The organism is Sporosarcina sp. USHLN248, from assembly GCF_037144575.1.
GTDB classification, from domain to species: Bacteria; Bacillota; Bacilli; order Bacillales_A; family Planococcaceae; genus Sporosarcina; species Sporosarcina contaminans.
Genome location: NZ_JBBCZC010000025.1, coordinates 1 through 57,671 on the forward strand (window position 1 = coordinate 1; position 57,671 = coordinate 57,671).

43 protein-coding genes, 1 CRISPR repeat array and 1 riboswitch (1 of these 45 running past the window's edge) are annotated in these 57,671 nt (G+C 40.3%); of the genes, 11 read left to right on the forward strand and 32 right to left on the reverse strand.

Translation table 11 applies throughout. From position 1 onward, the window contains the following. Positions 1-163: 163 nt before the first annotated feature. Both ggt and WFH04_RS11315 read right to left on the reverse strand, forming a co-directional pair. Positions 164-1,918, reverse strand: a complete 1,755-nt coding sequence (gene ggt / locus WFH04_RS11310) for a gamma-glutamyltransferase (RefSeq protein ID WP_336824161.1) — start codon at positions 1,916-1,918, stop codon at positions 164-166. 233 nt (positions 1,919-2,151) lie between these two features. Further along, on the reverse strand, positions 2,152-2,334 hold the full coding sequence (locus WFH04_RS11315; protein WP_336824162.1) for a hypothetical protein: 183 nt from the start codon (positions 2,332-2,334) through the stop codon (positions 2,152-2,154). Between the two features lie 207 nt (positions 2,335-2,541). Here WFH04_RS11315 and WFH04_RS11320 point away from each other — a divergent pair, with 207 nt between their 5' ends. Further along, positions 2,542-3,834 carry a tetratricopeptide repeat protein gene (locus WFH04_RS11320; RefSeq protein WP_336824163.1) on the forward strand — a complete coding sequence of 431 codons (1,293 nt, stop codon included), beginning with the start codon at positions 2,542-2,544 and terminating at the stop codon, positions 3,832-3,834. After that, positions 3,834-3,968 (forward strand): hypothetical protein, encoded by a 135-nt coding sequence (locus WFH04_RS11325; RefSeq protein WP_336824164.1) that lies wholly within the window; start codon positions 3,834-3,836, stop codon positions 3,966-3,968. The genes WFH04_RS11320 and WFH04_RS11325 overlap by 1 nt, the downstream gene beginning before the upstream one ends. 96 nt (positions 3,969-4,064) lie before the next feature. Here WFH04_RS11325 and WFH04_RS11330 read toward each other — a convergent pair whose 3' ends face one another. Next, positions 4,065-5,276, reverse strand: a complete 1,212-nt coding sequence (locus WFH04_RS11330; RefSeq protein WP_336824165.1) for an MFS transporter — start codon at positions 5,274-5,276, stop codon at positions 4,065-4,067. Positions 5,277-5,388: 112 nt separating this feature from the next. Between WFH04_RS11330 and WFH04_RS11335 the strand changes: the two genes are divergently transcribed. Beyond that, entirely contained in the window at positions 5,389-6,657 is a 1,269-nt protein-coding gene (locus WFH04_RS11335) for an ABC transporter substrate-binding protein (protein WP_336824166.1), read from the forward strand. Then, positions 6,630-7,133, forward strand: a complete 504-nt coding sequence (locus WFH04_RS11340; RefSeq protein ID WP_336824167.1) for a periplasmic substrate-binding domain-containing protein — start codon at positions 6,630-6,632, stop codon at positions 7,131-7,133. The genes WFH04_RS11335 and WFH04_RS11340 overlap by 28 nt, the downstream gene beginning before the upstream one ends. Before the next feature lie 176 nt (positions 7,134-7,309). On the opposite strand, the gene WFH04_RS11345 is transcribed toward WFH04_RS11340, so the two are convergent. From WFH04_RS11345 to WFH04_RS11370, 6 genes are all read right to left on the reverse strand, one after another. After that, positions 7,310-10,069, reverse strand: coding sequence for a M14 family metallopeptidase (locus tag WFH04_RS11345; RefSeq protein ID WP_336824168.1), 2,760 nt, complete (start codon positions 10,067-10,069; stop codon positions 7,310-7,312). A 347-nt stretch (positions 10,070-10,416) separates the two neighbouring features. Further along, a CRISPR array of direct repeats spans positions 10,417-12,250; the repeat unit is 32 nt; unit sequence ATTTCAATCCACGCACTCATATAGAGTGCGAC. Between the two features lie 399 nt (positions 12,251-12,649). Further along, positions 12,650-13,552, reverse strand: a complete 903-nt coding sequence (locus tag WFH04_RS11350; protein ID WP_336824169.1) for a sensor domain-containing diguanylate cyclase — start codon at positions 13,550-13,552, stop codon at positions 12,650-12,652. A gap of 234 nt (positions 13,553-13,786) precedes the next feature. Then, complete coding sequence (locus tag WFH04_RS11355; protein ID WP_336824170.1) at positions 13,787-19,003, reverse strand: SpaA isopeptide-forming pilin-related protein; 5,217 nt, start codon at positions 19,001-19,003, stop codon at positions 13,787-13,789. A gap of 54 nt (positions 19,004-19,057) precedes the next feature. Continuing rightward, positions 19,058-19,672 carry a class D sortase gene (locus WFH04_RS11360; RefSeq protein ID WP_336824171.1) on the reverse strand — a complete coding sequence of 205 codons (615 nt, stop codon included), beginning with the start codon at positions 19,670-19,672 and terminating at the stop codon, positions 19,058-19,060. Positions 19,673-19,969: 297 nt separating this feature from the next. Then, the gene (locus WFH04_RS11365) at positions 19,970-20,284 is read right to left on the reverse strand and encodes a DMT family transporter (protein WP_336824172.1); all 315 of its coding nucleotides are present in this window, start codon (positions 20,282-20,284) and stop codon (positions 19,970-19,972) included. After that, positions 20,284-20,625 (reverse strand): DMT family transporter, encoded by a 342-nt coding sequence (locus WFH04_RS11370; RefSeq protein WP_336824173.1) that lies wholly within the window; start codon positions 20,623-20,625, stop codon positions 20,284-20,286. Before WFH04_RS11370 ends, WFH04_RS11365 begins: the two co-directional genes overlap by 1 nt. A gap of 65 nt (positions 20,626-20,690) precedes the next feature. After that, a riboswitch (guanidine-I (ykkC/yxkD leader) is annotated at positions 20,691-20,789 on the reverse strand. A 135-nt stretch (positions 20,790-20,924) separates the two neighbouring features. Between WFH04_RS11370 and WFH04_RS11375 the strand changes: the two genes are divergently transcribed. Beyond that, positions 20,925-21,227, forward strand: coding sequence for a hypothetical protein (locus tag WFH04_RS11375; RefSeq protein ID WP_336824174.1), 303 nt, complete (start codon positions 20,925-20,927; stop codon positions 21,225-21,227). A 340-nt stretch (positions 21,228-21,567) separates the two neighbouring features. Here WFH04_RS11375 and WFH04_RS11380 read toward each other — a convergent pair whose 3' ends face one another. From WFH04_RS11380 to WFH04_RS11395, 4 genes are all read right to left on the reverse strand, one after another. After that, positions 21,568-24,687, reverse strand: a complete 3,120-nt coding sequence (locus WFH04_RS11380; RefSeq protein ID WP_336824175.1) for a hybrid sensor histidine kinase/response regulator — start codon at positions 24,685-24,687, stop codon at positions 21,568-21,570. A gap of 189 nt (positions 24,688-24,876) precedes the next feature. Further along, complete coding sequence (locus WFH04_RS11385; RefSeq protein ID WP_336824176.1) at positions 24,877-26,685, reverse strand: ABC transporter substrate-binding protein; 1,809 nt, start codon at positions 26,683-26,685, stop codon at positions 24,877-24,879. 75 nt (positions 26,686-26,760) lie between these two features. Then, positions 26,761-28,257 carry an ABC transporter permease gene (locus WFH04_RS11390; RefSeq protein WP_336824177.1) on the reverse strand — a complete coding sequence of 499 codons (1,497 nt, stop codon included), beginning with the start codon at positions 28,255-28,257 and terminating at the stop codon, positions 26,761-26,763. A gap of 13 nt (positions 28,258-28,270) precedes the next feature. Further along, complete coding sequence (locus WFH04_RS11395) at positions 28,271-29,692, reverse strand: ABC transporter permease (RefSeq protein WP_408020188.1); 1,422 nt, start codon at positions 29,690-29,692, stop codon at positions 28,271-28,273. Positions 29,693-29,822: 130 nt separating this feature from the next. Here WFH04_RS11395 and WFH04_RS11400 point away from each other — a divergent pair, with 130 nt between their 5' ends. Then, the gene (locus WFH04_RS11400) at positions 29,823-31,565 is read left to right on the forward strand and encodes an ABC transporter ATP-binding protein (RefSeq protein WP_336824178.1); all 1,743 of its coding nucleotides are present in this window, start codon (positions 29,823-29,825) and stop codon (positions 31,563-31,565) included. A gap of 92 nt (positions 31,566-31,657) precedes the next feature. On the opposite strand, the gene WFH04_RS11405 is transcribed toward WFH04_RS11400, so the two are convergent. The 17 genes from WFH04_RS11405 to WFH04_RS11485 all read right to left on the reverse strand — a co-directional run bounded on the left by WFH04_RS11405 (position 31,658) and on the right by WFH04_RS11485 (position 51,541). Next, on the reverse strand, positions 31,658-33,181 hold the full coding sequence (locus WFH04_RS11405; RefSeq protein ID WP_336824179.1) for a Na+/H+ antiporter NhaC family protein: 1,524 nt from the start codon (positions 33,179-33,181) through the stop codon (positions 31,658-31,660). Between the two features lie 195 nt (positions 33,182-33,376). Continuing rightward, positions 33,377-34,348, reverse strand: coding sequence for a 2-hydroxyacid dehydrogenase (locus WFH04_RS11410; protein WP_336824180.1), 972 nt, complete (start codon positions 34,346-34,348; stop codon positions 33,377-33,379). Between the two features lie 23 nt (positions 34,349-34,371). Then, positions 34,372-35,520, reverse strand: coding sequence for a galactonate dehydratase (dgoD, locus tag WFH04_RS11415; protein ID WP_336824181.1), 1,149 nt, complete (start codon positions 35,518-35,520; stop codon positions 34,372-34,374). Next, positions 35,517-37,010 carry a tripartite tricarboxylate transporter permease gene (locus WFH04_RS11420; RefSeq protein WP_336824182.1) on the reverse strand — a complete coding sequence of 498 codons (1,494 nt, stop codon included), beginning with the start codon at positions 37,008-37,010 and terminating at the stop codon, positions 35,517-35,519. Before WFH04_RS11420 ends, dgoD begins: the two co-directional genes overlap by 4 nt. Before the next feature lie 17 nt (positions 37,011-37,027). After that, a complete protein-coding gene (locus tag WFH04_RS11425; RefSeq protein ID WP_336824183.1) occupies positions 37,028-37,471 on the reverse strand; it encodes a tripartite tricarboxylate transporter TctB family protein in 444 nt (147 codons plus the stop codon). Between the two features lie 60 nt (positions 37,472-37,531). Further along, the gene (locus WFH04_RS11430) at positions 37,532-38,533 is read right to left on the reverse strand and encodes a tripartite tricarboxylate transporter substrate binding protein (RefSeq protein WP_336824184.1); all 1,002 of its coding nucleotides are present in this window, start codon (positions 38,531-38,533) and stop codon (positions 37,532-37,534) included. A gap of 18 nt (positions 38,534-38,551) precedes the next feature. Beyond that, positions 38,552-39,622 (reverse strand): 2-dehydro-3-deoxygalactonokinase, encoded by a 1,071-nt coding sequence (locus tag WFH04_RS11435; RefSeq protein WP_336824185.1) that lies wholly within the window; start codon positions 39,620-39,622, stop codon positions 38,552-38,554. After that, a complete protein-coding gene (locus tag WFH04_RS11440; RefSeq protein WP_336824186.1) occupies positions 39,603-40,244 on the reverse strand; it encodes a bifunctional 4-hydroxy-2-oxoglutarate aldolase/2-dehydro-3-deoxy-phosphogluconate aldolase in 642 nt (213 codons plus the stop codon). The genes WFH04_RS11435 and WFH04_RS11440 overlap by 20 nt, the downstream gene beginning before the upstream one ends. Before the next feature lie 150 nt (positions 40,245-40,394). Then, the gene (locus WFH04_RS11445) at positions 40,395-41,168 is read right to left on the reverse strand and encodes an IclR family transcriptional regulator (protein ID WP_336824187.1); all 774 of its coding nucleotides are present in this window, start codon (positions 41,166-41,168) and stop codon (positions 40,395-40,397) included. Between the two features lie 693 nt (positions 41,169-41,861). Continuing rightward, positions 41,862-42,458 (reverse strand): pyroglutamyl-peptidase I, encoded by a 597-nt coding sequence (gene pcp / locus WFH04_RS11450; RefSeq protein WP_336824188.1) that lies wholly within the window; start codon positions 42,456-42,458, stop codon positions 41,862-41,864. A gap of 1 nt (position 42,459) precedes the next feature. After that, a complete protein-coding gene (locus tag WFH04_RS11455; protein WP_336824189.1) occupies positions 42,460-45,315 on the reverse strand; it encodes a M14 family metallopeptidase in 2,856 nt (951 codons plus the stop codon). A 9-nt stretch (positions 45,316-45,324) separates the two neighbouring features. Further along, entirely contained in the window at positions 45,325-46,212 is an 888-nt protein-coding gene (locus WFH04_RS11460; protein WP_336824190.1) for an ABC transporter permease, read from the reverse strand. A gap of 1 nt (position 46,213) precedes the next feature. Next, complete coding sequence (gene nikB, locus WFH04_RS11465) at positions 46,214-47,146, reverse strand: nickel ABC transporter permease (RefSeq protein WP_336824191.1); 933 nt, start codon at positions 47,144-47,146, stop codon at positions 46,214-46,216. Between the two features lie 68 nt (positions 47,147-47,214). Next, positions 47,215-48,795 (reverse strand): ABC transporter substrate-binding protein, encoded by a 1,581-nt coding sequence (locus WFH04_RS11470; protein ID WP_336824192.1) that lies wholly within the window; start codon positions 48,793-48,795, stop codon positions 47,215-47,217. Beyond that, on the reverse strand, positions 48,788-49,813 hold the full coding sequence (locus tag WFH04_RS11475; protein ID WP_336824193.1) for an ABC transporter ATP-binding protein: 1,026 nt from the start codon (positions 49,811-49,813) through the stop codon (positions 48,788-48,790). The genes WFH04_RS11470 and WFH04_RS11475 overlap by 8 nt, the downstream gene beginning before the upstream one ends. Further along, entirely contained in the window at positions 49,810-50,790 is a 981-nt protein-coding gene (locus tag WFH04_RS11480) for an ABC transporter ATP-binding protein (RefSeq protein WP_336824194.1), read from the reverse strand. The genes WFH04_RS11475 and WFH04_RS11480 overlap by 4 nt, the downstream gene beginning before the upstream one ends. A gap of 13 nt (positions 50,791-50,803) precedes the next feature. Further along, positions 50,804-51,541 carry a 5-oxoprolinase subunit PxpA gene (locus WFH04_RS11485; RefSeq protein ID WP_336824195.1) on the reverse strand — a complete coding sequence of 246 codons (738 nt, stop codon included), beginning with the start codon at positions 51,539-51,541 and terminating at the stop codon, positions 50,804-50,806. 194 nt (positions 51,542-51,735) lie between these two features. On the opposite strand from WFH04_RS11485, the gene pxpB reads away from it, so the two are divergent. The 4 genes from pxpB to accC are packed head-to-tail and all read left to right on the forward strand — an operon-like array spanning position 51,736 to position 55,279. Next, positions 51,736-52,461 carry a 5-oxoprolinase subunit PxpB gene (pxpB, locus tag WFH04_RS11490; RefSeq protein ID WP_336824196.1) on the forward strand — a complete coding sequence of 242 codons (726 nt, stop codon included), beginning with the start codon at positions 51,736-51,738 and terminating at the stop codon, positions 52,459-52,461. Then, the gene (locus tag WFH04_RS11495; protein WP_336824197.1) at positions 52,442-53,437 is read left to right on the forward strand and encodes a 5-oxoprolinase subunit C family protein; all 996 of its coding nucleotides are present in this window, start codon (positions 52,442-52,444) and stop codon (positions 53,435-53,437) included. The genes pxpB and WFH04_RS11495 overlap by 20 nt, the downstream gene beginning before the upstream one ends. A gap of 11 nt (positions 53,438-53,448) precedes the next feature. Further along, positions 53,449-53,925, forward strand: coding sequence for an acetyl-CoA carboxylase biotin carboxyl carrier protein (locus tag WFH04_RS11500; RefSeq protein ID WP_336824198.1), 477 nt, complete (start codon positions 53,449-53,451; stop codon positions 53,923-53,925). Beyond that, the gene (accC, locus tag WFH04_RS11505; protein ID WP_336824199.1) at positions 53,918-55,279 is read left to right on the forward strand and encodes an acetyl-CoA carboxylase biotin carboxylase subunit; all 1,362 of its coding nucleotides are present in this window, start codon (positions 53,918-53,920) and stop codon (positions 55,277-55,279) included. The genes WFH04_RS11500 and accC overlap by 8 nt, the downstream gene beginning before the upstream one ends. Before the next feature lie 104 nt (positions 55,280-55,383). On the opposite strand, the gene WFH04_RS11510 is transcribed toward accC, so the two are convergent. After that, positions 55,384-56,142, reverse strand: a complete 759-nt coding sequence (locus WFH04_RS11510; RefSeq protein ID WP_336824200.1) for an IclR family transcriptional regulator — start codon at positions 56,140-56,142, stop codon at positions 55,384-55,386. Between the two features lie 401 nt (positions 56,143-56,543). Here WFH04_RS11510 and WFH04_RS11515 point away from each other — a divergent pair, with 401 nt between their 5' ends. Further along, the gene (locus tag WFH04_RS11515) at positions 56,544-56,873 is read left to right on the forward strand and encodes an HIT domain-containing protein (protein ID WP_336824201.1); all 330 of its coding nucleotides are present in this window, start codon (positions 56,544-56,546) and stop codon (positions 56,871-56,873) included. A gap of 353 nt (positions 56,874-57,226) precedes the next feature. Here the strand turns inward: WFH04_RS11515 and nadX are convergent, their stop codons facing one another. Continuing rightward, on the reverse strand, positions 57,227-57,671 hold the 3' portion of the coding sequence (gene nadX / locus WFH04_RS11520; protein WP_336824202.1) for an aspartate dehydrogenase. Its footprint extends 335 nt past the window's final position; only the last 445 of its 780 coding nucleotides appear in the window; its start codon lies beyond the right edge, outside the window; the stop codon is at positions 57,227-57,229.

Consider the following 57,671-nt stretch of genomic DNA (forward strand, 5'->3'; position numbering starts at 1 on the left):
ATCACCTTTCGTTTACTTGTTTTCCGACAATTCAAGTATAAAAGAAATGGTGATTACGTGCTTTTTTTTGTTGAATTTGTGTGAATACCCCAACAAATATTATAGAACCAACAAAAAAACCAGCCATCGATAAGGAATTGGCTGGTTTTGTACTCCTGCTCTATTAAAAATGAATCCCAATTGCCGCTCCGTTTCGGCTGGAATCGGCGACTCCTTTGTAAATTCCTTCTTTTTGATCAATCAAGATACTTTGGACATTCCCAATCACAGTAGGCTTCTCACCGAATTGATGGCCCATTTTCCGCAATTGCTCCATCGTTTCTTCTGGAATCCCCTCTTCAAATCGGTAAGATGACGTATTATTTGTATAAATCCTTGGCTCTTCCACTGCCGTTTTTAATTCCATATCATATTCGATGGAATGGATGATCGTTTGAAGGACTGATGTAATGATTGTCGGTCCACCAGGCGATCCAACAGTCATGACCGGTTTGCCATCCTTGAATACAATAGTAGGCGTCATACTGCTAAGCGGCCGCTTATTTGGCTCGACCTGATTGGCTCCGCCCGGTACAGCGTCGAAGTCCGTCAATTCGTTGTTCAGCATAATGCCATATCCCGGAACCATAATTCCTGTCCCGAATAGTTGTTCAATTGTTGTTGTGTAAGAGACAACATTCCCCCATTGATCTGTAACAGAGAAATGGGTTGTTTCACCTGGCTGTCCATCATTCGGTTGTTCAACAAGTACTGTCTCCACCGCTTTATTTTCAAACTCCCATGGCTTTCCTGCTGTCGGTGTTGCGATAACAGATTTCAAATCAATCAACTCTCTGCGCTTCTGTATATAATCTGGGTGCAGCAACCCTTCCAACGGAACATCGACAAATTCCGGATCACCCGCGTAAGCAGCCCGATCAGCATATGCCAAATGCATTGATTCAGCTAACAAATGATATTTCTCCCAAGACTTCACATCATACTGCGATAAATCAAAGCCATCCAAGATCCCTAACATTTGCAGCAAAAATACTCCTCCAGAGCTTGGCGGCGGCATACTTGCAATCTGATAATCTTTATAATCGCCCCAAATCGGCTTGTCTATAGTAACTGCATAGGAAGACAAATCTTCCGTCGTCATTGATCCTCCGTACTGTTGGACAACATTTGCGATCGCTTCCCCAATTTCACCGTTATAGAAGGCATCCGTTCCTTCAGTTTTAATTAACTCAAAGGTCTTTGCCAAATCTTTTTGAATAAGAAGTTCCCCTTCACGTAAAGGTTGTCCATTTGGAATGAACACATCTCTTGCTGCAGTCTTCGATAGCATCGCTTTATTTTCTTCGATCGCATTTCCCAATACTGAATCGATCGGGAATCCATCTCGCGCCAATTGGATGGCAGGCTCTATCAATTCCTCCATAGAAAGCGTGCCCCACTTATTTAACGCTTCCTCCAAACCTTTTAACGTTCCAGGTACACCTACCGCTTTTCCACCAGTTGCTCTTTCTGCAAATGGAACCGGCTCGCCTTGTTCATTTAAGAACATATCAGGCGTAGCCCCAGCAGGCGCACGCTCCCTACTATTCAAAATAATTGTCTCATCTGCCTCTGCATCATAGTACATTAAGAATCCGCCACCGCCTATTCCCGACATCATAGGTTCCGTAACATTCAAAGCAAACTGGATCGCAACCGCTGCATCAATGGCGTTTCCTCCATTTAGGAGCACATCCGCGCCGATTTGTGATGCCAAAGGATGAGCTGTCGTCACCATTCCATCTAATCCAGTTGCCACTTGCCGATAATTTCCATAATCCATGTCAATCTCTTTCGCATGTATCGCTCCCGGCAGCGTGCTAACGAATAGCAACAGAGCGATCGGCACAACAAATACCCATTTCATTCGCTTCTTCATCCATTCCACCCCTTATTTCTTAATGTTCTCCCGCTTCTCTCGTAAGCCTCCTCCCCCTATTTTGTCGCTGTCAAATAGACTGCAATAATCCGATTATATAAAATTGACAGTTAGATAGGCAGTGATTTACTTCGGAAACAGAAATAATAACGAATAGGTATCGGCATATTATCGTCCGATACCGCCCCTTAAAATAAAAAAATGAACCAAGAAAGATCTTTCGGGTTCAGCTTTTACAAATTCCATTCTTCCTCTTTGGAAGTCAATCTACTTGTAAGTTGTTCATAATCGACAGTTTTTAAATAGCCTTCTGATTGCATCTTCTCTACAAATTGCAAGAGTTCCATCTTCATTTTCACAATTTCGATGTCCAGGAATTTATCTGTGCAGCTATTGTTAGTTCGTGTAGTCTTCATTCCTTCACTCTCCTTGATTGTTTGAGATTTCCTTTCCCTAGTGTAAATAACGTAACATGTTCGCACTATACAATTGAATAGATTCATGTTGAGACATTTTTTTCGAAAACAGCCGTTTTTCACTGTTTTCAAATAAAAATTTCTCACTTTGATTGAATATGATTTATACTAAAGATGTACTATGCTAATAGAGAGAGGGATTGGCGAATGAAAATAGGTCATTTGATACGTGCAGAACGTGTACGGCAAGAAATGAAACAGATCGTTTTGGCCAAGGGCATTTGCACGCCTTCCTACTTGTCCAAAATTGAACGCAACCTAATCGAGCCAAGTGATGAAATTGCATTGCTCCTCATGAACCGATTAGCCATAGATCCAAGCAAATTGCAAAAAAACGACGAACAAACCGAATTAGAGTTCAAAAAGCTACTCATGGATACGTATAAAACCGTCATCACCTCACGAAATGACGAACTTACGAAGGACAAACTATCATACTTGGAGCAAAATAGTCCGTTATTCGAAAATGATTCCTTACATTATACGTATTTATTGATCACGTTGAGATTTAGGCTGATCCTTAGAGAAGATATCGAGGTTCTCAAAAATGAAATCGAGGCATTGCAGCATTCGGTGGACCAGTTTGATGCGTATCAGCTTTATTTATTTCAGTTGAATAAAGCGTTGTTTTATTACGGGTCAGGGATACGGAAAAAAGCAAACGCTTATTTCGAAGATATAGTATCTAAATTAGATATCATTCCCCTGAGTGAATGGGAACGAGCCGAATTCAACTATATGATCGCAATCATATATACCTCAGAAGGAAATATCTTTACAGCTATTGATTACATTCGCAAAGCAATGGACTTTTTCTTGAAAAACTTACAAATGAATAGAGTTTTAGACTGTTATATAATTATTGGGATTACCCGTAAACGAAGCGAACAATTTGAAGAATCGCTTGACGCATATTCTAAAGCCATGCAAATATGTGAGGATTTTAACCTGCATGACGAAAAAGGAATTATATACCATAACATTGGTACACTCAATAGTACGATGGGAAATAGTGAACAATCCATTTTATACTTCAAGAAGAGCATAGATAGTAAGAAAGAAGAAAGCGAAAAACTCATTTCTATCTTCTGCCTAATCATGGAGTACTCTAAGCTGAATGATAAGGATTTAGTAAACCATTGGGCTAATATCGGACTTGCTATTTTTCATAAATTAAATGACGAAAGTTTACGATCGTATTACCATCACTTTCATTTATTTAAAGCATTACATAGTGAAGAAGGTTTGGTAGAAACAACAGAGGCGGCAATTCAATACTTCAAGGAAATTCAAGACTTTCGATACATCCATAAGTACTGCATTGCCCTCGCCGAATGGTATTATCAAAATAGGAAATATAAGCTATCATCTATTTATTACCGCGAGGCAAATAGATATGGCTATATTTATAGAAAAGTTGAGAAATGGGAGGATTTATAATGAAAAAAATTGTAGCGACGTTATTACTTGTAGTTGTATTAGGTTTTTCAGTTCAAGGTACTGCGTCTGCAAACGAAGACCAATTGCCTAAGGTCTACAACACTTACTCCATCTCAGTTAATCACATAAATTGAATCACACCGAAGGAATGCCTCCCTATTTGGGAGGTATTTCTTTTGGTGTGAGTTTAACGCTACCCCACTTTTGGATCTATTGTTTTCAAATGAACCTTAAACGAGATTTCGAAATGGGTGAAAAAGCAGTCGAATAAATAAAAGGCTAAATATACACATTGAAATGAGAAACAAAATTCGTATTGGTAGCCATTCCGCCCATAGCCCCGAAAGGAAGAGTCCAAGTGGTAATGTTAATTTCATTAGCATTGATGACGTCCCCGCAACTCGCCCTAACAAATGGTTCGGAGTAAATTCTTGTCTAATTGTAAAATAGACGATATTTGATAGTGTCGTTGAAAATGTCCTTATCGAAAGTGAGATCCCGATAGTCCACCATGTCTGAGCAAAAATAAGCATCAACATTGCCATTACATCAAACAACAATGAATATGTATAAATTACTCCTCTACCAAACCTCTTTCTTATTTTCCCAATGACAGCGGATCCAATGGCGCCTCCTATTGCAGATATTGTAAACATAAAGCCGATCTGCTGAGAAGTTGCACCTAACTCATCAGCTGCAAAGAAGACAAGAACCCCAATAACAAGACTCGAAGCAAAATTAATGAAGAGAATAGTAATCGTCGGCGTCAATAATATTTTATTTCGAAACAGCTCATCTATTCCTTCTTTTAAATCTGCCCAAATAGAGGCAGAGCCCTTATTCTTATTTAAAGAAGGCACCTTAATAAACTGTATACAAATCAATAAAAGGATTAAACAGAAAAAATAAATGATGAATGTAGATCCATAAGAAAATACGGCAATGAGCATTCCTGCTATACCAGGTCCAACCATCCTAATTAATGTATCAACTAAAGACATCTTCGCATTTGCTGAAGTAAGTTGATCTTTTGAAACGATTTGCGGGATTACCGAATGATTTGCATTTCCAAATGTGTATCCTGCTGAAGACAAAACAAAACCCACCATATATAAATGCCATATTTCGATTTGGTTTGTATTCATCAATAGAATAACAACAAACATAGAAAGTGCTTGGATGAAAGATGTCCAAACCATCATTCTCTTTCGATTCATACGATCGACTAAAACCCCCGCAATCAGTCCAAGTATGATATTTGGAAAAAACTCTATCGCACGCATTATACTCATTGATAATGCCGATCTACTTAAATCATAAATGAGCAACGGAATCGCAATACTGTACATTTGCATACCAAAACTTGATAGCGAAGTACCACTCCATAATAGTAGAAAATTTTTGTTATTCCATAATGAAGGTTTACCGATAGCTGTTTTCATTTCTTTTCCCCCTCCCTTGTACTCATACCGAAAGTATAGAATAATAAAAGATGAAGAAAAAAGTGTTCGTATGCAATGAGATTGTTCACCTTTATCTAAGGGGGAAATGTACATGAAATATGTAGAACATCTGCTTATATTGACAAAACATTTTATTGAAGGGATACCAACAGAAACATCAGTTGCTGCATTATCTGATCTGCTGTGTTGTTCTGAAAGACATGTGAAAACTATTGTTCAATACCTACATAATCATCAAGTTATTAGTTGGGAGACGCAAAGAGGGAGAGGTAAAAAGCCAAAGCTGACACTACATTTGAATGAAGATGAAGTGCTTTTAAATGAAACAAAGAAGAGAATTAAAGCTGAGCAGTATCAAGATGCATTTGTATTAATGCATAGAATGAGCCTTCCTGGCAAGGAAAAGTTTCGAAAATGGTTCTCTTCAAGCTTAGGATTATTACATAAAAATGAGGATAACCAATCATTAGATATTCTTCGTTATCCCTTCTATGAGACTGACTTAACAATGGATCCACTGTATATTACATCCCGTCATGATGCTCATATGGTACAACAAGTTTTCGATAGGCTGGTTGAGTATGACACGAAAACAGAGCAGCTGCTGCCAAGTATTGCACACCATTGGGAATCAAATGATGGGAAACATTGGACATTCTATCTCAATAAAGGTATTCTATTCCATCACGGGCGAGAGTTAACAAGCAGAGATGTCCAGAAAACATTCGATCGCCTTATTAAGAAAAAAACTTTTTTAATTAATATTAAAAAAATTACTACTCTCAATGATCGGGTCATCATATTTGAATTAGAAGAAGTGGATTATTTATTTCCTCGGAGCCTATCCTCTATGAAGGCATCCATTATACCATTTGAACTGCTATTAGCAGATGGAGAGAAGTTTTCAAATTTTCCAGTCGGAAGTGGTCCTTATCGTTTAACACAGCATAATGAAAATATGGTGCGGCTTGAAGTAAATCGGTACTACTTTGCTACAAGACCTTGGTTGGATCGAATTGATATAATAAAAGCCCCTGAGGAATGGGAGCATAAAACAGATCACCCTTTTTTATTGAATCAACCCAATGAGAAGTGGAGGCAAGTTAAAGTCATTGAAGAAGGGGCAACCTATATCACTTTCAATTGCAACAAAGATGGACCTATGAGAAATAAAGAATTTCGAAACAAAATTTGTGAAATGCTTAATCCTGAAAATATTTGTAATGAACAGTCAGAAAATGAATTCGTATCAATTAGTTTGTTATCACAACTTTCTTTAACAACTCAAAAAAACAAATTGGTAGGAGTAAACCTTTACAATACGATGGTCCAATGCTCCAAATTGCTGCCCAGCAAATAAGAACTGGAGCTAATCATGCAAAGGCCGCTGAAGATCTTGCAGAACAGCTAAAAAATATAGGAATCCCATCACAAGTTTCTTTAATTAATTCCCGAGAAATAATGAGCAACAGTAATTTGTCAACATTTGATCTTTTTGTCGGTGGAATTGCACTCGGTAGTGATTTATTACTATCAGCGGTGAATGCATTGCAATCCCCTCACTTGACAATTTATCCTTGTTTAGATGAGAAAATGAAGGATTTTATAACTCGGAAAATGATAGAGATAAGACGTTCTCAAGAGGAAACTTTTCGTTGGCAAACGTATTATGAAATGGAAGAGTTTTTAAAATCCGAACGGGCCATTTTCTTTTTAACTCATCGCTCTCACAGTGTATATGAACTTACGGATAGCCCTTACGTCAACATAAAATTAAATCATCATGGTCGAATTGATTATAGAAAGGTATGGAAAAAATATACGTTCTCAAATTAGATTGTTTGTCAAAATACTTATCCAACACGAATTTGAATGAGTATTGCACGTCGTTTCATACACTCTACACTGAATAATTATAGAGTGAACATTATTTAAATCTATAAAAAGTAGCGAACTATTTTAGTGGTTATGAATAGATCGCTACTTTTTCCATTATGCAATTGGTTGCTCAATCATTCATACTGATCGGCTTCCCTCTCAGGGGATTCTACTTCATCAGCAGATGAATAGATGCTATTCGCAAGCATGCGATAATAATATTTTGTATGTGCACGGAATGCTAAGTCATTTGCAAACAATGTGATTGTTGCATCGTCCAATTGTTGCGTAAAGGCTAGAGTTTGACCTTTTGCACCATCGTGACCAGGCCACCAGCCGGCAATGAAAAAATCAGAAGCGTCTTTTACTGTTGCCAAAACTTCTGCTTTGTCAGGAACTGACGTAATCCATGATCCTCTGGTTGTATAGAAAACCTCCTCTTGTCGGTAGCCAGCCATTAACGGATGCTCGGCATTCACTGTTGTTTTAATGAGTCCCTCGTGTCCTCCTTTTGTCGTTTTATAGTCAAATCCTTCAAGTAAATTTGCTTCATGGACAGCTTTCAAAACACTATTGCCAATCCCGACAAATGTCTTGCCAGCTAGATTCTTTGGTAAATTGGAATCTGAAACAACAACACTTGCTTGCTCTTCATCGGTCAAATCAAAACCTAATTCATTCAACGAGAAAATTAATTGATCTGAACCATTACTTGCCACTTTCGGTTGAGCAATCCATTTTGTTTCAATATAACGATAAGATGGCAATGCAACTGCTTCGAATAAATACTTATCTACATAGGATGTGACGTCTTCTGTTCGTACAATGAAATCACCTTTTTGGAATCCAAATTTCTCTTCTTGAATGATTCCTACATGTTTTCCTTCCTTCAAAAGCTCATTTACCATTTTAATTGTGTCATTGTTTACATTCTTCAATACTTGTCTCGCTTTGCTTTCATCCAACTCGCTTGCAGGCACAGTGACTTCAGACACTGCCACTGTTAAATCCTCAAGAACATCTTTATCGCCCATGCGCACATCTACAATATCAAACCCTCTAAGTGCTGGGAAGTTAGCCACAACCGGATCGTACATTGCATCCCAATCAGATACATCATCTCCGACATATAGCATTGCGTTTGCCAACCCTCTTTTTGCTTGTTTCATCGGCACAACATATGCACCTTTCGGATACGTTGTCGGTCCAATTTTGACATCTTCAGTCGTTTGCTCAACCTTAACACCGTTGCGTAGTAAGTAGTCTACCATGTTATACACTTCAGACACGTTTTTCTGATTCCTCTTATCAGTCGGAATCACATAATAATCTGGAAAGAAATTTTCATGTTCTCCACGTACACGACCAATCGATTCACCTGCTGCATTCGTCAATAATGGATCCACTGCTCGATTATCTTCGCCGTCAATGCCGCGCTTAAAAATTTCGAGTTGCCGAGTATATAGCTCATCTTTGTTTTCAAATACATAATTGGTCATTCCTAATCCTGCTCCAACCATCGCATCGTACGCATCTTGGCTAAGTGATGGCACTTCTACTGTATGTCCAAGCGTACCGTGCAACATTGAAAAAATAGGTGTATAGGAAGGTCCCATATCATCCCATCCATCATTGTATCCTTCAGAAGCTAAGAAATAGGAAGTCAAATTGGAATTTCCGATTCCTGCCTGTCCCATTGCATGCGCTTGCGGAATCATTCCTTCCATTAATAAATCATATTCAAAGTTCGGATTATGAGGAGGTGTCGCGGGTTCGATAAGGAAGCCTTTCACATACCCATGTCCTTCCATCATTGCAAGAGGCGTCCATTTTGCGATAACCGGATTCAGTTGAATCGTTTCAACTTGTGTCTGATATGCATTATCCCGATTCAAATCAAACCCATTCGCATTTGCCCGTGTATTATGGACACGGCCATCCGGGTTATGAGAAAAATTAAAAATGAAAATTAGATGATCTAATACTTCATCAACATTCAATACAATTTCTTCATCTACTCCATTTTCATCAGTAGTGGTAAAAGAGACTTCTGTATCCAATGCAAACCGTTTTAGCAATTCACTTTGAAAATCAATCCCTTCCACTTCGTCTGGGTGAATATTGTTAAACCAGACAGGGACTTGAAACTCACCCATCGTTCCATCTTTTAGTTTTGCTAATAATTCTGCGGGATTTTCCAGCGCTATTGGCAATACATTCTCTAAGTAGTTAGTTACAGCATCTTCATCCTTTGCAAGTACAACAAGATGCATATCCTTGCCTTCTACACTTTTTCCAGGACTTTCATAATGTAAATAGCGTTCATTCTGTACATTAGCCTCTTCAAAAATCTTGTCGATGGAAGGCTTGATCTCATCCCATTCGAGGAATTCATCATACACATTCAACTTTACTGTAGTGGATGCCTTCATATCACTATCCGAATCTACTATAGAAAGCTCATAATCGCCAAGCAATTCCTTATAGATTACACGGACCGTTCTCGGCGATAAATCTGCGGTGCCAAATGGCAAACCAAACTCCAATTCAGCTACAATTTTTGTCGTACCATCCACATAATGAGGTTCTTTTTTAACAAGGATAAATGGATCTCCGGAATAAGATTTAACTTCAGAATCCCACTGTTTCCATTCAGCCAAAGCCTTACCGCCAAAATTGATCTGCAAGTTTTTCAAATCAACTTTCCGACCAAAATCAGCCTCAATGGTTACATCTCGAATTTCAGTTAACGATAAAACTGAACGGCTTACATTCAACTCGGTCGCTTCTGCAGCTTTGACGGTTTCGATAGACTGCTCCGCTTGAGCAGAAAACGGTACTGTCATGGCGAGCGCCATAAACAATGCTAAAAAACCTACTAATAAACGCTTCATCGATCCATCTCCTCCACTTTTAATTATTGAAGCTGCCAAACTTCAATAATCTGACTATAACAAATTGATAGTTAAATAGATAGGTATTTAATTCGATATCTGAAATAAAATTCATAAAAAATGGCATCGCCAAAAATTGGGAGAAGTATTAAAGATAAAACATTCATGAGTTACTACTTCCAATTCATACATGAACATTTGCTTTGAACATGCATAAACTCATAAAACGACACATTGATAGCCTTTGTTTTCACAGAAAAAAGCTTTGGAAGACTGGTTAGACAGTCTTTCAAAGCTTTTACCATGACAGGTGAACTTTTCTAGCATTCAATAATCGGTCGGCAGCAATTTCAATCCACGAACTCATATAGAGTGCGACGATAATCAGTACTTTTTGGTCCTGACCAATCCGGTATTTCAATCCACGCACTCATATAGAGTGCGACCGTATACCTTGCGCCAGTCCTTGCCAAAAACTTTAATTTCAATCCACGCACTCATATAGAGTGCGACCTTAAAAGAATAACAAAGAGATACAGCCTACTACAATTTCAATCCACGCACTCATATAGAGTGCGACGCGGCAAAACAAGCGGCGCGTGAACGTTTATTGCGTATTTCAATCCACGCACTCATATAGAGTGCGACGATGAAATACAAAATGAGTTTAGTAGTACCCAATGATTTCAATCCACGCACTCATATAGAGTGCGACAGGCGATGGTGTGGAAATTACGGTTGATATTGGCATTTCAATCCACGCACTCATATAGAGTGCGACCCGACACACAAGCGGACTTGCTCGCGGTGACGCAATTTCAATCCACGCACTCATATAGAGTGCGACGAGTACGAAGCGCCGGAAGAGCCGAAGCCGAAAAAATTTCAATCCACGCACTCATATAGAGTGCGACGGCAACAGAATATTACGGGCCGCGCACGCAAGACATTTCAATCCACGCACTCATATAGAGTGCGACGGCAGAAGCGTATAAGCTCGGCAGGCAGTCGGTGATTTCAATCCACGCACTCATATAGAGTGCGACCTGACGGACAAGTATGGCGCGCCGACTAAACCGGGCATTTCAATCCACGCACTCATATAGAGTGCGACTTCAACGTCAATCCCCCCTCAATGTTCAGATTCTATTTCAATCCACGCACTCATATAGAGTGCGACATCAAGGTTTGCGCAATATATTAAGAGAGCGCGATTTCAATCCACGCACTCATATAGAGTGCGACGATGTTCGGACGCGCGTAAAACTGACTGGCGGGGATATTTCAATCCACGCACTCATATAGAGTGCGACGACATCCACACTGTTGAGGATGTGGAGGACAAGCCATTTCAATCCACGCACTCATATAGAGTGCGACTCGGACAAGTATCAGAAGTACGTCTCATTTGTAATTTCAATCCACGCACTCATATAGAGTGCGACAATCGCCTCCTCACGTCACATTTAACCGCTCATAATTTCAATCCACGCACTCATATAGAGTGCGACGCTTTATACCGCAAAGGTGTTGCACCAGTTGATTTATTTCAATCCACGCACTCATATAGAGTGCGACGAAACTGGAAGCTATGCAAATTGGCATCGATAAGACATTTCAATCCACGCACTCATATAGAGTGCGACAACCAAAAGTGAGTGTCCGTTCCGGTCAAGGTGTTGATTTCAATCCACGCACTCATATAGAGTGCGACGGGCGGGAATTGCAAGTTAAGACAATGGACGTGACATTTCAATCCACGCACTCATATAGAGTGCGACGCGACGACTTGGTTACGCCAGAGCCGTGGAATATCATTTCAATCCACGCACTCATATAGAGTGCGACAGCGTCATTATGCGTCCGCGCGCAAGTTTGTCGCAATTTCAATCCACGCACTCATATAGAGTGCGACCATTGGGTTACTTAGATGATAGTGGACAAATAAAAATTTCAATCCACGCACTCATATAGAGTGCGACCATGATTTTTCCACCAACGATCTACAAATCTATCATTTCAATCCACGCACTCATATAGAGTGCGACGATACACATCAGATAACATTCAAATTCTAACTTGGATTTCAATCCACGCACTCATATAGAGTGCGACGGAGTTTGTAACTTTTTTGCGCGGTAAATGGGACATTTCAATCCACGCACTCATATAGAGTGCGACAGCGAAAAAGTAGGGTTTTCCCTCTTTCTTTTACCATAAAATAGGTATTTATACAAAAAGCGACTATTTTTTATTCATTATTTCCCATATTAGGAATATAAAGTTCATAATTTCAAGAGAAATTTGCGCGAACCTCCCCGGATTTTCATGTTCACTTCACGTTCGCGCATATTGGGCACGTTGTAAATTATGGGTTAAATCAATTAGTTGGAGTCTTGTCCATCTCAATAATAATGCCCTTTAATTCAACCAAAAGCCGAAAATAAGAACTTCAAAAATGGGTTGTAGACAGGATGCGTTTTGGTAGCAGCAAATTGAAAGGTGTGTAACACTTGATAAACTGCGTGAAGAAAGCATCTATCTTGCGCTCAGATTGTGCAGATGCGCTGCAAGGATCTATCAATTTTCCAATACAGTAGTTGTCCCATAAAGACGATACTCGTTCCTCGATGTTGCCTTCGCTTCGTACATTGCTTGATCCGCTAAATTGACCAATTGCTGTGCATTCGTACTATGATTCGGATATTGACTTATCCCTATGCTGACACTTACTTGAAGAAAATGTGTATCCAATTTGAAGCCATCGTCAAATAAAGCGAAAATGGATTTTAGTGCATTTTCCAAATTACTATTATGGTCGAGTAATATAATAAATTCATCCCCACCTATATGAAACAGCCTTCCGTCTAAAAACAGCAACTGCAACATTCGTTTTCCCACTTCGATTAAAAGCAAGTCCCCAATATGATGACCATAGTTATCATTCACCGACTTAAACTGATTAATATCCATAAAAAGAACTGCAAACTCCATATCATTTTGATCCGTTTGACAAATTAATGTATCGATCGAGGAAATCAATGCTCTTCGGTTCGGCAACTTTGTCAATTCGTTGCGACATGCAAGCCGTTTCCATTTTTCCGCATATTTTTGGTCAGTTTTATCAAGATGAAGGGATAGTATGTGTAAGATTTCTCCGTCTTTCTGTAAGACGGGAATGAACGTTGATTCCAGCCATTTCATATCTCCGTTTTTTGTAATGAGACAGCTTTCACCTATCCATTGTTCTCCACCTATAACGGTCGTCCAAATTTCTTGTATGTCAGCGTAGGAACTATTTACCAATCGCCAGTAGCTTTCTTTATACAATTCATCTAATTTGTACTGAAACAAATCTAAAAAACTTAAATTTGCATCGATTATTTTTCCATCACATGATAAGCGGACAGTCATAAAAGTTTTATCTAACACTTTGAAAAGAGCTTCGAGATTGGTTTTTTCATCTATCAAACTATCTGACATTATGCTCACCTCACTAGTGGTTTAGCTGCTATAGGGGATACTCACAAAGAGATGTTGCCGATTCTTCTTCAATCAGTGAGAAATTTTAGAGATATTTTTATCCGATGGATAGTTAAGTATATTACTAATTGTATCATTAATTCGAGAAATTAATAATAAGGCAGCTGGAATTGTAACATTCCAACTGCCTTATTGAATTGAAATCGGGACTTTTTACGAATAAGATACTGTTTTTTAACTTTTATGTTCTACTTTTCTTCTACGCAATAACATCCAACCACCTAATAGAATGAGAGCCACTCCCGATGTAATGGTGCCAATTGGATATGCTTCTCCAGTTTGCGGAAGTTTTCCTTCCTTAACGATAGATGAAGGTGAAGTATTCGTCTTGCCTATTGGCTTGTTAGGCTTTGTCAGTTTGCTTTGATTATTTGAATTGTTAGATTCACCTAAAGCTCCCGGCTTATCTGTACTGCCTGACTCACCTGATTCACCTGGTTCGCTTGGTTCACCTGGTTTGCTTGGTTCACCTGGTTCGCCTGGTTTACCCGGTTCGCCTGGTTTGCCTGGTTCGCCTGGTTCACCTGGTTTGCCTGGTTCACCTGGTTTGCCTGGTTCACCTGGTTCGCCTGGTTCTCCCGGTTTACCTGGTTCGCCTGGTTCACCTGGTTTGCCTGGTTCACCTGGTTTGCCCGGTTCGCCTGGTTCTCCCGGTTTGCCCGGTTCACCCGGTTTTCCTGGTTCGCCTGGTTCGCCTGGTTCACCTGGTTTGCCTGGTTCTCCCGGTTCGCCTGGCTCTTTCGGATCCGTAGGAGGGTCTACAGGTGGTGGAGTACCACCTCCTCCGCCACTTGGATTTTTGGTATTTTTAATTACAATATTTAAACCTTCTTCTTGCCCAACTTCAACGGTAAATTCAAAAGGCTTGCTCAGTCTCTTATAGCCAATTGGTGCTTTCGTTTCAATAAGCTTATAATCGCCAGCAGATAGGCTATCAATTTCAAATTTCCCATCATTATCCGATACGAGTTTTTCGAGAAGGAGATCGCCATTTGCATTGATAAGTGTAAACTCGGCCCCAGATAGCGTTCGATTCGTTTTATCGTCCACTTTTGTAACAACAACATGACCTAACGCCTTGTTTTTCATAGACAGATTCAATATTTCAGTTTGACCTGTTTCAATCGTAAATTCGATAGGTGTCTCGTCTAATTCATAGCCCGCTAAGGCTTCGATTTCTATGAATTCGTATTTACCTGGTCGTAAACCGTCAACTTTGATTTGCCCATTTTCGTCTGTAGTAAGTTGCCTTAACTCATTTCCGTTCGAATCGCGAAGTGAAAATTTTACGTTTTCAAGCACTTTAGTCATGTCTAAGAAATCATATTTTGTTAACTGGACTCCGCCTAACTTCAGCTCATTCGGAATTAAAATACGGATGGTATCTGATTTACCGGCCTCCAGTGTGAATTCCCTCGGTGTCGGATCTAATTCGTATCCAAATGGAGCTTTTGTTTCAACAATTTGATACATTCCCGGTTGTAAGTTGTTGATGATAAGTTCCCCATTCAAATCTGTAGATAGATCCGACTGTACCACCTTTCCATCACTGTCAAGAAGCTTGAATTCTGCTTCTTTTAAAAGGACATCTGGATTATCCTTTTCATGCTTGATGAGCAAGACGGAACCGGTTTTCAAGTTTACCATGCGGACGGTCTTGACTTTAGTGTCTTTTTCACCAATTGTAAATTCAATTGGTGTTGTATCAAGCTGATACCCGATTGGCGCTTTCGTTTCAATAAAGCGGTATTTTCCCGGACTTAGTTGGTCTACTTTGATTAATCCATCTTCGCCAGTTCTCAAATTGGTTGTGAATGTTTCAAAGCCATCTGCCGTTTCTCTCTCCAACGAGAATACAGCATCTTTTAAAACATTATTCTCTTCATCAACCTTAGTAAGTTCCACTGCATGGATGATCTTCTCATTCAATACCGTTTCTATATTTCCAGCCTTTTCTTCGTTTTCTTTTTCAAAAGGTGTATCAATCGTAACTTCTCGATCCTCTACTCCAATATATCCTTCAGGAGCTTCTACTTCCTTTAATATATATACTCCATAAAGTAGCTTGTCAAAAACAATCTTGCCATTATCATCTGTAATAGATGATGCAATGGTTACTCCACTTTCAGGATCGACAAGTGCAAATGCAGCGCCTTTCAGGACTTCGTTAGTCGTTGCATCTTTTTTAATTACAGTCAACCCGCCAAGCTCACCAGTGCCGCTTCCCGACCCGCTTGTTCTCTTAATCGTAATAGTTTCCGATGTTGCAGGGAATTCTTGACTTCCATCTCCACGGAATAATGCACTGTTTTTAGTAACCGTATCAGGTGCTGCAATTATTCTCGTTTGGTATTGTAAAATATACGGCTTATTAATTGTGTCAGTAAAACTTAAGGTAAAGGAGTCTAACTCATCTGTAAAACTTACTGTATAATCTTCCCCTTCAATTAATTGTGCCCCTTGCTCCACATTGCCGTTGGAGACTACTCTTGCTTCATACAATTTGAGAGAATCAGGTATTAGCAATTGATGTTCATCGACAATATCAGTGATTTTTGCTTTTTCAATTTTAGATTCTCCAAAATTAATGTCGATCTGCCAATCAATGACCTTACCATTTTGCTTACCTGATTTGTCGATATATTTACCGCCAAACGGTGTCGTAACTGTAGCATGTAAGGTAGTATGCACAATGTCATTGCTATTTAGCGTTGCGGTATTACTGTATTGTTTTGCTACAAGAGAGACTTCATCAACCGATGTCTTGTATTCGATTTTATACGGTTCACTAATTCTATTTATAAATACTACGCGGAATTTATTTTCTTCCAAGTAGTCAATTTTGTAATCTTCCCCTTCAATCGCTTCTCCGATTTCAACTCCATCTGTCCCGCCAGTTAAAGACATTTTATAGACCGTAATGGAGTCTTCTATTAGTTTCTGGTTGCCGTCAAATACATCCTCTACAAACGCATTCTCAAGCGTTTGTAAATTGTAATTGATGCCTACATTCCAAGTGATTTCCTTATCAACAGCATTATAAGAACCATTTTTGAAACCATTGGACTGTGTATAAGTATCCGGAGTGAATGCCGCTTTGGCCTCTATATTTTTTTCATTGCCCGATGCATCTTTCCATGTCATACCTATTTTATTTTCTAAGTAATTTAACTCCTTATTCGTTCTTGCCTCATAATCAAACTTTGTTTTGTAAGTAATGATAACTTCCGATTCAACCGTTTTATTGAATGTCAGTGTAAACCCATCGGCGTTTTCTGTGATCATGTAATGGGTACCTGAAGATAACGGAACTTGACCTTCTGTCACTTGGATTGAATCTGGCAATAATCTCAGTCCAGCGTTTGTAAACACATCTTCCATGACGATATCCGTCATTGTATGCTGATCGCTGTTCGCCCTAATCGTCCACTCGATTTCTTTATCCCTATAGTTTGGTGTTCCGTGGCTCTTAAACAAAATTTGCGGGCCTATTTCCCGACCGACTTCACCCGTTTCATAAATGCCGGACGCTACTTCATTTTTGATTTCTGTATTCTCGTAAACACGTTCTTTTGCTTTTGTTTTGTACGTGATCTTGTAAGCTTTCTCGATATCTTGATTGAACGAAAGTACGAATCCATTCTTTCCTTCTTTCGACGCTTCTGTAAGGATGAAATTAGTAAATTCTTCTGAACTGGATTCTTTGCCTGTTTCAGAATTGATTGTAATCTCATGAACCTTCACCGAATTCTCAATCAGCTCATGACTGTTTGTAAAGAAATCTTTTAGTATCGCATCCTCCTTACTAATCGCCTTCTCATTGTAGTTATATCGAATTTCCCATTCAATTGACTGCTCAGCCTTATTGTATTGATTCGCTGTCTTTTCTAATGGTTTACCGCGTTGAATAGAAACGGAAGCAGTAGCGTCCACATCAGATTTATTATCCGCTTGTAATATCGCAGTGTTGGTAAATGTTGTTTTATCAGCATCAGTAATTTCTGTTTCATACACTAATCGGTAGGCAGAGTTGATATCACCTAGTTCCAAAGCGAAATCATAGTCTCCAACTTTATTGAAGTCAACTTCTTCTCCAAGCTCAACATCCCCATTCCATTTCACATTCAATTTGTAGAGCTTCATGGAATCTTCTTTTAAAAGCTGACCTTCAGGTATGACATCTTCTAACTTTGCATTGGATAGTGACTCAATGGTTTTGTTGAAGTCAACGGTCCAAGTGATTACATCCCCATTGTAAGTTCGATTTGGAATACCTTTTTTCTCAATAGCTGGCCCCCCCGGTTGGAAGTTGACTGGAATAGTATAGGATTCCTTACCTTCTATCGGTGTAATGGTAATACGGCCATCTACAATGATTGCGTCCTCTCTTATTTCAGTTAATACTTCGATATGGCCGCTTATGTTTGAATAATTTTCAATGACATCCGTGAATTCAATCGTTGCTGTTCCATCTATGGAGACGGAGAAGTAGCCTATAACTTTGTCATTGAACAGCATTTCCTCACGATCAACCGTATTGTATACTTTTAACTGAGGCGGGATAGTAAAGGAATAGGTCGCTCCTGCTTTATAGCCATGCCCATTTTGCAATGCCCAGTCGTAAGTGATGCCAATGATCATATCATCATCAACTTCTACATCATAATCAGTTAAAATGTTTTCTTTGATCACTTGTGATATTCCATCATCAACAAGCGGATCTACTTCTTTCGAAAATCCGTTTTCTTCATTTTCTTTCTCTTCATCGGTCAAACCATCTTCTGGAAAGTTACTTTCTAAATCTTCCTCAGGAATTTTGCTATCAATTTCCTCATCTTGTTCTGACTCGTCTGTTATACGATCAATCTCATTTCCATTTTCTTGAGCCGGTTCAGATGTTGGTGTCTCTTCTTCACCTTGGTTTGAAGATTCTTCCGCTATGGTGTATGTTACATTCCCAAAAGTGAAGCTATTTACATCAGCCACTTTTGCTTCGACTTTAAGCGTTCCTGAAACCGAGACTTCTATTTGTTCATCGATTGTAACTACAATTCTATTCCCAACAAGCTTGTAGGAACCAATGGCTTTATTGTCAGAAACTAATAAACCAATTGTATCGATTCCGGTTAACCCATTTGGCAGAGGAATTGAATATGTTTGGCCTTGTTCAACCTCTTCTGAAATGTTCCATTCATACGAAAGAATAACGATAGATTCTAATTGCAATGGATTTTCTTCACCAAATGAACTGCCGTTTTCATCCGTTGCCAAACTTTCCTTCAATACTATTGGAGAACTGCCTATTCCACTTGCACTAACCGTCGCAAGTGGACCTAATATCGTTTGGCCGATGAGCAACAGAAATAACGCAAAAACTGTTATCTTTTTCATACCATACCCGCTTTCTAAAATTCAAATTAAGGTTAGAAGCTATTAGGGTGGAAGTCACTTTACTTCTTCCCCCTCAATAAGTTGCGCTTGCACAATAAGTCGGTCTGGGGGATTGCGGGAGCCTAATGGGGTACAAGTGACAAGTGTAATCATGGGGTCTGTTTGGTCTTTTAGGACGGATATTTCGGATTGGTGTACAACATAAGTTTTTGTCACATTAAAGGTGTAAGTGTCATCGTATGTCTTAATTTGGATACGGTCACCCTCCTTTAACTCGCCAAGACGGTTAAATTGCTTACCCTTCGTTGTTGAGCGATGTCCAGCTATGCCAATATTTTGTTTACCAATCTCCTTTTCTGGTTCAATGATGCCAACACCTTTTAAGAGGTTTTCTTCGGTTGCCTGGTCAAATAGAGCAATTTGCAAATCAATTTTATCGATTTCCAAAATACCTTTTACACCATCCGCTAATTGGAGAGGGGCTATAACATCCTCTTCTTCCTGCAGTTTTTCTGACTCTGCAATTTCCCGCTCTTCCCACTCACCTAATTGTACAAAGGCATTCATCAACTCCTGTTGATCCGCATCAAATTTCTTTCTTTCGAATTGCGGATAAAAAAGAAGCAAAAATCCTGTCAACAGCAACAGAATTCCTATTATTTTTCTCATCTACCCTCCCCCCGAACATCCACCATCATAGTAAAATGCACTTACATAACACTTAACAACCTCTTACAAATCTCTTAACAATCCGACAGATATTTTGTTTATGAATAAAATAAGGCTTGTCTTGAAAGAAAGACGACTCATTAGATTGAAAACTTTCTCTATCTTTATTAGTAAGGGTCTTCCATTGACCCAGTAGTCCTAATACGTCAAGAAGCTGATCAGTATTGGCCTGATCAGCTTCTCTATATAGAGTATGCAATTCTATTGTCTGAATAGAGTGGTGCACAAGTATCGTTTCTAAGAAATTAACTTTAATCCAACAGCTGCTCCCAATATCATGCCTATAAAAAAGATTCTCTTCCAATCCTTCGGTTCATCATAAAAAAGGATGCCTAAAATCGCACCTCCCGACGCGCCAATACCCGTCCAAATTGCATATGCTGTTCCCATCGGTAATTGTTTCATGGCGTAAGACAAAAATAGAAAGCTAGCTCCGAACCCGATGATCATTAGCGCGACGGACTGCCAATTTTTATCTTTATGCAACTTATTAATCATTAACACACCAAACATTTCGAACAACCCTGCTATCATGAGAGAAACCCATGCCATTACGATTCATCCCCCTTTTCATTGCTTTCCCGATGAGACAGCTTCAATCCGATGACGCCTGCCAATAAAATTACGATCAAAATGACTTTTGCCATTTGCAATGGCTCATTAAAAAAGGCAATACCTGAAAAGACAGTCCCGACGGTGCCTAATCCGACAAACACTGCATAGACGGTACCTACTGGCAGCTTTTTCCCTGCCATAATCATTAAGGTGAAACTAATGATGATCGCAAGAACCGTTCCACTCCACTCCCAAAAGCCTTCAGCATGCTTTAGGCCAATGACCCAAAACACTTCAAATACTGCGGCAACAATTACTTGAATCCATGTTGCATTCATTTTAACGACCTCCTCATTTTTATCAAAATAAAAAAAGCCCGGGAGTAAACTGTATATAAAACAGTTTCTCCCAGGCTTTTATCCTTCCGTGGCACAGCAAAAGCTGTGAGTTTTCTCTCGGACCAGACTAACATCAATGTTACGGAACCCTAGAAAACATTCATCGTATGCAATTAACAGAGATTATACACAAAACCTACACGCAAATCAATTAATAGAACGAGAGCCCATTAAATTGAATCTTTTTCTCTTAATTTTTCGTACATATATTCAAACAATCGGAGAAAGGAAGGCATATTATGTTTTTCAATAAAAATAAAAATCCATATGAAAATGTACATCAACAAACTCATTATGAGGAAGAAGATACATATCCAGTCATCCTTCACTATACTCCTGTGGCGATTTATGTGTACGAAGATAAAGAAGACACCCATATCCAAGAATTCGATCATATAGAGCTTTGCGATCAAAATGATACTGTCCTAATCGGCACATTAGTTGTCACTTATGTTCGTTTGCTTCAAGAAGCGCTTAATAAATATAAAGTACATGAGATCGGATTGCCGGTCATTTTCGTTGAAATTTCTTATTTTGAATGACCATTAACGAAAAGAAAACCATCGAACGCTTGATAGATGGTGTAGTCCGGACGAGCCTAATCATGTCATTATCCAATCTTTGCGCTATTATACAATGGATGAAATTAGCCAACTTTGTACGGCAAGATTGCAAGTATTGTTGGCATTTTCCCATGCGGCATGATGGATTATGAATAGTAGGTTTATTTGCAGGCGTTCCGCTTTCCGAATGTCTGTCGTATCGCATTAAATTAAGGAGTGCAGATTTTCAATTCGTTTTGATACCTTACAACTGCAACGGGAGCTGATCACATGATGTAAACAGCTCCCTCGTTTTTTTATGCGCAAGCACCGAACAGATTCACACAGAAGAAATAGTATTTGGTACCGTAAAAGTAATTGACGTTCCCACCCCTTCCGTGCTGTGAATACTGAGTCCCTTACTATACAAACGCTGTAAACGCTGTTCAGTATTGATTAGACCAATTCTTTGGGTTCGATCCGGTTGAATCGTGAACAATTGTTTTACCTTTTCCTCATCCATACCGACACCATTGTCTAGTACAGACACTTCAATAGAATCTTCCTTATTACGAATTCGGATTGTAATTACTCCTCCTTCAATTCGCTTCAACACGCCATGATTAACGGCATTTTCTACTAAAACTTGTATGGATAGTGGTGGGATCATTCCATCGATGTCATCATCTACTTCCCAGTTTACATGCAATCTATCCCCGAATCGCTCTTTTTCAATATACAAATACGATTCAAGCAACTCAATTTCATGTGTAATCGGAATAAGCTGATCCAAGTTTTTTAGGTAGAAACTGCTCTGCAAATAATGCGCAAACTTTTCAATCAGCCGAGCCATCCTTGGTGTATCGGTTTCGCTTAATGATACAATTGCATTCAACGTGTTTAATAAAAAGTGAGGTCGAATTTGTGCTTGAAGCCACGCAGCTTCCATTCCTAATCGTTCATTAATAGATGCTTGAAGATTCGTTAATGCATGTACCCGCACATTTAATTCCAAAGCATCAACTGATTTTACAACGTAATCATTTGCTCCAGCTAAAAAACCTGTATAAATATCTTCCGTATGGCCGCGCGCTGTTAACAGCAAAATCGGTAAATCAGAGATAGAAAACTTATCCCTTATTGAACGGGTTAATTCATACCCAGACATGTTGGGCATCATAACATCTGAAATAATTAAATCCCATTTCTTCATTTTAAGTTGTTCCAATGCATCTTTTCCGTTCGTAACCGTTTCAACCTCGTACTGTGCATCAGAAAGAATATTTTTAAGCACTCTTAAATTTACAGGATCATCGTCGACTGCTAAAATTTTTGGTCGTTTTTTTGGCAGCGTATTTCTATCAATTGATTCAACCAATGTATGGACCGTACTGCTATTTATATGAAGAGGAAACTCACTCCTATCAATTGTTTGCGTTGTTACAGGTGCTATTTGTTTTTCAGATGCTCCTTCATCGATTGGCAATGTAAATGTAAATACCGAACCTTCTCCTAAGATTGAACGTGCTTGCAATGTTCCACCATGCAATTCTACTAATTGCTTACAAATGCTCAGCCCAAGACCGAAGCCGCCTCCAACTGCCGTAATGCTGGAATCTCCTTGCTCATATGGTTCGAATATAGTAAGGAGTGTTGTGTCATCCATTCCAATGCCTGTATCAGCAATTTGGATATAGACCATTCCGTTTTTCATTTCTGCGGAGACTGTAATGATGCCTTCATAGGTAAATTTCACAGCATTGTGAAGGAGATTAAATAGTATTTGGATGAGTCTGTTTTTATCCGCCGAAACATGTGGAATGTTAGGCGGGATATTCACTACCATTCGAATACTTTTATTTTCAACTAAAACTTTGAGCATATCGACTACTGCACCAGAAACAGCCTGTACATCCACGCTTTCCAATCGGAGTTGTATACGGTGTTCCTTCAAACGAGTAATATCTAATAAATCTCCCAAGGTTTGGGACATATGTCTACCAATTGTCAGTTGAAGAGCCAAATCATCCTTTGTTTTTTCATCCAACCGATCGGAACGATTTTGTAAGATGGACTGCGTAATATTGATAATGCCATGTAATGGATTACGAAGCTCATGGGATGTATTCGCTAAAAAATCGTCCTTTTGCTTCATCTCTTTTTGAAGTTGAATAGCAAGTTTTTCATTTGCGACATTCAAAGATAGTAATTGCTTGTTTTGCTGCTCGGTTTTTTGGGTTCTCTCAGCAAAGTCCTTGCTCATTAGGATGACATGCATGAAAACATACACAGCAACAGCTGGCAACATTAAATTTATTGACTGGTAAAAATTTTTCCCAACAGCAAAGTCATTAAAAAAAGCTAAAAATATGATCCCTATCCCAATCAAATTCACTTTTGCATCTCGATTATGGTTCCGAATGCTTTTGTAAATGACGAAAATTAAATAGAAGAATGTCGGCACCGCCAAATAAAAAACTTTGAAAAATAGTGCTTGGAAAAATACTGGTTGCGTAAACAATGTAGTGACAATGAGCGAAAGATGGATAGCGACTAGCACAGACACTACTTTCTTGGAAAACTCCTCTTTATGCCAGTACCATAATAGGATGATATAAAACATTGAACTTGCTTCTGTCAAAATATATTCCAGCCTCGTCCCCCAAAGCCAAGACATCTCTAAAAAAATCAGCTTATAGTAAAAGGGAACTGTAAAAAGAGCCCGTACAGAGATGAGCATACTAAATATCCCGAAAACGAGAAACACATGCTCTCTCCGACGAAACAAAGCAAAAAGCACCATAAATAGGCCAATGATAAAAATACACCCATTTATAAAGAGAGTTACGATGATATCCTTATTGAACTTGCGCGAAACTGCCGACGACTCGCCTAAATAAATCGAGTTCTCAAATCCCCCCCGAATATGATCAAAACTAGACAATTGCATCGTCAGCAGCAATTCATCTGATTGTGGAAAAAAGGTACCGATTTCCGGCGACATTTCAGCATCATGCGATAAAGAATTCTGGCCAACCTTTCCATTCTTAGCGATCTCACTCTGATCTACAAATAGAGTGTAGGCACTATATTGATATGGCACATGAATCGCTAATGCTTTGCCGATTAAATCCTTAGGAATCTTGATCGTTGCGCTATACGTTCCAAACGAATTAACATTCCCGGTTTGGGCTTGGAACGAATCCGGCAGCGAAACAATCTTTCCCTTTCCTTCATTCATTTTCTTTTTTACCTGACCAGGTGATAACAATTCCTTTTCAAAGAAATACCACTCTCCGTCTAAATCAGTATAGAAGACTTTCGAATGCAGTTGCTCACTGAAATCAAATCCCCCTAACTCATCAACCTTCTCTGCCGAGATCCGTAAGCCCGTCATGACCGTTAGTATATATAAAGCCGCTATACATGCGAATATGTATTGTTTATGCTTATTTCTCAACTGACACTCCCCTACGATAACCTTTCGATTATTCGATTTTATGCTGAACTAATTCTATCATAATAGTTTGAAACAAATAGATATGTATTTTTAGTGGTCACGAATGGAGATCAAGTATTTTTGAAAGTTTGGTGCCTAAAAAAACTGCACCCCATCGTTTCACAAACGAACGGGATGCAGTTCTTGATTTTATTCTGCTTGATATTCCGCTAAAAACTCTTTCACTTTTTCCGAATCCGCAATCAATTCGTTTCCTGTATCAACCAAAGGGCTTACCGTAGAATAAGCTTTCTTTTTGTTTCCTTGGTAGAAGTTCAAAAACTCATCTTGATTGATGGAGTAAAGCACTGCTTTGCGCAGATTTTCACTTTTCGCTACTTCGCGGTCAGATGCGTTAAATAGCAAATATGTGACGGCATTGCTATCGTTCTTTTGCAGGACTAACTTATCATCGTTTTCCACTAAATCATATTTTGTTTCTGGAACACCGTTGAAAAGATGAATTTCGCCGTTGCGCAAAGCCGATAGTGAGCTGTCGGCATCTTCAATGAAACGAACAGTTACCCTCATAATTTTCGGCTCGAATTCGCTGCCTGCGCGATATGCCGGATTTTTCACGAAGTCTGCTTGATAATCATTTTTCTTCACAAGAATGTACGGACCGCTTGCATAGAGATGATTGTCATACGTAGCACCTTCCGTCACCGTCCGTTGGTCTCCGTAAGGAATGTCTTGATCGACATTGAAATTTGCCACGTCATATGTGTTAATGCTTTCAACCTGCTTTTTCGATACGATGCCCGCAGATTGGTGTGCCAAATAATTCAGCACTTGCGGGAATGGTTCATTTGTCGTTACTTTAATGACTTGGTATTTCCCTGCATTGCTGTCAGCGGCAGTTTTATCTGCTACCAATTCCGTGATTTCAGTTTCAAGCCCTAACTCAAGAGCTTCTCGGATTGTTCCTTCACCGCCTGATTGCTTCGTATCCAATTCTGCTAAATCCGTAACAATTTCAATGTCCTTCATGCTTTCATGCAAACTGTAAGTCCGGTGATCCGGCACAGAATCTTTATCTTTCGCGCGGTTCAATGAAAAGACAACATCATCCGCCCCGACACGTTCACCAGTATCAACTGCTTTTCCACCTTCCACTTTCGCAAAGTTAATATCATCACGAAGAATGAAATAATAATCCGAATTTCCATCACCAATTGCATAGTTGTACGAAAGTGAACCGTCCGAAACGACTTGATCGTCATCCGTCAGGTTAACGAGGCGCACGTACATATTCGTATTCAATGTATTGATCGAGCCATCATTCCCTTTTATCGGGTCAAGTGAAGTCAATGAGCCGATCGCCTGTTGAGTAATCAATGCATCTGTATCGCGCTTCGATGCATCATGAAAATCAATCGTTTCCCATGCAATCGCACGTGATTTTGCGAGGCGGACCGTATCCGGGTTCAATACGTCTTTATTGACCCCTTGCGCTTTAAATGAAATATAGAGCGGCGCAATATACGCTTTCTCTCCTACAATTCGCTGTTCAAGCTGCTTATACGTTTCTTTATATTCATCAGGTGTTTCCGTACTTGCTTCCTCAATTAATGCATCTACTTCCGGATCGTTAATGTCGCTGTTGTCACCGTCCGATTTGAATAAAGAACGGACCGCATAATCCGGGTTCCCTGTCACAGTCGTCCAGCTGGACAAAGCAATGTCAAAATTGCCGGCATCCCGCTGAGATTTAAAGCTTCCATAATCAGGCTGAATATTTAATTTTACATCAAAGCCGTTTTTAATGAGTTGATCACGGACGATATTCATATCTTCCTCACCAGAGCTCATTCCCAATAGCTCAATTACAACTTTACCGCTGCCGCCACCCTTTTTATCTCCACTATCCGCTTCACCGGATACATCCGATTTTGTCTTTACGCAACCCGCCAATACAACAAATAGCGCAAGCAAAATTGTCAATAATCTTTTTGCCATGTTCCATTCTCCTTTTCCATCATCTAAGATGCATTTTTCGATTCACCCTCCAATGGATGAAATCTGCAAGTACTCTTAATCAAGTCGTGGATCCAACGCGTCTCTCAGCCCATCTCCTAAGAAGTTGAAGGAAAGGACTAACAAAATAATCGCGAGGCCCGGGAATATTGCCAAATACGAATGCGATTCTAAATACGTACTTCCTACCCGCAGTATATTCCCCCATTCAGGAATATGTGGCTCCACACCAAGCCCTAAATAACTAAGGCTGCTCGTCGCGATGACTGCACCGCCAATCGTCAATGTCGACTTGACAATCATGGGAGCTAACGAGTTCGGTACTACTTGCTTAAAAATAATTGATAAATCCGATGTGCCCAACGCTCGTGCCGAATCAACGAAATCATAATTCGATACCATTAACACATTCGCCCGCATTGTCCGCGCGTACGTCGGAATCGACCCAACGCTAAGCGCAATAATTAAGTTCACTGTATTTGCTCCGAACGCAGCGATAATCGCAATTGCAAGCAAAATTCCTGGAATCGCATAGAGCACATCTAACAGTCGCATGATCAAATTATCTGTCCGATTGCTGTAATAGCCTGCAATCCCACCAAGAAATCCACCGATAATCGCCGGAATGATTGTCGAAGCAAAACCAACGAGCAATGAAATTCTCGCTCCAAAGACGATTCGCGAAAACACATCACGCCCGAAATTGTCTGTGCCGAACGGATAAGCCAAGCTTGGCGTCTGCAAAATATTGCCGTAGTCATTTTCAACAGCAAAATCATAATCGAATGTGAATCGGCTCATCACAGAAATGGCCAGCATAAGGATGATGAAAAACATCCCTAAAATCGCCATCGAATTACGTGTGATTTTTTCCCACATACTATTCCATTTCATAATGCGTGAGCGGTCATTGCTTCTTGATTTCAACAATAAGCTCCATCCTAATAACAGAGCGAAAACATTGCCTGATAGCGCTGAAATGAGGACGATTGCCGCAATGATTCCGATCGATTTCGGAGCAGATTGTTCCGAAACCGACTTCGCCACGATGATTAAAACTGCCAAATAGAAAATAGCAATCACGAGCAAAATTGCCATTGCAACGACGAACGTGTCGGTCACGTACGGTTTAAAAATATTCATAGCCGAAATTGCAATTACAAATAGTTGTGTCAAAAACATATAAACAGCAAAAGTATATTCAGGCGTTTTTCGTTTATTGATTAAATTAAATGCAAATGCAGCCGCAAAAATATTGCCAACCGATAGACTGACGAACTGCACATATCCTAAACGACGAGTTCCTTTTCGGATTTCTCCATATCCGAGCAAATCCTTTCTCATACGCCACACTATGAACATTTGGAAAAGAGTCGTTGCGAAATATACGATAAACAAGGCAAATACAAATGTTTTTAATTCACCGGTTTTCCACGAGAAACTGTTCGCTAAGAAAATTAATGTAACGATCAACGAAATGATCCATGTGAAATTCGCTTGCGGGTATTCTTTTGATAAAACCAATGCATGTCGATTATTCAGCTTCTCTTCCATCTTTACACCTGCTTTACGATTGTTTCATCTTCGAACGGATACGCGGATCTAAAAAAGCATATAAAATATCGATCAACAAGTTGACGAGCGAAATCGTAATCGCAATATAGACAACGCCTCCCATAATGGCAGGAATGTCTGGTATGAATTGCTTATCTACGATGTAACTGCCGATTCCTTTAATATTGAACACCTTCTCTGTCACTGCTGCCCCGCCTAACATTCCGCCAAACAACAGACCGATAACTGTAATGACAGGAATCATCGCATTTCCAACCGCATGCTTCCATAGCATTTGGGTTTTTGTCAGTCCCTTCGCGCGAGCTGTAATCATATAGTCTTCGTGGATAATTTCCAGTAAAGACGACCTCATCATCCTCGCGATCGATGCCGTAAGCCCAGTTCCTAAAACGACAACCGGCATGATCATCGATAAGGCGTTCCCAGGACTATAGGTGGCAGGAAGCCAATTGTATTTAATCGAGAAATTCAAGATGAAAATGAGCCCTTGCCAAAAATTCGGAATCGACAAACCGATCAATGCGATGAACATGAACGTGTTATCCAAAAATGAATTCGGCCGTGTTGCTGACAAAATGCCAACTGGGATTGCGATTGCAATCGCCATTAATACCGAGAAAATCGCTATTGTAAACGTAATCGGAAATTTATTTGCAATGCTTGATGCAACATCTTCATTTCCAGCGAACGATGAACCGAGGTCAAACGTCGCAATACCTTTCATCGCATTCCACAATTGCTGCCAATATGGCAAATCCAGTCCGTGTATTCGGTTGAAAGTAGCAATTTGCTCCTCTGTCGCGGACTCGCCAAGAATATTGGATGCAGGGTCAAAAGGTGAAATATAAAGGATGGAAAAAACGAGAACTCCCACTCCAATAATGACAAATACGCTTTGGACGAGACGCTCCATAATATATTTCAAAAATGGATTGCTGATTAAAAACAGCAAGATATACATGAGGAACCCCGGTACAAGCGATGCAACAATAAATGCCGGTCGGCCAAGAAGCGATTGAAAATAATCAGCATACGTTCTTTTGCGAACCCCTTCTTGGGCGAATCTGTCATCCGTTCGCTGGACAACCTCTTGCTGCACTTTTTCATCTGCCAATCGTTCTGCCTGCCTCTGAATCTCTTCACGGCTTTTCTCCTCTTGGAAAAAGGCAGCTTTTCTCAGCAATTGATCCTCATACTCCGCAACATAAACTTCCTTGCGTCCTTCACGAACGATTTCCCGCTTGACTTCTGCCGTCATCGCTTTGTATGTATCGTCTTTTCGCTGCATAAAATAAAAGAGGTAGAGTAATAGATGTAGAGGCAATCCTGCCAAATAGATGAGCAACCGATACATTGTGCGGCCTCGCGTATCTTGAAACGTTCTTTGAAGCTTGGCACTGTCGCCAACTTTCATCTCTTATCCCTCCTTTTTCTATATTGTATAATTCCTATCGGTATACTATACTATATTCAAACATGATATTGTTGTCAATTTACAATTTTTTTAATAGAACTTATGAGCCTGAACGTAAGGAGGACTTACTATGTCTGACATTATATTGCGTGTAACAGATTTACATGTATCATTTGCAACACGAGAAGAAGATTTTAACGCAGTGCGTGGGGTAAGTTTTGAAGTGAAGAAAGGAGAAACACTTGGCATTGTAGGGGAATCAGGCAGCGGAAAAAGCGTAACGGCACGTTCCATCATGCGACTCCTCCCCTCACCTCCATCCTTTGTGAAAGGTGGCAAAATCGAGTTTCAAGGAGAAGATCTTTCACTAAAGACGGAAAAAGAAATGGAAGCCATTCGCGGTAAAGAAATCGGCATGATTTTTCAAGACCCGATGACTTCTCTGAACCCGACAATACGAATTGGAAAACAAATAGCGGAAAGTTTGTTGAAACATCGTGGTGTATCGAAGAGTGAGGCAAAAAAAGAAGCGATCGAACTACTGAAACTTGTTGGCATAAAAAATAGCGAACAGCGCTATAACCAGTATCCCCATGAATTTTCGGGCGGGATGCGCCAACGTGTCATGATCGCCATCGCCTTGGCGTGCAGGCCATCTCTCTTAATTGCGGATGAACCGACTACTGCACTTGACGTAACAATTCAAGCTCAAATATTAGACCTAATGAAGAAGATGCAACAACGTTTTGGCACTTCTATCATTTTAATTACACATGACTTAGGTGTCGTTGCGGGCATGTGCGACCGGGTCGCTGTCATGAAAGAAGGAGAAATAGTTGAATCGGGTAAAACGATCGATCTATTCGAAAATCCGCAACACCCATATACAAAAAGACTATTGAATGCATTGCCACGGCTTGATCAAAAGAAGAAGCCGAAACGTCCTCCGCATATTAAAGAAAGCGTAGATACGTCCATTCCGCTTCTTCAAGTCAATTCGTTAAAACAACATTTTGATAGCGGAAAAGGAGAGGTGATGAAAGCAGTCGATGATATAAGCTTCTTTATTCAGCCAGGTGAAACATTGGGACTCGTTGGCGAATCAGGATCAGGCAAATCAACGACAGGCCGTGCCATCTTGCGGCTCAATGAACCAACTGATGGAGATATCCTTTACCAAGGAATTGCGGTCAATCGGTTATCCAAAAATGAAATGAAAACGATGCGCCGCCATATGCAAATGATCTTTCAAGATCCGTATTCGTCTTTGAATCCGCGTTTCAAAGTGCTTGACATTATCGGGCAGGCGCTGGATATTCATAAGCTGAGCAAATCGAAAGAAGAACGGAAAAAAAGAGTGGAAGAAATGCTAAAAATGGTCGGACTGAAACCGGAGCATGCCATGCGATATCCCCATGAATTTTCAGGCGGCCAGCGCCAACGAATCGGTATCGCGCGTGCATTAGCTGTCGAACCAGACTTCATCGTCTGTGATGAACCTTTATCAGCACTCGACGTTTCCATTCAAACCCAAATCGTCGACCTATTGGAAGACCTCCAACATCGATTAGGGCTCACTTATTTATTCATCGCCCATGACTTGTCAATGGTGAAACATATAAGCGACAGGGTCGCCGTCATGTACGCCGGCAAAATCGTCGAACTCGCCGAAAGCGAAGAGCTATACAATAACCCATTGCACCCTTACACAAAATCCTTGCTCTCAGCTATTCCGATCCCCGATCCAAGAGTAGAGGCGAACAAGCAGCGACATACCCCGTATGAAGACAGCGGAAAGGAACGTTACAATTTGAATGGTGCACAATTGGTGGAAGTATCGGAAGGGCATTGGGTTGCGCAGATTGTAGAGTAAATGAATCGAAAAATCGGGAGAAGGAGCTTTCCTTCTTCCGATTTTTTCGTTTTCAATTGTGCCGATACGTAAGGCACGCTGAAAGGGAGCAATTATGATGCACTCACTGCACCCTCTTTTTCTTTTTTTCGTTTAGATAATACGACAGTTGCGGCGATCAGGAGAGCGATGACGAAAACAAGTGTATATACACTTCCTGTCAATCCTGCTACGACAAAGCCGATGAGTGCGACAGATGCGTTCAACGCAGCGTACGGAAATTGTGTTTTAACGTGATCGAGATGGTCCGCACCCGCACCCGTTGATGAAAGGATCGTTGTGTCCGAAATTGGCGAACAATGATCTCCGAAAATCCCTCCGGATAAAACGGCACCAATGCATACGACCATATGAGCATCAAGTGAAATGGCCATTGGAATTGCAATCGGCAACATGATGGCGAACGTCCCCCAAGATGTACCCGAAGCAAGGGACATGACAGCACCGACAACAAATAGTATGGCAGGGATGATGAATGCCGGCACGTTTCCTTTCGTCACTTCTACGATGAATGCCGCCGTTCCCATTTCTCCTATCACTTTCCCTAACGACCATGCTAAGACAAGCGTCACGGCCACGTACACCATCTTTTGCATGCCAGATGTATAAATATCAATAATCTCATTAAACTTCTTCACTTTATAAATAATCATAAGGAGAACAATCGCAACAGCTGCAAACAAATAGGCTGTGCTAAGCGCTACACGAAAATCTCCACCTGGAACCGGCGTGACCGGAAACCCTTTTGAGATAAGCAGACCGAACAAAGTAACGAATAAAACAAGTAATGGAAGCCAAATAAGAATCGTGCGGCTGCCTTTCGTATACTCTTTCATCTCCTCCGCCTTTCGAAGCGGCTTTGACTCAGGCCAGTAAAGCTGACCCGTTCGGCGCACACGGTTTTCAGCTTTTGCCATCGGTCCAAAATCAACTTTCGCAAAAGCAATCAACGGCACGAGCAACACTGTAAGAATCGCGTAAAACTGAAAAGGAATGACTTGAATTAACGTACTAAATTCGGAGTCCGCAATCCCCAACTTATCGAACTCTGCACGTATGAGCCCCATAATATAAACGCCCCACCCGATAAACGGAACAAGAACAGCTACCGGTGAAGCGGTAGAGTCAATAATCCAAGCGAGCTTTTCACGGGATACTTTTACCTTATCAAAAATCTTTTCAAAAACGGGACCAACAATAAGCGGGGTCCCAAGGTCGGAGAAGAAAATGAGAATACCCCCAAACCACGCTGACACTTGAGCACTTGCTCTTGTTTTTATGTATTTAATCGAAGCAGCCGCAAGCGCCGCCCCACCGCCCGACTTCTCCATGAGTGCGACAAATCCACCGATGAAAAATAAAAGAACGAGCACAGCCGCATTATAATCATCTGTCAGCTGCGGAAATAAATAATCCCCTATTACATCTGTCGTAGCGGTTAGCGGATTACCACCGACTAGAATAATTACACCAACGAAAACTCCCGAAAATAACGATATAATGACGTTCTTTGTAGCAATCGCTAAAATAACCGCAATAAGCGGGGGAATTAACGACAAGAAGCCCATATGTTCCATAAACTCATCCCTTCCAATATAGATTCATATCATTGCATAATAATACATGTTTATTAGTTATTATGCAATAGAAGGTTGTGAACATTTTTACTGATGCCTAAAAAACCGATCAAATATCTTATTGACCGGTTTCATAGTTTTCAGACTATACAATTGTAGTTAATAAACTGTTACGTGCTTGCACATGTACCGTTTTCACTGCAGTTCTTTCACAACATTCGGCGGAACTTGTCCTGTGACAGCAGCCACTAAATTCTCTGCAGCTTTCATCGCCATATCGAATCTTGTGTTTTCGGTACAGGAGCCGATATGCGGCAAGGTAACGACATTTTTCATCTTTAACAATGGGTTGTCTTTCTGCACTGGTTCAATTTCAAATACATCCAAACCTGCCGCACGGATTTCATTATTTTCCAACGCTTCAATTAAAGCAAGCTCATCAACGACTTGCCCTCTTGAACAGTTAATGAAAATCGCATCACGCTTCATGGACGCAAATTGTTCTTTGCCCATTGTATGATACGTCGCTTCTGTTAAAGGCAACATTAATACGACAAAATCAGACTCCTTCAACAAGTCATTCATATTACGGTATTGGGCATCATACTTTTCTTCCAAATCGCGCTTACGCGATCGGTTGTAATACAGCACGTCCATCTCAAAGCCCAATTTCGCCCTTCGTACAATTTTCTCACCAATGCGCCCCAAACCGATAATGCCCAACTTCGCATGATGGACATCTTTCCCGAAATACTCTTGGCTATCTAAGTTAAAACTCCATTCGCCATCTTTTACATAGCGGTCGAATTCTACAATTCTTCTTGAGGTCGATAAAATAAGACCAAACACTAAATCCGCGACCGCTTCGTCAAGTACATACGGTGTGTGCGTGCCGATCACATTTCTTTTCTTCATCGCTTCAATATCGAAACCATCATAACCGACAGCAATATTGCTTACAACCTTTAGATGAGGAGCATGGCTAAGTAAGTCTTCTGTAATAATTCCTTTCGGAGTCATTAGACCCTCCACATCCGCAATTTCTTTCAATAATATATCTTCAGGAATCGGCTCAACTTCCCTCCATATTTTATAATCGCAATGTTTGGCAATGAACTCCTCCACCTCTTGTGGAATAGGCTTTGCAATAAATACTTTAGGCTTCATGTACATCCTCCTAAGGTTTTTCTTTACCATTCAGCAATGCAGCCGTCTTGATGTCTCCAAACTGGATTTTTCCAATTATGTCCAACCCTCGCTTTCTCTCTGACATAATCCTCATCTATTTCAATCCCAAGACCTGGCCCTTGCGGTATGGCAACATAGCCATTTTTATATTCGAAAACCGACTTGTCTTTAATATAGTCTAACAGATCACTGCCTTCGTTGTAGTGAATGCCTAAGCTTTGCTCTTGAATAATAGCATTGTGCGAAGTCGCGTCCACTTGCAGACATGCCGCAAGCGCAATCGGTCCTAATGGACAATGAGGAGCTAATGCTACATCATACGCTTCTGCCATTGATGCTATTTTCTTTACTTCTGTAATGCCACCTGCATGGGATAAATCCGGTTGAACAATATCCACATAGCCTTCTTGAAGAATGCTTTTAAAATCCCATCTGGAAAACATTCTTTCACCTGTCGCTATAGGAATGGAAGTATGATTTGCTATCTCCCGAAACGCTTCAGCATTTTCAGATAACACCGGTTCTTCTATGAACATCGGTCTGAATTGCTCCAATTCCTTTGCCAATACTTTCGCCATTGGCTTATGTACTCGGCCATGAAAGTCAATGCCAATGCCCACATAATTCCCAACAGCATCTCGCACTGCAGCTACCCTTTCAAGCGTCTGATCAATTTTCTCAAACGTATCAATATATTGGAGTTCTTCCGTTCCATTCATTTTAACGGCGCTGAAGCCTGCTTCTACAACTGCTTTTGCTGCAGCACCAACATCTGAGGGACGATCTCCCCCTATCCAAGAATATACTTTAATTGAATCACGGCAAGCGCCTCCCATTAATTGATAAATAGGAGCGTTATAATACTTTCCTTTAATATCCCACAGTGCTTGATCAATACCTGAAATGGCGCTCATAAGAATAGGCCCGCCCCGATAAAAACCTGAACGGTATAACATATTCCAATGATCTTCAATTCTCATTGGATCCTTGCCAATCATATATTCCATCAGTTCTTCAACACATGCCTTCACTGTATGTGCTCTTCCCTCTACGATCGGTTCTCCCCAGCCAATGATGCCTTCATCAGTTTCTATTTTCAAAAAAAGCCATCTTGGAGGTACTTGAAATAATTCATATGAAGTGATTTTCATTCCGTCGCCCCCTTATGCGTTTTTTTCATTAGTTTCTTCGTGAAAAATGGTGTGAACAATGTGATGACTGCGATTGTTAATAGAACAACAGTTATAGGTCTTGTATAGAAGATACTTAAATCGCCTTGCGACATGACCAAAGCTCTTCGTAGATTACTTTCCATCATCGGTCCCAAAATCAAACCTAAAATAACTGGTGATGCAGGAATTTCGAATCGCTTAAAGAAGTATCCAACTACACCAGCAACGAACATAACTACAACATCAAAATAGTTATTTCCAAGAGAATAAGCTCCAACTACACATAGCATTAAGATAAGCGGCGTCAAAATGGTTTTAGGAATATGCAGAACCTTTGTGAAGAAACGTATCCCCAATAATCCGAAAACTAATAATAAAATATTAGCCAACAGCATGCCGACAAACAATGTATAGACGATAGGACCATTTGATTCAAATAACATAGGGCCTGGTTGAAGCCCTTGAACCATTAATGCACCTAACAATACGGCTGTTACTGCATCTCCGGGAATACCAAGTGTTAATAAAGGAATCATGGCGCCTCCTGTAACACTGTTCCCTGCCGCTTCAGGCGCTGCCACTCCACGAAGATCACCTTTTCCAAATTCATCTTTATGCTTTGCAAAACGCTTCGCTTCGTTATATGCAACAAAAGCTGCAATATCAGCCCCAGCTCCCGGAATCATTCCAGTAAATGTCCCAATTCCAGAAGAACGCAAAATTGTACCAATCAACCCTTTAAATTCATGCCATTTTAACTTCACTTTATCAAGTGTGACTGATACCTTTTTTTCTTTAAATATATCTTCCATCGACTTAAATGCTTCCGAAGTTGCAAATAGTCCGATCATAATTGGAATAAAACCGATGCCTGTAGACAATTCAGGCATTCCAAATGTAAATCGTGGAAAGCCCCCGATTGGATCCAAACCAATCGTTGCTATTAACAATCCTAATGTACCAGCCATCAATCCTTTGACAATCGATTTACCTGCAATACTGGATACTATTGATAATCCAAACAATGCTAAAGCAAATGACTCGGGCGCGCTAAATTTTAAAGCAAAGCTTGCTAACTGAGGTGCAACTAAAATAAGAACAATTACACTGATCAGCCCACCAATTGCACAGGAAAGTGTTGATACCGTCAATGCTTTATGAGCTTTCCCTTTTTGTGTAAGTGGATATCCATCCATTACAGTAGCTGCGGAAGCAGGAGTTCCCGGTGTATTAATCAAAATGGCGGTCAATGAGCCCCCATATACGGAACCGAAATAGACACCTATCAACAACAGAATCCCCGTTACTGCATCCATTCCAAATGTTAGTGGAAGCATAAGAGCAACCCCCATTGTTGACGTCAATCCAGGCAAGGAGCCTATAACAATCCCTAATAATGTTCCAAAAGCCAAGAATAGTAGAACATCCCATTGAAATACATTAATGAGCCCTTCCAAAAACAAATTCATTCTCTGTCACCCCCGGTCTATAAGAATAACGACCCCAAAGGAATCGAAACCTTTAATAGCAATTCGAAAACGATATATACGAATAGAACTGCTCCTAACGGAACGCTGATTAATGTAGCAACGCGCCGAACTTTTGAAAAAAATAAAAGTCCAAAAATTACTAAAGCAGTCGAAATATAAAAGCCAATAAAAGGCATTGCCAATATATAAGCTAAAACTATTACCATTGAAATCAAAGCATATCCTATCGTCATCCACTGTTTCTCTGATTTTTCTTTATCAAGGATCCCTTGAATGAATAAGATCAACCCGAAAATGATTAGCAATCCACAATAGATTCTCGGCAAAAATGCAGCTCCAACTTCCATCGTATTTCTGTCCGGAAAGTCTAAAGTCAAAAAATAAAAGAACCCGCCTATTAGTATCGAAATGATTCCACTTGTAATATGCGGAATTTTCATCGGTTACACCCCTCACTTATACCAATGTTGAAAAAATAAAGATTGGGAAAATCCCAATCTTTATTTACCGCTTAAACCTAACTCTGCGAACATTCCTTTATAGTAATTATAGTTTTCATCCATAAAAGAAGTAAATTCTTTCGAATCCTTTAACTCGATTCCAAGACCATTGCTGCTCATAAACTTTTTGAAGTTCTCTTCCTCAGCAGCTTTCAAGAAAGCATCCTCAAGAATCGAAACAATTTCATTAGGAGTATCTTTAGGTACTGTAATACCTCTCCATGTAGCAATTGTTTCGCTTTCAAGACCCGCTTCTGCAAACGTAGGGACATCCGGGATAATATCCGATCTTTTATCGGACATTACCGCAAGGGTTTTAAGATTCCCTGCATCCAACTGTGTTTTTACCTCTGCTGGACTAACCGTAACTGCGTCGATATGTCCTCCAACTAAAGCAGTTACAGCTGGTGCAGCACCTTCAAAAGGAACGTGATTCAATTCGATATCTGCATTCTTTGCCAAGCTTTCAGCTGCTACATGCCATATGGATCCAGAACCAGCATTACCGACTTTTAGTTCACCTGGGTGAGCTTTCGCATAGTCAATGAACCCATCCAATGTATCATAAGGTGCATCCGCTGGAACTGTTAATGCAGCAGGATCTAAGTTAATCATCGCTACTGCTTTCATTTGATCTTGATTTAGCGAAGAGACTCCCATATGCTCTAACATTGTCAACTCTGCAATAACCATTGTGACTGTGTAACCATCAGGCTTTGCATTCGCGCCTTCCGTCATGCCAACTGAACCGCTTCCACCAGGCTTATTAACTACACCGACCGGTTGTCCCAAATGCTTTTCAACATCTGCCGCTAATGCTCTAGCTGCAGCATCAGTTCCCCCGCCTGCTGAAGTAGGTGAAATTAATGTAATTGCTTTGTTTGGAAAATCTGAACTTCCTTTAGAACTTGATCCACTAGATTTATCACTTCCACACGCGGCCAATGATAAAATTAAAGCAGAAATAATCGCTAACCCAACGTATTTCATAAACTTTTTCATCACATATTCTCCCTTGAGTTATTTTTTCTCTTTTCTGTTTACAAATCTGTCTCGATTCATCTTATTCGCAATTTCCTGAGCTCCGATGACAAGTGAATTTTCGACTTGCAGGTCATTAGCCTCAATCACTTTCCATTTTTCTCTCATTTGATTCAGCAAGTATGCAAATGATCGCTTTAAAGGATTTGTCCCACCAATTACTATCCAATCAAAATCCTCTATCGCTTCAATACTGCCAAAAAGCGATTGGATATCATTATAAATGACTGATCCAACAAAATAGTTGGCTCTTTCATTCTCTGTTAAGTTCTCGAAAAGTTGAAGTAATCGGATGTGATAAAAGCTCCTTGTAAGTCCATAGCTTTTAGCCGCCTCAAAACCTTTTAATAGCATTGCTTCATCTATTTCCTGAACTAAGTTCGGACTGAGTGAGTCGGATAGTATCGTTTCTTTTTGCATGGCCATTAGTGTTTCTCCACCTAAGGTTGAAAGACAAGAAATCAATGTTCGGTCATGATCCACAATAACAAACTTTGTGTGGGAGCCTGGCAAGACTATAATTCCTTTACCATGTAAATCCATTTGTTTTAACAACCCAATAGATTCTACTTCTTCCCCTCTCATCACATCGAATTGATTAATCGCATCGATTGGACGAATACAATCCGATACTGCATTACTCATTCCTGGAACAAAAACGCAGGGAATTTCGTAAAACTCTTTCAAACTAACAACTTTAGAGCTTTCCACAAAATTATCCACTCCAGCAGGAGCAATAATATGAGGAACTTCATAAAGTCCTAAGTTAGACGTAATCATACCGGATGCTACGATATACTCCACATCGAAAGCCGTTAGGCAATTTCTTTCGAGCAATCTTCCCAAGCCCTTATGAAGATGGCTTTTCAATTCTCCATTGTGACCATCTATAGCAGTATTTCTAACACCAATACGCACTTTCTCACTATCGGTAATTTGATTTGTTTCGCTATCGATTAATCTAATTCTTGAATTAGTAGTACCTGAGTCAATAAGTATGGCAAACATTTCATCACCGCATTTCAGTTTTTCATCTTGTTGTACGTGCATTATTGGCTATTTCTACAAATCGGGATGCCCGCTTTTCAATTTCTTCATAATTTCCTGTTTGGACTATTCCATCATCAACGAGCGAACTTCCAATCCCAAGTGACATAGCACCCGCCTCTAAATAGTCCTTTGCATTTTCCAAAGAAATTCCGCCTACCGCCATTGTTTGGATAAATGGCAACGGCCCTTTTAGATCTTTGAGAAATGATGGACCGAGACTACGAATCGGAAATATTTTAACCATTTTAGCTCCAGCCTCATATGCAGATAGTGCCTCTGTAGGTGTGAACACTCCAGGTATCAAAGGCACATCATACCGATTGGCTGCTTCAATAGTCTTTTGATTCACTGTAGGAGCCAACAAGAAACTTGCACCTGCCATTATTGCAAGTACAGCCGTTTCGGAATCCAAAACAGTACCTGCTCCTATGAGCAAATCTGGGTAAAGCGCTTTCAAACTTTCGATACCTTTTATCGCACCTGGCGTATTCATCGTCACTTCAACTACACGAATTCCACCCTTGTATAGGCTATCGACAGTAGGGATCAAGTTTTCCGTCGATTCAGCACGAATAATAGCTACAATCTTCTCCTCGGAAATTCTGTTTAAGATTGATTTCAAATCCTCACCCCTTTTGTTCCTCATTGAGGAACGCAGTTTCATTAATGTTGCATTTATTAGTCGTTCCTCAATAAGGAACGACGTTTCAATAATTATGCATATTCTAATTATAATTCGAAACCGAAAACAATGTCAATTCGAATTTTGCGATTAGGATACCTTTCCACCTAACAATTTAGAAATTTCTTGGGATGTTTGCAAAACTTCCATAGCCATAGCACTCAACTTATCCTCTGTTACTCTCATGATCGGTCCCGCTACACTGATGCCTGCAACGACCTCTCCTTTAGAGTTAAAGATAGGAGCAGCCGCGCACTTGATACCCAATTCATGTTCTTCATCATCGATCGAATATCCATTATTTCGAATCTCTTCTAAATGGAGTAATAGTGTTTCAATATTAATAATCGTCTTATGGGTGAATTTTTCCAATCCCTTATCCTCAACGATATCAAGTATTTCTTGTTGTGGTAAAAAAGCAAGGATTGCTTTGCCGACACCTGTGCAATGCATAGGGGCTCTCTTCCCAATATTCGAAAACATGCGTATCGTTGCGGAGCTTTCGATTTTATCAATATAAACAATTTCGCTTCTTTCCTGAATAACCAAATGAGCCGTTTCCCCAGTTTTTTCAGCCAAACGTCGTAGATGACTCGATGCCACCTTGCGAATGTCAATATTATTTGATACTGTTTGTCCAAATTCGATCAACTTCAGCCCTAACCGATACTTTTGATTTTCTGGGTCCTGTTGTACAAAACCCTTTTTCAACAACGACATCAATAAGCGATGAGCCGTGCTTTTCGATACTTTTAATTCAGTAGACAACTCGGTAACTCCTAAACCATCCGGCTCTCCTTGCAATATTTCCAATATAATCAATGCACGATCTACTGATTGGACCGTGATAACCTCATTTTTCATTCGAGTCCTCCTATGGTTCTGTAATACGGAACATCGTTCTTATGATAGATTATACTAAAATAGATCACAAATACAACAGTAAATAGAGGCTTGATATTTTTCGGAATCGTAGTTGTCGTGTTTGATGTTCTTACATCTTAAATTTTCGTATCCTCCATTCAGAAAAGCTGGCTAACAAGTTCGAGCTTACTATGATCTTTTCCCATTGAGCTGCTGATATCTTGGGTAGAAGCAGCTGTCTGTTCTACCCTCGTTACTGATTCCTCAGACACAAGCAGGCATTCCGGTAATTGATTCATTCACCACCTTGCTGTTTGATGAGATGTGATTCAATATATCCGATACGTTGCCCTATGCTCCTTGCCACTTATAGCGAAAGAAACGAAATTCAAGTATGTACAAATAGTTAGTACAAGTTAAAGAGTAGATGTGGGTACATATGAAGAAAAAAACCTTGTTTAATTAAAAATAGGATCTTTCTATTTGTACCTTTTATGATACACATCTGGTGAATTACTTTACATGTCTCTTCTACCTAATGCTTGGTATATAATCGTTAACGATAAAGTTTATTCATTAAGTACACTTCAATTTTCTTCAATAACAATAAAAAACACCATGCCCTTCTCTAAGAGCATAGTGTCTAAAATAGAGATGATTCTCGTCCTTTAAAACGAATATCGAGCTTCAACATCAAAGCGTCTCCAAACAAACCCGCACACCTTTCACTAAATCGTCTAAAGACCAGCTTGGCAGTCGTTTATTGATCAATGCCAATTCATGAGAAGCAGGGATGTGGATAAATCCGGCGCGGAATTTTCCGCCCTGTTTTTGCGCTTTATGCAAAGCTGCGTACATTATATTATTGCATAAATAGGTGCCTGCTGTATTGGAAATAGCTGCCGGCAATCCAACTTCTATCATCCGGTTCACCATTTCCCTTACTGGCACTGTAGCAAAAATTCCGTCGGGACCATCGACATCAATCGGTTCATCTGTCGGCGCATACCCGTCATTATCGGGCTCTCCGTCTTTCATGTTAATGGCAATTCGTTCAGGTGTTATCTTTGAGCGTCCGGCAGCTAAGCCTAACATGATGACGACATCTGGATTTACACGATCAATTGCTTCTATTAAAGCAGACTCTGAATCCTTGAAATGAACAGGTAAAATTTCAGGAACAATTTCCAAACCATCTATGCCGCTCGAAACAATGGATTTTACTACTTCTTCTGTCGGATTGATCGGGTTGTCCAAAAATGGCACAAAGCCCGTTAATAATACTTTCATTTTAGGCATTCCCTTCTGTTAATTTGTTAACTAAACGAATTGGCCGTTCACGAAATCTTTCCGTTTCGCTTGCATATACAATCTCGGATTGAGCTAGCTGTTCGATAACTGCCGAGTTAAATACCATCTGTGCTTCGACACATGATGCTAATACTTCATCGTACACGATTTCATCAGCTGCTTCGGTAATAATATCTGCGGCAATCCAATTTGGATAACGTCCAATGCTATAATAACTAGTCGGATCCGCCTCAATTTGATCGAAATAAAAATTTAAATGCTCAGCTTCTTCAAGTAAGAAAACTTCAGGCAACCAATCATTTCCGTACTTTTTAAAGCGTTCCCGCCAATAATCATTCATCTCGGAAATTGACGTTTTCCCAATTTCATCACTAACGACATTTACTACTGCATTGAAATTATCTACATGCAGTTGTCTTTCTACGTTTTGAGGCACTCTGCAAATTCCGTACATTTTGGCACTCGGTAAAAAATAGGATACTGGAAAACGCGGCGGGCTATTATATCCGGCAAATGGTTGCACCCATTCATGAGATGGTATGCCATGATCGTCGATAATAACGTCTGGCGCCCATTTGCGCAGCAGCTCAGGCATAATATTGCCTTCCCCGAAAACGGATTTGCTGAATCTGACATAGGAATACTCTAATCCGACCGCATTGAAACGTGCTGCATGATGTTTCCATTCCGGATGCTCACTCATTAAACGTTTCAGCAGCATGTAGCCATCCACATTCGCTAACGGAATGACGACAATATTGATCTTTTTCAATTGTTCAGATGTGAATTGATCGATTAATTGCATCACTGCATAGGTACTCGAAACTTCATTCGAGTGATGACCCGCTTCAATAATAATCGTAGGCTTATGAAGCGTCATTTTTAAGCTTGCTTCATATTCCTCTTCCGTAGGCAAATAACATTCAATGACCGGAATTTGTTCGTGACGGAAAGATTCATCGGGTACGACCACTTTATACGGACTTCTTTGTAAGAAGTCCTCCACTTCATGGTGAGGATGCTCTTTTTTAATTTCGAATGAATGGACCGGATGCTGCAATCGAACGCCGTCTTTCATCGCCGAAATATAATCCATCTCAAAAGATGCGTTAAAATAAAGTGTATCTGTTACGACTTCAGGCAACGTATCGTTGGAGTAACGGAAAACCTTCACTTTCGCCCTCGGTTTGTCTTCTTCCGTCAAATGCATGAAAGGGTACACTCCACCAGGTGCATAAAAAGGCTTTCCTTCGACTTCCTCTCCCCAATGCGCAAAATAATCGAGTGTATTAAAATATAAATCTTCATGCAATGCTTCTAATGAAGAAACTCTTTCCTCATCGATGCCTAACTTTCTTTCGCTTTCATTCATCCAGACGTCTATTTCGATCCGGTCAAAAAATGGAACAATATGCCCTTGGCCCTGTTCATAGTCTTTTACTTGTTCTTTAACGGCTGGCAATATTTCCTTTAAATAAAACTCATAAAATGACGCTCTTGAGCTATCAATCAGCTCAGTAATTCGCTCTCCATCCTTCAACAACAGTTCAACAGCAGTTGTCGATGGATATGCATAGTTCTTTCCATTAACGTAATCGATACGCTTTACCGGTACGTGTAGCCTTCCAAGCTCGGAGCGGGCACCATCCTTTTCACCATAGACAATATATGTGGACTCTTGGTTTGGCACACAGTCAAACATGACGTTTTCATGCGCAATACCCCATTCTCTTTCTACCAATAAATCGATCGGATACACTTCTTGAATCCAACGAATGTTTAGTTCCAGCCCATTCGGCAAATTATCCTCTACTGCCGAAATAATCACCTTATCAAAAGCTTCGTTGCGATATTGTGGAATGATCACTTCTTCTATCCAATGGTATGCTGTTTTAAAAGATGAGAACACTTCTACTTGATCCGTATGAACCTTTCTTTTCCAAGCTTCCGCTAGTTCAGTTCGTTTTTGTAAATCCTTTGAAATGAAAATACGCGCTTCAGCGATTTGATCTTTATACCGCCTCAACACAGCATCGATTTTCTCTTCTTCACTTTCGTCCTGCCATTGAAATTCAAGCATAAGATCATCTTTGAAAGGAAGCCGCTTCAATTCTTTTTCCCAGTAACCAAAATTGCCGCCTTCGCTCCAATGCTTCGCACGGCTTACTGTTTTTACGATTTCTGGGATTTCACTTAATTTCCCTTGAAAGGAAAGATGATTTTTCTCTACAAGTTGAAGAGCCAATTGCTCTTGCTCTTTCATCGTAATTTTCACGATCGCTTTTTCTCGATCGCGCCACGGTAGTATGAATTGTGTAGACAGCAAAGAAGCACGAGCGATTAATTCACAAAATGCTTTTCCGACCTCTATCGGTAAATGATGATCTAAATGGTAACCGACACTCAATTCACGATAGGGGGATGCTTCAAAATGATTCCCAAACCCAGCGAAAGTCCAAATATCCTCTATACTCTCAATTTCAGGTACGACAGCTTCTTCACGATAGGACAGTCCTTCGCTCGCAATTGTCGACAATAGATGATTCAACTCTTCTTCTGTCTTATAATAAATCGTAATTTTGGAATCTTTCATTTCAAGTTGAGTTCGTTCACTTTTTTCCCATTTCAAATGAAATCGCTGATTGTTTCTATCAAAAAAATTGAAACTTAAAGCTGTTGTTTCATACCCAATTCTTGCGAAAACATCAAATAACGCTGGAGGGAAATAATCCTCCTCAAAATTAATGAAAAGAGAGACTCCGTCAATGATACCGTCGTTATTTTTATCTAACAGAACTCCATCTGTAGACCATATTTTTTGTATGAGTTCATTCATCATGATCACCTACATTTTCAAATTTGGATCGAAACGGTCTCTCAACCAGTCACCTAATAAGTTGAATCCCAATACGGTTAGCATAATCGCAACGCCAGGGAAAACAGCTGTCCACCATGCAGTTGTTGTATAGTTTCGGCTATCTGCCAACATGCCTCCCCAAGACGGAATCGTCGGATCGACGCCCAATCCTAAAAACGTAAGCGAGGCTTCCAATAAAATAAATTCGGCAATATACATCGTCCCCAACACTAAAATCGAAGACATGACATTGGGCAAAATATGTTTTCGTATAATCGTGAAGTTGCTGCCGCCAATCGCTTTTGCTGCTTGAATATACTCCTGTTCTTTCAATGAAATGACTTGACCTCGAATGAGACGGGCAAAGCCAACCCAATACGTTATTCCTAATATAATGATAATTTTCCACATTCCAGTTCCAATGACACTCATTACAATGATCGCAAGCAAAATAAACGGGAATGCCAATTGAATGTCCGCTACTCTCATAATGAAATCATCCAGCCATTTACCAAAATAACCGGAAATCAAGCCGAAAAACACTCCGATGATAAGCGCAATCAATACTCCGAAAAAGCCTACCATAAGCGAAATTTGTGCCCCGTGAATAATTCTGCTGAGCAAATCCCGTCCAACCTGATCGGAGCCTAACAAATAGACGGATTGTCCAAGTGGATCAGCCCAAGAAGGAGGAAGTAAACGGTCTTTCAAGTTGGCTGCTGTATAATCATAAGGGCTTATCCAAGATGCAAAAATTGCCGACATAATCGTGACTGCCGTCAAAATCATCCCGATAACACCCGTAGGATTTTTCTTAATGAATTTCCAAGATCGTTGGAAAGCGGAATCTTTCTTTTTCTCGATCACTTGCTCCATTTTACTCCCCTGCCTTTCCTGCTTTGATCCTTGGATCAATAAATGAATAACTAAGATCGACAATCAAGTTAACAAGCACCATAATCATCGCCAAGAAAATGACCCCGCCTTGGATGACAGGATAGTCTCGCTGATTGATCGCATCAACGATCAGCCTTCCGATGCCGGGCCAAGCAAAAACTTGTTCAATAATGACGGTTCCGCCTAATAATCCCCCTAATTGCAAACCTAAAAAGGTAATGGTCGGAAGCAATGCATTTCGAAAAGCATGCTTAATGATAACTTTCCATTCTTTAATCCCTTTGGAGCGTGCAGTCGATATATATTGCTGATTTAGCACTTCCAGCATGGAAGAACGGATGAGCCGAGCCAATATCCCCGACAATATTAAACCTAACGTTACGGACGGTAATATGAGTGAAGAAAATCCTTCAAAGCCCGATGCAGGAAGCCATTGAAGTGTTACTGAGAAAATGAGGATAAACATAATTCCAAGCCAAAAGTTTGGAAACGATATCCCGACTAGTGAAAAAACTCTACCAAAGAAATCGAAAAACTTCCCGCGATATACGGCAGATAAAATGCCGATCGGAAAGGCAATCAGTACTGCTACTGCCAATCCACCAACCGCTAAAGCCAAAGTTGCCCCCGCTCTTTCAAAAATCAATGAGGAAACTTTCGCTCCGTTTCTGAACGATTCTCCAAAATCAAACGTCAGCATACCTTTCAAAAACAGCCCATATTGAACATATAGAGGTTCATTGAGACCTAATTTTTCATTTAACGCTTCAATCGCTTCAGCTGTAGGTTCACCAGCGCCAAACATAACTGCCGCAGGATTTCCGGTTAAACGAATTGAGAAAAAGACTAATAACGATATAAAAAAGACGACGAATACCATATGAAGCAATCTGCGTAGTATGTATGAAAACATGGTGATTCCCCCTTTAAAATGTGAAGAAAGAGACAGTATGTTGAACGCACACTATCTCTTTTTCCAAATTACTTCACAGATACTTCTTCTAAACGGATGCGATCTTCATGTGGAGGCTGGAAGTCAACTAATCTTTCATTGACGCCATATAGACCTACCTCTTGATATAGGTTGATTTCCGGTGCAAGATCATACAGCACTTCCGTTAGCTCCATGAAAATTTGTTCCCTCTCGTCTTGGTCGACAGTTGAACGTTCCGCTTTTAGCAATTCTTCAACTTTCGGATCACTAAACGATGGATTCCAATGCTCGCCCTCTGCGTACATTAAATAAGCGGTATTATCAAAGTCCAATGTCCATCCACCCCAGCCTTGACGATACATATGCCCTGCTTTTCCGCTTGGGATCAATTCTGAAGTTAAGGTTGTTGGATCTGCGTTATTGATGTTCAGCTTAATGCCAACTTCATCAAAATAGTATGCAATGATTTGAGAGATTTCCTTGAAATTTCCGTCATTTCCTGGAATGTAAACTTCCAATTCTGTTCCTTCAGGCACACCCGCTTCAGCTAACAATTCCTTAGCCTTTTCCGGATCGTATGGATATGGCTCCAAGTTCGGGTTATTACCAAATGAAAGGTCACTTTGGTACGTGCTGATCGGATTTGCATAGCCATCCAAAATTTCATCGATGATTGCTTCTTTATCGACAGCATAGTTTAATGCTTGTCGAACTAATTTATCGTCAACGATACCATGCCCAGGATCAAATCGAAGGGAGAATACAGTCGGCGTTCCGACTTCCTCCAATTTAATGTATGGAGCATCTTTTACAGTTTGTGCTTGTGAAATTTCGACACGCTTCATAATATCGATTTTTCCAGTTTGCAATTCTGCTAACCGTGTGGAAGCTTCCGGTATAAATCGGAATGTAACTCCGTCTAATTTCGGAAGTCCTTCTTTCCAATAGTTTTCGTTTTTCTCCAATTTTGCATATTGGTCCCTTTTGTATTCAACCATTTTAAAAGGGCCTGTCCCTACAGGATGATCATTGAAAAATTCATCGGTATTTTCTTGTACATATTTAGGTGGCACAATTACCGCTCCATAACCGGATAGTTTTGTTAACAACACTGGGTCAGGAGTATTCAAATGAAAAATGACTTCATAGTCGTTTACAACTTCAACCGAGTCAATCGATGTATAGTTTGCCTGTTGAGGCCCTTTTGCTCCCTCTTCTCCTAAGAGTCGGTCAAACGTGAATTTAACTGCATCCGCGTTAAATGGTTCTCCATTATGAAATGTAACGCCTTCACGTAATGTAAAACGCAAAGTCAAATCATCTTCGTATTCCCAAGACTCGGCTAAGCCTGGCTGCAATTCCAAATTCAAATCGCGATCTACTAAGCCTTCAAAAATAGATGAAGCGACAGAGCTCCAGTCCAATAAAAATGTGTCAATCGGGTCCCAACTTTGCGGGTCGGTTGGAACACCTACTACAATGCTGTTGCCTCTTTCAGCTGCAGGATTTTTACTTGGATCTGCAGGCGTTTTGGAATCCCCATCTGAACTCGATTTTCCGCCAGAACATGCCGATAGCACGATCATTACAGCGATCAGCAACATGAATAAACTTTTTTTCTTATACATTGGTGACACTCTCCTTTTCCACACTATTAATATTTTGATCTACTGAGTGATACAAATGGCATGAAGTATAATGCCCGTTTTCCACCTCAATAAATGTTGGCTCCTTACTCTTACAAACTTCCATACATGCAAAACATCTCGGATGGAATGTACAGCCGCTTGGAGGATTGGATGGACTCGGTACGTCTCCCGTCAGCACAATTCTCTCTTTTTTCTCATCCGGATGGGATTTCGGCAAGCTTGAAAGGAGCGATTGGGCATATGGATGAAGAGCTTTATTATAAAGACTATGCTTATCCGTCAGCTCGACCATCTTACCTAAGTACATCACCCCGATGCGATCACAGAAATGTTTCACAACGCTTAAATCGTGGGAAATGAATAAATACGTTAAATCATATTCCTTCTGCAAATCACGCATTAAATTCAAAACCTGTGATTGAATCGATACATCCAACGCCGATACAGGTTCATCAGCGATTATAAACTTCGGTTTTGAGATTAACGCCCTTGCAATGCCAATCCGCTGTCGCTGCCCGCCGGAAAATTCATGGGGCAATCGATGCAACTGAGCTTTCGTTAAACCAACTTGCTCCGCAACCTCATATACTCTTTGCTTGCGCTGCTCTTTATCTTTTACTCCGAAGTTGATTAACGGCTCTTCGATAATTTGAAATACTTTCATCCTCGGATTTAAAGACGCAAAAGGATCTTGAAAAATGATTTGCATCTCTTTCCGGTATTTCATCATATCTTTCTGAGAAAGATTCGTAATATTATTCCCCTCAAAAATAATCTCGCCGGATGTCGGTTGAAGCAGCTTTAAAATTGTCCGCCCCATTGTACTTTTGCCGCAGCCTGATTCACCGACAATACCTAAAGTCTCACCGCGGTTCACCGTGAAAGAAACACCATCGACGGCTTTTACCTCATTCAGAACCTTTTTCCCGGTTATTCCTCCAAGCTGAGGAAAGTATTTTGTCAGCTGTTTTACTTCTAATAAAGGAGCATTCGTCAATGTACTTCCTCCTCTCCATACAACCAGCACCTTACTTTGCTTCCATTCGAGTGAGGAACCATTTGCGGATCTTCAGAACAACGGTCATGCGCGAATGGACAACGTTCTTTAAAACGGCACCCCTTGACAATACTTCCGGGCGCCGGAACAGTTCCCGGTATGCTCGATAAATATTCTTTTTCCTCGTGAATCGAAGGCAAAGACGCAAGAAGCCCTTTCGTATAAGGGTGAAGAGGTTCATCAAACAAATTCTTTGTCGTAGCTTCTTCAATAATTTCTCCGGCATACATGACGACAACACGGTCGCAAATTTCTGCAACGACCCCCAAATCATGCGTAATTAAAATGATCGACATTTGAAGTCTTTTTTGAAGCGATTTCATAAGTTCTAAAATTTGGGCTTGGATCGTTACATCTAGCGCTGTTGTCGGTTCATCTGCTATCAGTATTTTCGGGTCGTTCACTAAAGCGAGGGCAATCATGACCCGTTGCCTCATTCCTCCGGATAATTGGTGAGGATAATTATCCATCACTTCATCCGGACGCGGTATGCCTACAAGCTTTAGCATTTCCAAAGTCCGTGCATCCGCTTCCTCTCGACTTATTTTTTCATGGCTAAAAATCATTTCGCGTACTTGTTTACGAATCGTATAGACCGGATTTAACGAACTCATCGGCTCTTGGAAAATCATCGACATTTTTTTCCCGCGTACGTCCCGCCAATCCTTTTTCGAGAAATTTTCAAGGTTTAAAGCTCCTAAATGAATATGACCATCTAAGTAATCTATTCCTTTCGGAAGAAGCCCCATTAGCGAAAGTGACGTCATACTTTTTCCGCATCCAGACTCTCCAACAATGCCTAACGTTTCCCCCTCTTTCAATTCGAAAGAAACGCCATTGACAATAGGGGTTTTTTTCTTGCCGTCGACTACACCGACTTTTAACTCGTCTATTTGCAATATTGCCTGCTCAGCCATATTCTCACTTCCTTTAACGTAAACTTCTATGCTCTTTTCGAATGGATCGCAAAATCTCGACTGCCGCATCGTTATCTCCGTGAATGCAAAATGTATCGGCTGCAATCGAATATGTAGTTTGCTGTCTAGTTGTCACGGTTGATTCATTAACGATTTGTTGAAATTGTGCTGCTGCGAAATGTGGATCGCTAATTACGCTTTTCACGATTTTTCTGGGAGTCAGCTGGCCATCTTGTTCGTATGTACGATCTACAAAAGCCTCAGACCACACTGTTAACCCTTTCTTCTGTGCAACTTGGACGGTAACACTGTTCGCAAGAGCATATAAAATCAACTCATTGGAATAGTCACGTACAGCATCTGCAATTGCTTCAGATGTTTTTTCGCAAACAGCTGCCCGATTGTAAAGTGCACCATGCGGCTTCACGTGATGTAAACGTTTACCAAACTTTTTTAAAAAAGCATCTAAAGCACCGATTTGATAAAGAACAATATCGTAAATTTCGTCTTTTGTGAACTCCATATTACGGCGACCAAAACCGACGATATCTGGATACCCTGGATGGGCTCCAATATTCACTCCGTACTCGATTGAAGCTTCTACAGCTTTTCGCATATTGCTCGGATCACTAGCATGAAAACCGCAAGCTATATTGACACTGTCTACATACTGCAACAGTTCGGAGTAATCTTTTATTTTATAAATTCCAAAGTCCTCGCCGAAATCACAGTTAATATCAACCGCTCTCAAACAATCACCTCAACATCTATTCCCGAATTTCAAAACTATTGTTTCAAGTTATAAAAAACATTCTATCACACTATTTGTTGATTTCAAATATATTTTTTACGATTCACTTGTATTTCTTTGCAGAATATTGAATAATAGGAATACCATTTAACAAAACCTAATTCCCGTAATTCGGAACAAAAGGAGGGTGTATCGTGGAGTATTCGATTCAACCTTTTCATGATCACGCGATTTACATTTCATACGGAGAAGATATACGAGAGGATTATTTGCATTACAGCCAAACGATAATTGCGGAGCTTGATAGAAATCAGCCAATTGGCTATGTGGAAGCAATTCCGGGGTACAACAATCTAACCATTTTCTATGATCCAATTAAAATTGCAGAAGAATACAAAACAACACAAATGCAGCAAACCTTTATAAACACAATCGAAAGTATGCTCAAAAATATAGGGGAAATAAAGGCAACTGAACGTGATGTAGTTGCTATCCCAGTTTGTTATGACGAAGAATATGGACCTGATTTGACTTACGTAGCAAAATTTCACAACCTTTCAATCGAAAAAGTGATAGAGCTTCATAGTGAAACGATTTATACAGTCCATATGTTAGGGTTCGCTCCCGGATTTCCTTTCTTAGGCGGTATGGACCAAAGAATTGCGACTCCAAGAAAAACAACGCCTGCACCTGCGATTCCCGCTGGATCTGTAGGCATCGCAGGAATTCAAACTGGTGTCTATCCAATTGAAACACCTGGCGGATGGCAAATCATTGGTAGAACTCCATTATCTTTATTTCAACCACATATGCATCCACCCTCTTTATTGATTGCTGGAGATAAATTGAAATTCTATCCGATTACAAAAGAGGAATTCATGGAACTGGAGGGGAAGAAGTATGATTACATTACTCAATAGCGGAGTATATTCCTCCATACAAGATAATGGCCGATGGGGTTTTCAGCAATACGGGATGATTGTAAGCGGCGCGATGGATCGCAACGCATTAAAAATTGGCAATTTACTAGTCGGAAATGAACAAGACGAAGCCGGAATTGAAATTACGTACGGCTTAACAACCATACAGTTCGAGTCAGATCGATTAGTTGCGATAACCGGTGCTGATGCATCCCCTTTACTTAATGGAAAAACTGCTCCTATGTGGCGGCCTTTCAGTGTAATAGCGGGAGATCAGCTTCAATTCCAAGGAGCTCTATCCGGGGTAAGAAGTTACGTAGTTTGCGCAGGCGGTTTCGACATACCAATCGTTTTGAATAGTAAAAGTACATATGAAAAAGCAAAAATTGGCGGGTACAATGGAAGGCCGTTAAAAAGCGGAGATACGGTTGCGCTACTGCCAATGAATGAATGGCAGCACCAATTGTTTTCAAAGCTTCATGAACGAAAACAACATTTGGAGTGGTCAGTGAATTTTGGGGACTTTTGCCGTTTTCGGAAACAAAACACCCTCCATGTGATACCGACAGGGCAACATTATTTATTTGATGAAGAAAGCATTTCCTATTTTGAAAACGCTATCTTCACCGTTTCAAACCATGCGGATCGAATGGGCTGCCATTTACAAAGCAAAAAGCCTTTACAGCTTTCCAATCAACGAGAGTTATTATCGGAGGCAATCGCTTTTGGCACAATACAAGTGCCACCGAGCGGTATGCCGATGATTCTACTAGCCGATCGCCAAACGACCGGGGGTTATCCTAAGATTGGCCAAGTGATGTCAGCTGACTTTTCAGTTTTAGCTCAAATGAAACCAACCGACCAAATCCAATTCCGATATATAGACGTAGAACAAGCTGAACAAGCACTTTTAAAACAATACAAAGCTTTTCAACAAATCAAGCAAGCGATTGCATATAAGCTGAAGCAAATATGAGGAGGATTTTTATGTTTACCGAAGAAGAAATACAAGCCATTCAAAAAATAGTAACAATCATTGATAATAGTTCACTGCGTTCCGGCACTTTCGAGAAGGATGGATTTGTCATTCAGTTCAATAAAGATCACGGAACCTATTCCTATGCTCCAGCAGCGCCAAAGGAAGGAACAGTCAACCCGTTCAACACCGATCTTGTTGAACCTGCGGCGGAAGCAATAGTTGAAAGCGATACAGATTTAGAGTGTAAAGCCCCTTTCTTAGGAACACTTTACTTACAGAGCAATGACGAAGAAAAATCAGCTATTCACATCGGTCAAAAAGTTAAAAAAGGAGAAGTTCTGTTTTTAATTGAAGCGATGAAATTATTAAATGAAGTCCATGCACCCGCAGACGGTGAAATTACAGAAATTCTGTGTAACCATGGAGATCTTGTGCAGTTCGGGGATGTTGTCATTCGAATGAAGGCAAGTGATCTGAATGATTAAAAAAGTACTCATTGCCAACCGAGGTGAAATAGCCGTCCGCATCATACGGACTTGCCAGGATTTAAACATCAAAACGGTCGCTATCTATTCTGAAGCAGATCGAGATGCATTGCATGTCCAATTGAGCGATGAAGCCTATTGCTTAGGCCCTGCCTCTTCCCAAGAAAGTTATTTACGGCAAGATGTAATCGTTCATCTTGCCTTACAAACGAATTGCGATGCAATCCATCCAGGCTATGGGTTTCTATCCGAAAACGATCAATTTGCCCTCATATGCGAGCAAGTCGGCATTAAGTTCATTGGTCCTTCTTCAGCTGCCATTCGTTCAATGGGTGTTAAAGATGAAGCGAAACAAATTATGAAAAATTCAAATGTGCCAGTCGTGTTAGGTTCTGATGGATTAACAACCACATTGGATGAAGCAATCGAAATTGCCGAACAAATTGGCTATCCGCTCATTATTAAAGCGACCGCAGGCGGTGGAGGAAAAGGCATTCGCCTCGTTTATGAGAAAGACCAACTAGTAGATCAGTTCAAATCAGCCCAAAATGAAGCTTCGTCAGTTTTTGCCAATAGCGGTGTCTACATTGAAAAATACATCGAACAGTTTCGTCATATTGAAGTCCAAATTGCTGCCGATCAATATGGCAATACCGTTCACTTAGGTGAACGGGACTGTACAACTCAGCGTAGAATGCAAAAACTGATTGAAGAAGCTCCCTCCTCTGTCATCGACGATCAGTTAAGAGATGAATTAGGAAAGGCTGCCGTTCGGGCCGCAAAAGCCGTTCATTATGTCGGTGTCGGTACAGTTGAGTTTATTTATGATTCCATAAAAAAAGAATTTTACTTCATGGAAATGAATACAAGAATCCAAGTGGAACATACGATTACTGAAGAAGTGACTGGCGTGGACCTAGTAGAATTGCAATTTCGCATTGCAAACGGCGAACCGCTTCCTTTCAAACAGGAAGAGATTCAATGGACAGGATGGGCGATCGAATGCCGGATCAATGCGGAGGACCCTCTCCAAAATTTCATGCCGAATCCCGGTACAATCTCTTTCGCGCATTTGCCTGCAGGGCCGCATGTAAGAGTGGACAGCGCCATTTATACTGGATATACGATACCGCCCTATTACGATTCGATGATTGCAAAAGTAATTGTTCGCGGCTCAGATCGCAACGATGCCATTCAAAAAATGAGACGGGCATTGAACGAAATGAAAATAGAAGGGATTCCAACAACAAAAGACTTTTTACAATATGCCCTTCAGTTCGAGGAATTTCAAAAAGGTGACTTCACCTCTAATTTATATTCGTCCATGATTGAAGGATTCAGCGATTTAAAATAAATGGCGAATACCCTTTAAAACAAAAAAGTACTTGAGCTATAGTTGTCTAAGGCTCAAGTACTTTTTTGATAACACCTATCCATGCTTTGTCATGAATCAAGCGATTATTTCTTTTCATATCCGATCTCTTCTGAAATCTTCTGAGCAGCTATTTTAACCTTTTTGCTTAAATGTTCAATTGCACGATCGGAAAACTCGATTTCAATGCCTGCCACACTTAAGGAACCGATCACTTTTCCATCACTATTATAAATAGGTGCAGCGAGTGATGCTGTATGATTTTCCAATTCAGATTTGCTAATCGTATATCCTTTTTCTCTCGCCTCTTCAATCGATGCAAGCAATTGTTGCCGATCTGTAATCGTATTGTTCGTATACGCTTTTAGTTCAACACGCTCCAAATATTGTTCGATAAATTGATCGGATTGGAAAGACAAGACCGCCCTGGCACATGCACCGCCGTATAATGGACTTCTACGGCCAACAGATGTATACAGTTTAACCTTTTGGAACTCATCGATTTTCTCGATATATACTGCTTCATCTCCCTCTAAAATTGCTAAATTGACCGCTTGGTGTTCTTCACTGTGCAGTTGGCGCATGATCGGTTCCGCAATTTGCCGTATATTCATCCGGCTCGAAACGAGACGGCCAAACGTTAAAAAAATCGTGCCTAACCGATATTTTGCATCTTCCTTTTTCTCTAAAAATTTCATTTCCTCCAAGGACAATAACATCCGATACACAGAACTTTTCGGCATACCAGACAATTCCACGATTTCTTGAAAAGTCAACTCGGCATGGTCTGTAAATAAATATAAAAGTTCCATCGTTCGAATGACCGTCTTATTCATATTCGACATATTGTTGCTCCTTCTCTTTTCGACAAATAAGTTTTATGTATACGTCCTAACCTACCAATATAGCTGTCTTGCTCTATAGTCGATCACATCCAAAGCTGTGTATTGGATCAACTCTATATACCTATCATACACATATTATACCATTATTTGAAGATTCTTTTATGACAGAAAAAATTGAAGGCAGGAATGTAATTTAGCCGGTTCTGTAGAGGAGTAGAAATTAGTAAATGAAAGGAATGCGCATCATAGGGCAGTTGAATATCGTTAAAAAATTGACAATTCCGAAGATGTAGAGGAGTTTTATGTTAACATAGATTACAAGTAACTGTGAATTTGCCATTCAACAAACAGGGTACATCTTAAGTATTTTTAGAGAAATTGAAGCTACATAGGAGGATACAATGACTGAAGACTTTTATTGTGATGAAGTATTAAGTGGAAAAACTAAAGTCAATAAAGTAATGGAGACTGAAAATGTACTAGCTTATTACCATACAAAACCTTTTTACCCAGTTCATATTGTTGCAATTCCTAAGAAACATATCTCCTCTCTTATCACGTTAGAAGCAACTGACAATGGCTTGTTACTTGAGCTTTTAGGGGTAATTCAACAGGTTGCAGCTAAGGTTACGGAAGAATACGGAGCTTGCAGAGTACTAACGAACTTGGGTGAATATCAGGATTCCAAACATTTACATTGGCATATAGTCTTTGGAAAACAATTGCGATAGCTACCAAGCAATGAGAAGTATACAACGATTTACTTGTGGAGACTCTGGAGAGATAGTGAGCAACCAACGAACACAATACGCACGAGTTGCTAAATCGCCCCTCCGAGCGTACTGTTTGAAGCACAAATTTCAATGGCATGATTGGCACAAGTAACATTTAATATTTATCACGAAAATCGAACAAGTAAAAAATACACAGAAAAATTCACTGTGCATTTTCACTTGTTTTTCTTTTTCAAACTCTGTTTAATTCTTACACTAATTTGATAGCAATAAGCGTTTCTCTCCTCAACAACATAACCGTTAGATTATAGCAAACGTATTGGTTCGCTGTTTCATTTTCCTTTTACCAACTACCCAACGACCAATGCATTTCCTCTATTTTTCAAAGCAGCTATAATGCTCAACGCCGCTAAATAGCTTGTTTTCGGATTTCCCGGCATCGGCTGATTTTCGATTTTCATTGCCATCTTCCCAAAATCACCGATCGCTTCAATCGTATGTGTGTTTTGCTCAATGTCTGGGTCGGCGATAATTTGTACGCGCGTCTGATCAGCACCGATTCCTGCAATGGAAAGCAAAAGAGCGACATTGATGTTTTTCGGAAAACGGTCAATCGCTTTCCTCGCGGAACCATCAAACAGCAACTCCTCCGCCTTGACTGCCTCCAAGCCCAACGACTGCGGCGACTTCCTCGTCGTAATGCGGACTTCACGAAGTCCACCTAACGAATTTGCTGATTGCAAAAGATCCAATCCCCCGATCGCACCTGAAGGAAGAGAAATGGTTTGAGCGTTT

Excerpts from the sequence above, each read along its gene's own strand:
- accC (WP_336824199.1), top strand. The coding sequence starts at position 53,918 with ATGATTAAAAAAGTACTCATTGCCAACCGAGGTGAAATAGCCGTCCGC.
- WFH04_RS11495 (WP_336824197.1), top strand. The coding sequence starts at position 52,442 with ATGATTACATTACTCAATAGCGGAGTATATTCCTCCATACAAGATAAT.
- WFH04_RS11390 (WP_336824177.1), bottom strand. The coding sequence starts at position 28,257 with ATGGAAGAGAAGCTGAATAATCGACATGCATTGGTTTTATCAAAAGAA.
- WFH04_RS11385 (WP_336824176.1), bottom strand. The coding sequence starts at position 26,685 with ATGGCAAAAAGATTATTGACAATTTTGCTTGCGCTATTTGTTGTATTG.
- WFH04_RS11340 (WP_336824167.1), top strand. The coding sequence starts at position 6,630 with ATGCTCCAAATTGCTGCCCAGCAAATAAGAACTGGAGCTAATCATGCA.
- WFH04_RS11410 (WP_336824180.1), bottom strand. The coding sequence starts at position 34,348 with ATGAAGCCTAAAGTATTTATTGCAAAGCCTATTCCACAAGAGGTGGAG.
- WFH04_RS11480 (WP_336824194.1), bottom strand. The coding sequence starts at position 50,790 with ATGGCTGAGCAGGCAATATTGCAAATAGACGAGTTAAAAGTCGGTGTA.
- WFH04_RS11330 (WP_336824165.1), bottom strand. The coding sequence starts at position 5,276 with ATGAAAACAGCTATCGGTAAACCTTCATTATGGAATAACAAAAATTTT.
- WFH04_RS11355 (WP_336824170.1), bottom strand. The coding sequence starts at position 19,003 with ATGAAAAAGATAACAGTTTTTGCGTTATTTCTGTTGCTCATCGGCCAA.
- WFH04_RS11430 (WP_336824184.1), bottom strand. The coding sequence starts at position 38,533 with ATGAAAAAGTTTATGAAATACGTTGGGTTAGCGATTATTTCTGCTTTA.
- WFH04_RS11320 (WP_336824163.1), top strand. The coding sequence starts at position 2,542 with ATGAAAATAGGTCATTTGATACGTGCAGAACGTGTACGGCAAGAAATG.
- WFH04_RS11455 (WP_336824189.1), bottom strand. The coding sequence starts at position 45,315 with ATGAATGAACTCATACAAAAAATATGGTCTACAGATGGAGTTCTGTTA.
- WFH04_RS11515 (WP_336824201.1), top strand. The coding sequence starts at position 56,544 with ATGACTGAAGACTTTTATTGTGATGAAGTATTAAGTGGAAAAACTAAA.
- WFH04_RS11350 (WP_336824169.1), bottom strand. The coding sequence starts at position 13,552 with ATGTCAGATAGTTTGATAGATGAAAAAACCAATCTCGAAGCTCTTTTC.
- WFH04_RS11510 (WP_336824200.1), bottom strand. The coding sequence starts at position 56,142 with ATGTCGAATATGAATAAGACGGTCATTCGAACGATGGAACTTTTATAT.
- WFH04_RS11325 (WP_336824164.1), top strand. The coding sequence starts at position 3,834 with ATGAAAAAAATTGTAGCGACGTTATTACTTGTAGTTGTATTAGGTTTT.
- ggt (WP_336824161.1), bottom strand. The coding sequence starts at position 1,918 with ATGAAGAAGCGAATGAAATGGGTATTTGTTGTGCCGATCGCTCTGTTG.
- WFH04_RS11420 (WP_336824182.1), bottom strand. The coding sequence starts at position 37,010 with ATGAATTTGTTTTTGGAAGGGCTCATTAATGTATTTCAATGGGATGTT.
- dgoD (WP_336824181.1), bottom strand. The coding sequence starts at position 35,520 with ATGAAAATCACTTCATATGAATTATTTCAAGTACCTCCAAGATGGCTT.
- WFH04_RS11315 (WP_336824162.1), bottom strand. The coding sequence starts at position 2,334 with ATGAAGACTACACGAACTAACAATAGCTGCACAGATAAATTCCTGGAC.
- WFH04_RS11335 (WP_336824166.1), top strand. The coding sequence starts at position 5,389 with ATGAAATATGTAGAACATCTGCTTATATTGACAAAACATTTTATTGAA.
- nikB (WP_336824191.1), bottom strand. The coding sequence starts at position 47,146 with ATGTTTTCATACATACTACGCAGATTGCTTCATATGGTATTCGTCGTC.
- WFH04_RS11365 (WP_336824172.1), bottom strand. The coding sequence starts at position 20,284 with ATGGCATGGGTTTCTCTCATGATAGCAGGGTTGTTCGAAATGTTTGGT.
- WFH04_RS11460 (WP_336824190.1), bottom strand. The coding sequence starts at position 46,212 with ATGGAGCAAGTGATCGAGAAAAAGAAAGATTCCGCTTTCCAACGATCT.
- WFH04_RS11375 (WP_336824174.1), top strand. The coding sequence starts at position 20,925 with ATGTTTTTCAATAAAAATAAAAATCCATATGAAAATGTACATCAACAA.
- WFH04_RS11395 (WP_408020188.1), bottom strand. The coding sequence starts at position 29,692 with ATGAAAGTTGGCGACAGTGCCAAGCTTCAAAGAACGTTTCAAGATACG.
- WFH04_RS11370 (WP_336824173.1), bottom strand. The coding sequence starts at position 20,625 with ATGAATGCAACATGGATTCAAGTAATTGTTGCCGCAGTATTTGAAGTG.
- WFH04_RS11360 (WP_336824171.1), bottom strand. The coding sequence starts at position 19,672 with ATGAGAAAAATAATAGGAATTCTGTTGCTGTTGACAGGATTTTTGCTT.
- WFH04_RS11445 (WP_336824187.1), bottom strand. The coding sequence starts at position 41,168 with ATGAAAAATGAGGTTATCACGGTCCAATCAGTAGATCGTGCATTGATT.
- WFH04_RS11345 (WP_336824168.1), bottom strand. The coding sequence starts at position 10,069 with ATGAAGCGTTTATTAGTAGGTTTTTTAGCATTGTTTATGGCGCTCGCC.
- WFH04_RS11425 (WP_336824183.1), bottom strand. The coding sequence starts at position 37,471 with ATGAAAATTCCGCATATTACAAGTGGAATCATTTCGATACTAATAGGC.
- WFH04_RS11400 (WP_336824178.1), top strand. The coding sequence starts at position 29,823 with ATGTCTGACATTATATTGCGTGTAACAGATTTACATGTATCATTTGCA.
- WFH04_RS11500 (WP_336824198.1), top strand. The coding sequence starts at position 53,449 with ATGTTTACCGAAGAAGAAATACAAGCCATTCAAAAAATAGTAACAATC.
- WFH04_RS11405 (WP_336824179.1), bottom strand. The coding sequence starts at position 33,181 with ATGGAACATATGGGCTTCTTGTCGTTAATTCCCCCGCTTATTGCGGTT.
- pcp (WP_336824188.1), bottom strand. The coding sequence starts at position 42,458 with ATGAAAGTATTATTAACGGGCTTTGTGCCATTTTTGGACAACCCGATC.
- WFH04_RS11470 (WP_336824192.1), bottom strand. The coding sequence starts at position 48,795 with ATGTATAAGAAAAAAAGTTTATTCATGTTGCTGATCGCTGTAATGATC.
- WFH04_RS11435 (WP_336824185.1), bottom strand. The coding sequence starts at position 39,622 with ATGCACGTACAACAAGATGAAAAACTGAAATGCGGTGATGAAATGTTT.